The 57671-nt window shown below is 67.0% G+C and carries 46 protein-coding genes, 2 tRNA genes and 2 pseudogenes (1 of these 50 running past the window's edge); 21 read left to right on the forward strand and 29 right to left on the reverse strand.

Translation table 11 applies throughout. The features are described 5' to 3' along the window. Positions 1 to 189: 189 nt before the first annotated feature. The 4 genes and pseudogenes from ACIRA7_RS00780 to ACIRA7_RS00795 form a co-directional block, all read right to left on the reverse strand. Positions 190 to 2205, reverse strand: a complete 2016-nt coding sequence (locus tag ACIRA7_RS00780) for a TonB-dependent receptor (protein ID WP_396218881.1) — start codon at positions 2203 to 2205, stop codon at positions 190 to 192. Between the two features lie 65 nt (positions 2206 to 2270). Next, the gene (locus ACIRA7_RS00785; protein WP_396218882.1) at positions 2271 to 2852 is read right to left on the reverse strand and encodes a YdeI family protein; all 582 of its coding nucleotides are present in this window, start codon (positions 2850 to 2852) and stop codon (positions 2271 to 2273) included. A gap of 305 nt (positions 2853 to 3157) precedes the next feature. Then, positions 3158 to 3517, reverse strand: a complete 360-nt coding sequence (locus tag ACIRA7_RS00790) for a transposase (protein ID WP_396218883.1) — start codon at positions 3515 to 3517, stop codon at positions 3158 to 3160. 172 nt (positions 3518 to 3689) lie between these two features. Further along, positions 3690 to 4064: pseudogene (locus ACIRA7_RS00795) on the reverse strand (transposase); the annotation flags it as partial. A 250-nt stretch (positions 4065 to 4314) separates the two neighbouring features. Here ACIRA7_RS00795 and ACIRA7_RS00800 point away from each other — a divergent pair. Next, complete coding sequence (locus ACIRA7_RS00800; protein ID WP_396218884.1) at positions 4315 to 7491, forward strand: WD40/YVTN/BNR-like repeat-containing protein; 3177 nt, start codon at positions 4315 to 4317, stop codon at positions 7489 to 7491. Between the two features lie 148 nt (positions 7492 to 7639). On the opposite strand, the pseudogene ACIRA7_RS00805 reads toward ACIRA7_RS00800, so the two are convergent. Beyond that, positions 7640 to 8335: pseudogene (locus ACIRA7_RS00805) on the reverse strand (thiolase family protein); the annotation flags it as partial. Between the two features lie 149 nt (positions 8336 to 8484). Between ACIRA7_RS00805 and ACIRA7_RS00810 the strand changes: the two are divergent. The 4 genes from ACIRA7_RS00810 to ACIRA7_RS00825 all read left to right on the forward strand — a co-directional run bounded on the left by ACIRA7_RS00810 (position 8485) and on the right by ACIRA7_RS00825 (position 11433). Further along, positions 8485 to 8721, forward strand: coding sequence for an RES domain-containing protein (locus tag ACIRA7_RS00810; RefSeq protein WP_396218885.1), 237 nt, complete (start codon positions 8485 to 8487; stop codon positions 8719 to 8721). Between the two features lie 239 nt (positions 8722 to 8960). After that, the gene (locus tag ACIRA7_RS00815; RefSeq protein WP_396218886.1) at positions 8961 to 9605 is read left to right on the forward strand and encodes a hypothetical protein; all 645 of its coding nucleotides are present in this window, start codon (positions 8961 to 8963) and stop codon (positions 9603 to 9605) included. Positions 9606 to 9704: 99 nt separating this feature from the next. Continuing rightward, a complete protein-coding gene (locus tag ACIRA7_RS00820) occupies positions 9705 to 10136 on the forward strand; it encodes a serine hydrolase (protein WP_396218887.1) in 432 nt (143 codons plus the stop codon). Between the two features lie 838 nt (positions 10137 to 10974). Beyond that, the gene (locus ACIRA7_RS00825) at positions 10975 to 11433 is read left to right on the forward strand and encodes a PEP-CTERM sorting domain-containing protein (RefSeq protein WP_396218888.1); all 459 of its coding nucleotides are present in this window, start codon (positions 10975 to 10977) and stop codon (positions 11431 to 11433) included. Positions 11434 to 11819: 386 nt separating this feature from the next. Here ACIRA7_RS00825 and ACIRA7_RS00830 read toward each other — a convergent pair whose 3' ends face one another. Next, positions 11820 to 12044, reverse strand: a complete 225-nt coding sequence (locus tag ACIRA7_RS00830) for a hypothetical protein (RefSeq protein ID WP_396218889.1) — start codon at positions 12042 to 12044, stop codon at positions 11820 to 11822. A gap of 9 nt (positions 12045 to 12053) precedes the next feature. After that, positions 12054 to 14633, reverse strand: a complete 2580-nt coding sequence (locus tag ACIRA7_RS00835) for a S9 family peptidase (RefSeq protein WP_396218890.1) — start codon at positions 14631 to 14633, stop codon at positions 12054 to 12056. A gap of 99 nt (positions 14634 to 14732) precedes the next feature. Here ACIRA7_RS00835 and ACIRA7_RS00840 point away from each other — a divergent pair, with 99 nt between their 5' ends. Next, the gene (locus ACIRA7_RS00840; RefSeq protein ID WP_396218891.1) at positions 14733 to 15587 is read left to right on the forward strand and encodes a sugar phosphate isomerase/epimerase family protein; all 855 of its coding nucleotides are present in this window, start codon (positions 14733 to 14735) and stop codon (positions 15585 to 15587) included. 187 nt (positions 15588 to 15774) lie between these two features. On the opposite strand, the gene ACIRA7_RS00845 is transcribed toward ACIRA7_RS00840, so the two are convergent. The 3 genes from ACIRA7_RS00845 to ACIRA7_RS00855 are packed head-to-tail and all read right to left on the reverse strand — an operon-like array spanning position 15775 to position 18175. Continuing rightward, positions 15775 to 17364, reverse strand: coding sequence for an SDR family NAD(P)-dependent oxidoreductase (locus ACIRA7_RS00845; protein WP_396218892.1), 1590 nt, complete (start codon positions 17362 to 17364; stop codon positions 15775 to 15777). A gap of 19 nt (positions 17365 to 17383) precedes the next feature. Then, a complete protein-coding gene (locus ACIRA7_RS00850; RefSeq protein ID WP_396218893.1) occupies positions 17384 to 17695 on the reverse strand; it encodes a hypothetical protein in 312 nt (103 codons plus the stop codon). A gap of 18 nt (positions 17696 to 17713) precedes the next feature. Beyond that, entirely contained in the window at positions 17714 to 18175 is a 462-nt protein-coding gene (locus ACIRA7_RS00855) for a hypothetical protein (RefSeq protein WP_396218894.1), read from the reverse strand. A gap of 56 nt (positions 18176 to 18231) precedes the next feature. On the opposite strand from ACIRA7_RS00855, the gene ACIRA7_RS00860 reads away from it, so the two are divergent. Beyond that, a complete protein-coding gene (locus ACIRA7_RS00860; RefSeq protein WP_396218895.1) occupies positions 18232 to 19092 on the forward strand; it encodes an acyl-CoA thioesterase domain-containing protein in 861 nt (286 codons plus the stop codon). A 36-nt stretch (positions 19093 to 19128) separates the two neighbouring features. Here the strand turns inward: ACIRA7_RS00860 and ACIRA7_RS00865 are convergent, their stop codons facing one another. From ACIRA7_RS00865 to ACIRA7_RS00895, 7 genes are all read right to left on the reverse strand, one after another. Further along, positions 19129 to 20160, reverse strand: coding sequence for an alpha/beta hydrolase (locus tag ACIRA7_RS00865; RefSeq protein WP_396218896.1), 1032 nt, complete (start codon positions 20158 to 20160; stop codon positions 19129 to 19131). Continuing rightward, complete coding sequence (locus ACIRA7_RS00870; protein ID WP_396218897.1) at positions 20157 to 21521, reverse strand: TldD/PmbA family protein; 1365 nt, start codon at positions 21519 to 21521, stop codon at positions 20157 to 20159. The genes ACIRA7_RS00865 and ACIRA7_RS00870 overlap by 4 nt, the downstream gene beginning before the upstream one ends. A gap of 8 nt (positions 21522 to 21529) precedes the next feature. Then, on the reverse strand, positions 21530 to 23146 hold the full coding sequence (locus tag ACIRA7_RS00875; RefSeq protein WP_396218898.1) for a TldD/PmbA family protein: 1617 nt from the start codon (positions 23144 to 23146) through the stop codon (positions 21530 to 21532). 70 nt (positions 23147 to 23216) lie between these two features. Further along, entirely contained in the window at positions 23217 to 24077 is an 861-nt protein-coding gene (locus ACIRA7_RS00880) for a dienelactone hydrolase family protein (RefSeq protein WP_396218899.1), read from the reverse strand. A gap of 301 nt (positions 24078 to 24378) precedes the next feature. Next, positions 24379 to 25470: a GNAT family N-acetyltransferase gene (locus ACIRA7_RS00885; protein ID WP_396218900.1), complete on the reverse strand. Its 1092-nt coding sequence runs from the start codon at positions 25468 to 25470 to the stop codon at positions 24379 to 24381. Then, positions 25460 to 26452, reverse strand: a complete 993-nt coding sequence (locus ACIRA7_RS00890; RefSeq protein ID WP_396218901.1) for a threonine/serine dehydratase — start codon at positions 26450 to 26452, stop codon at positions 25460 to 25462. Before ACIRA7_RS00890 ends, ACIRA7_RS00885 begins: the two co-directional genes overlap by 11 nt. 45 nt (positions 26453 to 26497) lie before the next feature. Further along, positions 26498 to 26830, reverse strand: coding sequence for a hypothetical protein (locus ACIRA7_RS00895; protein ID WP_396218902.1), 333 nt, complete (start codon positions 26828 to 26830; stop codon positions 26498 to 26500). 82 nt (positions 26831 to 26912) lie between these two features. Between ACIRA7_RS00895 and ppk1 the strand changes: the two genes are divergently transcribed. Next, positions 26913 to 28913, forward strand: coding sequence for a polyphosphate kinase 1 (gene ppk1 / locus ACIRA7_RS00900; RefSeq protein ID WP_396218903.1), 2001 nt, complete (start codon positions 26913 to 26915; stop codon positions 28911 to 28913). A gap of 108 nt (positions 28914 to 29021) precedes the next feature. On the opposite strand, the gene ispE is transcribed toward ppk1, so the two are convergent. Genes ispE through ACIRA7_RS00920 form a run of 4 tightly spaced genes read right to left on the reverse strand, consistent with a single transcriptional unit; the run spans position 29022 to position 32760 of the window. Then, complete coding sequence (gene ispE, locus ACIRA7_RS00905) at positions 29022 to 29906, reverse strand: 4-(cytidine 5'-diphospho)-2-C-methyl-D-erythritol kinase (RefSeq protein ID WP_396218904.1); 885 nt, start codon at positions 29904 to 29906, stop codon at positions 29022 to 29024. Next, a complete protein-coding gene (locus ACIRA7_RS00910; RefSeq protein ID WP_396218905.1) occupies positions 29903 to 30931 on the reverse strand; it encodes a lysylphosphatidylglycerol synthase transmembrane domain-containing protein in 1029 nt (342 codons plus the stop codon). The genes ispE and ACIRA7_RS00910 overlap by 4 nt, the downstream gene beginning before the upstream one ends. Positions 30932 to 30953: 22 nt before the next feature. After that, a complete protein-coding gene (locus ACIRA7_RS00915; protein WP_396218906.1) occupies positions 30954 to 31979 on the reverse strand; it encodes a hypothetical protein in 1026 nt (341 codons plus the stop codon). Positions 31980 to 32019: 40 nt separating this feature from the next. Further along, positions 32020 to 32760: a pyridoxine 5'-phosphate synthase gene (locus ACIRA7_RS00920; RefSeq protein WP_396218907.1), complete on the reverse strand. Its 741-nt coding sequence runs from the start codon at positions 32758 to 32760 to the stop codon at positions 32020 to 32022. Between the two features lie 164 nt (positions 32761 to 32924). On the opposite strand from ACIRA7_RS00920, the gene ACIRA7_RS00925 reads away from it, so the two are divergent. Continuing rightward, entirely contained in the window at positions 32925 to 33425 is a 501-nt protein-coding gene (locus ACIRA7_RS00925; RefSeq protein WP_396218908.1) for a hypothetical protein, read from the forward strand. 65 nt (positions 33426 to 33490) lie between these two features. Here ACIRA7_RS00925 and mce read toward each other — a convergent pair whose 3' ends face one another. After that, on the reverse strand, positions 33491 to 33901 hold the full coding sequence (gene mce / locus ACIRA7_RS00930; protein ID WP_396218909.1) for a methylmalonyl-CoA epimerase: 411 nt from the start codon (positions 33899 to 33901) through the stop codon (positions 33491 to 33493). A 105-nt stretch (positions 33902 to 34006) separates the two neighbouring features. On the opposite strand from mce, the gene trxA reads away from it, so the two are divergent. Genes trxA through ACIRA7_RS00975 form a run of 9 tightly spaced genes read left to right on the forward strand, consistent with a single transcriptional unit; the run spans position 34007 to position 46932 of the window. Further along, a complete protein-coding gene (trxA, locus tag ACIRA7_RS00935) occupies positions 34007 to 34330 on the forward strand; it encodes a thioredoxin (protein WP_396218910.1) in 324 nt (107 codons plus the stop codon). Between the two features lie 5 nt (positions 34331 to 34335). After that, positions 34336 to 35244 carry a 16S rRNA (cytidine(1402)-2'-O)-methyltransferase gene (rsmI, locus tag ACIRA7_RS00940; protein ID WP_396218911.1) on the forward strand — a complete coding sequence of 303 codons (909 nt, stop codon included), beginning with the start codon at positions 34336 to 34338 and terminating at the stop codon, positions 35242 to 35244. Beyond that, a complete protein-coding gene (locus ACIRA7_RS00945) occupies positions 35244 to 35948 on the forward strand; it encodes a DUF4159 domain-containing protein (protein ID WP_396218912.1) in 705 nt (234 codons plus the stop codon). Before rsmI ends, ACIRA7_RS00945 begins: the two co-directional genes overlap by 1 nt. Then, positions 35945 to 39526: a hypothetical protein gene (locus tag ACIRA7_RS00950; protein ID WP_396218913.1), complete on the forward strand. Its 3582-nt coding sequence runs from the start codon at positions 35945 to 35947 to the stop codon at positions 39524 to 39526. The genes ACIRA7_RS00945 and ACIRA7_RS00950 overlap by 4 nt, the downstream gene beginning before the upstream one ends. Beyond that, positions 39507 to 41315 carry a hypothetical protein gene (locus tag ACIRA7_RS00955; RefSeq protein ID WP_396218914.1) on the forward strand — a complete coding sequence of 603 codons (1809 nt, stop codon included), beginning with the start codon at positions 39507 to 39509 and terminating at the stop codon, positions 41313 to 41315. Before ACIRA7_RS00950 ends, ACIRA7_RS00955 begins: the two co-directional genes overlap by 20 nt. A 23-nt stretch (positions 41316 to 41338) precedes the next feature. Next, positions 41339 to 42634: an asparagine synthetase B gene (locus ACIRA7_RS00960; RefSeq protein WP_396218915.1), complete on the forward strand. Its 1296-nt coding sequence runs from the start codon at positions 41339 to 41341 to the stop codon at positions 42632 to 42634. Next, positions 42631 to 45195, forward strand: a complete 2565-nt coding sequence (locus ACIRA7_RS00965) for a helicase C-terminal domain-containing protein (RefSeq protein ID WP_396218916.1) — start codon at positions 42631 to 42633, stop codon at positions 45193 to 45195. Before ACIRA7_RS00960 ends, ACIRA7_RS00965 begins: the two co-directional genes overlap by 4 nt. A gap of 51 nt (positions 45196 to 45246) precedes the next feature. Beyond that, entirely contained in the window at positions 45247 to 45861 is a 615-nt protein-coding gene (locus ACIRA7_RS00970) for a fumarylacetoacetate hydrolase family protein (protein ID WP_396218917.1), read from the forward strand. Positions 45862 to 45888: 27 nt separating this feature from the next. Next, on the forward strand, positions 45889 to 46932 hold the full coding sequence (locus ACIRA7_RS00975; protein ID WP_396218918.1) for a hypothetical protein: 1044 nt from the start codon (positions 45889 to 45891) through the stop codon (positions 46930 to 46932). Positions 46933 to 46948: 16 nt separating this feature from the next. Here the strand turns inward: ACIRA7_RS00975 and ACIRA7_RS00980 are convergent, their stop codons facing one another. The 4 genes from ACIRA7_RS00980 to ACIRA7_RS00995 all read right to left on the reverse strand — a co-directional run bounded on the left by ACIRA7_RS00980 (position 46949) and on the right by ACIRA7_RS00995 (position 49295). Beyond that, positions 46949 to 47326, reverse strand: coding sequence for a type II toxin-antitoxin system death-on-curing family toxin (locus ACIRA7_RS00980; RefSeq protein WP_396218919.1), 378 nt, complete (start codon positions 47324 to 47326; stop codon positions 46949 to 46951). 21 nt (positions 47327 to 47347) lie between these two features. Continuing rightward, positions 47348 to 47575, reverse strand: coding sequence for an AbrB/MazE/SpoVT family DNA-binding domain-containing protein (locus ACIRA7_RS00985; protein WP_396218920.1), 228 nt, complete (start codon positions 47573 to 47575; stop codon positions 47348 to 47350). 76 nt (positions 47576 to 47651) lie between these two features. Beyond that, a complete protein-coding gene (gene gltX / locus ACIRA7_RS00990) occupies positions 47652 to 49097 on the reverse strand; it encodes a glutamate--tRNA ligase (protein ID WP_396218921.1) in 1446 nt (481 codons plus the stop codon). A gap of 108 nt (positions 49098 to 49205) precedes the next feature. Next, positions 49206 to 49295 (reverse strand) — tRNA-Ser (locus ACIRA7_RS00995). A 141-nt stretch (positions 49296 to 49436) separates the two neighbouring features. On the opposite strand from ACIRA7_RS00995, the gene ACIRA7_RS01000 reads away from it, so the two are divergent. Both ACIRA7_RS01000 and ACIRA7_RS01005 read left to right on the forward strand, forming a co-directional pair. Continuing rightward, the gene (locus ACIRA7_RS01000; RefSeq protein ID WP_396218922.1) at positions 49437 to 51470 is read left to right on the forward strand and encodes an amidohydrolase family protein; all 2034 of its coding nucleotides are present in this window, start codon (positions 49437 to 49439) and stop codon (positions 51468 to 51470) included. A 220-nt stretch (positions 51471 to 51690) separates the two neighbouring features. After that, positions 51691 to 52875, forward strand: coding sequence for an Ig-like domain-containing protein (locus ACIRA7_RS01005; protein WP_396218923.1), 1185 nt, complete (start codon positions 51691 to 51693; stop codon positions 52873 to 52875). A gap of 66 nt (positions 52876 to 52941) precedes the next feature. On the opposite strand, the gene ACIRA7_RS01010 is transcribed toward ACIRA7_RS01005, so the two are convergent. After that, positions 52942 to 53028 (reverse strand) — tRNA-Ser (locus tag ACIRA7_RS01010). Between the two features lie 199 nt (positions 53029 to 53227). Between ACIRA7_RS01010 and ACIRA7_RS01015 the strand changes: the two genes are divergently transcribed. After that, positions 53228 to 54235 carry a DUF1611 domain-containing protein gene (locus tag ACIRA7_RS01015; RefSeq protein WP_396218924.1) on the forward strand — a complete coding sequence of 336 codons (1008 nt, stop codon included), beginning with the start codon at positions 53228 to 53230 and terminating at the stop codon, positions 54233 to 54235. A 129-nt stretch (positions 54236 to 54364) separates the two neighbouring features. On the opposite strand, the gene ACIRA7_RS01020 is transcribed toward ACIRA7_RS01015, so the two are convergent. After that, entirely contained in the window at positions 54365 to 55618 is a 1254-nt protein-coding gene (locus ACIRA7_RS01020) for an amidohydrolase family protein (protein WP_396218925.1), read from the reverse strand. A 29-nt stretch (positions 55619 to 55647) separates the two neighbouring features. Continuing rightward, positions 55648 to 57671, reverse strand: partial view of a DUF2723 domain-containing protein gene (locus ACIRA7_RS01025; RefSeq protein ID WP_396218926.1) — the 3' portion only. Its footprint extends 322 nt past the window's final position; 2024 of the gene's 2346 nt are visible here — the last part of the coding sequence; the start codon falls outside the window, past its right edge; its stop codon occupies positions 55648 to 55650.

Below are 57671 nucleotides of genomic sequence, written 5' to 3' on the forward strand. Positions count from 1 at the left end.
ACAGCGGCTCTCTGCGTCGGAGGGGCCGGCGCCGGAGCGTAGCGAACGGCGCGCGGCCATCCCGGCGCAGGAAAGCCGCGAAGGGGAGCGCGCGCGCCCGAACCGCATGCCGGTCACCGAACGCAGCGCCGTTTCACGTCGACGAATAAGCCTCAGCGCAACGGCACCACGATCTCAACGCGGAGGCAATTACAAATCGGCCGAGATGCGGAGCACAAAGGCGCGTCCCGCCGCGTCCGCGAATTCCTTATAGCGCGACATGAAGTCGCGGTAGCGCGTGTCGAACAGATTGCGTACGCTCACGTCCACGTGCACGAGACCGCGCGGCGTGAGGCGACTCAGTCCCGCCGACGCCGACACCACGTTCCACGCCTTGGGTGCGAAGTCGCTGCGGAACGTGCGCGTCTGTCTGGCATTCCACTCACTCGAGAGCGACGCATGACGGCCCGGTGCCTTCTCGTCCCAGCGCATCGTGAGCACGGCGCGCGGCGGTGGCACGAAGGGCAGGGCGGTGTCGTCGCTGGTGTTGGTGGCGTGGACCACATCGGCGGTGGCTTGCAGCGACAGCGTGCGCGTGAGGGCGACCGTCGCCTCCAGTTCCGCACCAACCAGTCGCGCGTTCCCCTGTTCGATCTGCAGCGAATCGAGGGCGCGACCGGGCAGTCCGACCGGCGTGAGGTAGATGTAATCGCGGATGCGATTCACGTAGCCGGTGAGTTCACCCGTTACACGGGCGGTGCGCAACCGGAGTGCGGCGTCGACGTTCACACTCGACTCCACCCGCAAGTCGGCGCGGCCGATCTCGAAGGCGCGCGTGCCCTCGTGAAAGCCGTTGGCGAACAGGTCGGAGGCACTCGGGGCGCGAAAGCCACGCGCCACGTTCACGGCCACCGACAGCGGTGACGTGGGGCGATACACGGCGCCGAGCGTGCCCGTGGTGGCGGCGAAGGCGCGATTGGTGGGTAACAGTCCGAGCACACGGTTGCCCGGTGTGGACAGGGTGCGCCGATCATGACGCGCGCCGGCCGATAGCGCGAAGTCACCGACAGTGCGCTGTTCGAGTGCATACACGCCGAGGGAGTGCGCCGTGTTGTCGGGGATCAGCGTTTCGCTGCCGAAGGTGGTGAAGCGCGTGTGTTGTGCGGCGACGCCTACCACGCCGGTGGCACCGGCGATGGGCGTGTGATGCCAGTGCGCGAACCCCGACGCCGATCGTGAGAGCAGCCCTAAGGCGACTTCCTGCGTGCGCTCGTCCCCGAACTCCGCGCGCCGGTTCTGCTCGATGCCGGCCTGCAGTTGCAGGCGCTGTCCTCCGCGTCGCACGTTGGCGTCCACGGTGCCGCGGTGCGTGCGGATCCTCTGCCGTCCCGTGTAGTTGGGTGCGGTGATGGGATCGTCGGCCACCTGAATGCGTTCGTCGCGCAGCGAGCCCGTGGCCGTGACGTCGGCGCGCGCGTCCTGCCAGCCCAAAGCGCCCTCGGTGTAACCGGTCACGTTGCCGGTGTTCGACACGATGCCAGCCGGTGTGCGCAGGTCAAGGGCGCGACGACCGGTGCCGCTGAGTCGCCAACCCAGCGAACCCGCGCCCACCGGACTCGCGCCTTCGCCAACGAGTGTGAGCGACGGCGAATGCGCCGCGCTGTTCCACGCGGTGGCCATGCGACCACGCGTTACGCGCTCGGCCGCAGTCGCGACGGGCAGCGGGCGCCGCACCACGTTCACCACGCCACCCAAGGCGTCGGAGCCGTACAGCACACTGGCTGGTCCCTTCACGACTTCCAGCCGCTCGGCGTCGGCCGATTCCACGTTGGGGGAGTGGTCGTGCCCCCACTGCTGCGTTTCCGTGCGTTGGCCGTTGGCGAGGGTGACCACGCGGTTGTTGGTGAGCCCCCGGATCACCGGCTTGCCGATGCCGGTGGTCATGGAGAGCGACCGGACGCCGGGGATCTGCTGGAGCGTTTCGCCGAGGGAGGCGGAGTTGGCGCGGCGGAGCTCGGACCCCGCGAGTAGGGCCGTGGGTTGGGCAATGCGACGGGCTTCGGTGGCCACGGCGGTCGCGGTCACTTGGAGCGCGGGCAGGGCGCGGGCGATGGTATCGCGTGTGGTGCTATCGGCCGGCTGGCGCTGGGCAAAGAGGGCCGTCGCCGAGAGCACGGAAGCCGAGCAGGCACAGGTCGAGAGTGTACGAACAATCATGTGTTGCATGAGCATAACAAATATTTAGGCAAGACTAAACTTCTGCGCAAGCTGCGGCGCTCGTGAGCCTGTCCTTAGCGGCGGTACTGCGGCAATCGCTCCCGATTCCCCGAGCAGGCGACCAGCTGCGCCAGCCGCCGGGCCCGGGTGGCTGCCTGCTTGGCGCTGATCACCCACCAGGTCGCCTGCTTGCGATACCCGGCCGGCTGTCGCTCGAAGAACTCGAGCGCGTGCGGCGTCTCGGTGAATTGCGCGAGGTCGTGGGCCGAGAACGCGACCTCGGTCTGTTCGAACGCGTACACCTTGGACTTGGCGTCGGTGCGCGCCTCGTAGGCGGCCAGTCCGGCCGTCTGCATGCGCCCCTCGGCAATCAGCGCGTCGACATGCTGCAGATTCACGGCGCTCCAGATGCTGCCGGCTTTGCGCGGCGTGAAGCGAATGGAATAGCGCTCGTCATCAATGCGTCGTCGCACGCCGTCGATCCAGCCGAAGCAGAGCGCCTCACGCACCGACTCCGTCCACGTCATTGAGGGCGTACCGGTGCCCACCTTGTGAAAACCCACCACGAGCTCGCGGTGCGCGTCGTGGTGGGTTTCGAGCCAGCGCCGGAAGTCGGCGGCGCTGGCGAAGTAATGCGGAGTCGGTGGCGTGGTCACCACCCAAACCTACGGAACGAGCGCCGCCTTGGGCTGCGCCGGCTTGGGGTTCTTCACGGGGGATAGGAACTTCAAACGAGGCGGGTCGACGATCCGTCGAGATCGGGCGAAATCACCGACCGCGTGAGCACCGACTGGCGGGCGGCGGCGGGCGCGTGCTCGGGGGGCTGTTCGGGGGGCAGCGGACGAGCATGGGGCGCGTGGCGTGCCCCGGCTCGCGGGGGCCCGCGTCGACGGGGGGCGCCGCGGCCCGGCGTGGGCCTCGCGCGCGGCGCGGGTCCGGAGGTGGGTGAGGATCTGGGCGATCACCGACGTCTGGGTGATGCAGGCGACGATGCCCATCGCGCCGTGGCAGGACGGGCACGCCAGCGGGTCCACCTCAACGATCTGCTGGAGGAGCGCCGCCGTAGGGCCTTCGCCCAACGGCGGCTGGCCTCGGTCGGCGCGAGTCGGGGCGCGGGGACCATGGCGGGTGGACCGTCCGCGGCGGCGGGCGCCGACTTGTGCCGCATGCCACGGGGGCGGCTGGCATACCAGCCATAGAACCGCGTCATGACGTGGCCCTTGTTGGGACTGTGGACCAGCACCGGGGCCAGGAACTCCAGCGGGTCGGCGGTCTCGGTGCCCGCCGTCGGACCCTCGGACTTGTCGGACCGGTAGGTCACCGCCCTGGCGGCGCGGTCGTACGTCAGCCGCTAAGGTGCGACGGGATTCCGGGCGCAGTAGCGCGCGAGGCGGCTGGCGAACGCGCGATCGTCCTCGGGGACCCGTAGTGGCCCTCCCAGACGGCGGTGTGCACGTAGAACCCCGAGTGTGACCAGGCCACGACACGAATGTCCCGTCCGGCCGGAACCCGCCGTCGGTCACGAGCAGGTGCAGGTGCGGATGCCGATTCGCGCGCGAGCCACGCGTCTGCAAACACGCCACGATGCCCACCGCGAGGTCGCGCTCGCCGGTCAGCGTGCGAATGGCGGCCGTGACGGTGCGGGCAGCGACGCGGGCGATCTCGCCGAGCAGGCGGCGGCGATACAGACGGTAGGCGCGCAGCCGTTTGGGGATGGTGAGCACGACCTGCCGGTGCGGCACCGGCGCGAGAGGCGTCGTGTCGAGCCACTGCGTCCAGATGGCGAGCCGCTTGGCGTGACAACTTGGGCAGAGGTAGCGACACTGGCAGCGAACGCGAGCAGGTATTCGTGTGCACAATCGTCGCACCGGATGCGCGCGAACCCGCGGTCGAGCACGCCGCAGGCGAGGAACGTGTCATGAACCTGCGCAACCACGGGGCGCCACGGGCCGTACTCGCGCGCGAAACGGTCGTCGTAGGCCGTCTGCAGGCGCTGCAGATGATCCGACACCAACCGAAACAGCCGCGACGCTTGAGGGCCGTCGGGGTTGGTAGATTGCGCAGTCCGCCTCCGAGCAGAAGAATCTGAGAACGACTTTCCCTCCCTTTCTCCTCCCCATGCGTCCATCTCGCACCCTCCTTCTGGGGCTGGTCCTGCCCTCGCTCCTGGCCGCCCAACCGAAACGTCCTGCGAATGCACCGGCTGCTCCCGGTCTCATCGACACGACCTTTGCCGGCCTCGCCTACCGCAACATTGGCCCCGCCAACATGAGTGGCCGCATCGCCACGGTAACCGGAGTGCCGGGCGATCCCGCCACCATCTACGTCGGCAGTGCGTCGGGTGGTGTGTGGAAGAGCACGAACGCCGGCACCACCTGGATGCCGATCTTCGACAAGCAGCCCGTGCAAACCATCGGCGACATCGTGCTGGAGCCGGGCAATCCCGATGTCGTGTATGTAGGCAGTGGTGAGGGCAATCCGCGCAACTCGGTGTCGTTCGGCAACGGCATCTACAAGAGCACCGATGGCGGCAAGTCGTGGAAGTGGCTCGGCCTCGCCGACTCCCGGCACATCGCGCGCATGGTCATCAACCCGCGGGATCCGCGCAAAGTCTATGCGGCGTCGCTGGGCTCGGAGTACGGGCCCAACGGCGAGCGTGGCGTGTTCATGTCCGAGGACGGCGGTGAAACGTGGAAGCGTACGCTCTACATCGACGACCGTCATGGGGCGTCCGACATCGACATCGATCCGCAGAATCCCAACGTGCTGTACGCGGGCATGTGGTATTTCGACCGCAAGCAGTGGACGCACCGCTCCGGCGACGAGAAGGGCGGTGTTTTCAAGTCGGTGGACGGCGGCAAGACGTGGACCAAGCTCACGCGTGGCATTCCCTCGCTCACGGGGCGCATCGGGGTGAAGGTCGCGCCGAGCAACCCGCGCATGGTGTACGCGGTCATCGAGAGCAAGGAAGGCTTCGTCTTCCGCTCGGACGATGCCGGTGAGAGCTGGCAGGCGGTGAGCAGCAATGCCAATACGATCGGCCGCGGCTTCTACTACGCCGATCTGCGCGTGGATCCGAAGAACGAACACCACGTGTACACGATCGGCATGTCGTTCATGCACAGCCTCGACGGTGGACGCACCTTCGTCAACGTGCCGGGGAACTTTCACGGCGATCATCAGGCGCTGTGGATCGATCCGCAGAATCCGAAGCGCTTGCTCATGGGTGACGACGGTGGGCTCGAAGTGAGCTACGACGGTGCCGGCGCCTGGGAGTGGTTCGGCAATCTCCCCGTGGGGCAGTTCTATCAGTTGTCGTACGACATGCGCGAGCCGTTCTACCATGTCACTGGCGGACTGCAGGACAACGGCGTGTGGACCGGCCCCACCCGCACGCGCAAGAGCAGCATCTATTCGTGGGAGTGGCGCTTCATCCAGTTCGGCGACGGCTACTACGGCATCAGCCACCCGGACGACCCTGACTGGTTCCTCTCCGACTACCAGGCGGGTGGCATTCAGGCCACGCACCTCGGGCGCTACGAAGTGCGCGAGGCCTCGCCGCAGCCCAAGCGCATGGACGGCTATTCGGCCGACAGCAACACGGTGCGCTTCAACTGGAACGCGCCCATCGTGCCGTCGCCGCACGACGGACGCATCGTGTACTTCGGTGGTAGTACGCTGTTCCGCAGCGCCGATTGGGGGCGCACGTGGACCGCGCTGGGCGGAGACCTCAGCAAGAACGACAAGTCGCGCCAAGGCGACGCCGGTGGGCCGATCCTCAAGGAGAACACGGTCGCTGAGTACTACGGCACCATCTATTCGTTCGCCGAAAGCCCGGTGAAGAAGGGCGTCCTGTGGGCCGGTACCGATGATGGCAACCTGCAGGTGTCACAGGACGACGGAAGGACGTGGGCGAATGTCGCGCCCAACGTACCCGGCGTGGGCGCGGATGCGGTGGTGAGCGGCATCGAGGCCTCGCGCACGGCGGCGGGCACGGCATACGTGACGTTCGAACGGCACATGAGCGACGACTTCAAGCCGTATGCATTCAAGACCACCGACTTCGGCAAGACGTGGACGAACATCACCGGGAATCTGCCGGCGAACGCGTACGCACAGGTGATTCGCGAAGATCCGAAGAATCCCAGCCTGCTGTACTACGGGTCGGAGTATGGTCTCTTCGCCAGCTGGACCGGTGGCACCCAGTGGACGAAGCTCTCGCTCAAGAATCTGCCGAACGTCGCCGTCCATGAGGTGCTGGTCCATCCGCGCGACAACGATCTGGTCGTGGCCACACATGGTCGGGCCCTGTGGGTGTTCGACGATGCGTCGCCCATTCAGCAGATGAGTGCCGATGTGGCTGGCAAGCCGGTGCACCTGTTCCCCATGCGCGCCGCCATGCGCTACAACACGGGTGAACAGTCTTTCAACTACGGACACAAGCAGTATCGCGGACAGAACGCGCAGTACGGAGCGCTCATCACCTACTGGCTCACCAAGGGCAGCGAGGCGAAGACGTCCGCCGACTCGACCGTTCGCATCGAGATTCTCAAGGACGGCGCCGTGATCCGTCGTTTGCGCAAGGTGAGCGCGAGTGTCGGCTTCAATCGCGTTGCGTGGGATCTGCGGATGGCGCCGTCGCTCGCGTTGAGTGATACGCCGGCCGACAGCCTCGACGAGGAGGGTGCGCGTGGCCGCGTGCCCGGCCCGCAGGTGTTGCCCGGGACGTACACGGTGCGCATCACGGCCTTCGGACAGACGCAGGAGCAGCCGCTCGTGGTGAAGCTCGATCCCACCGCCAAGTTCGCCGACGGTGAAGTGAAGGCGCAGTTCGAACAGGCCACGCGCATGGTTGCCACGGTGAATACGCTCATCGAGACGGAGCGTGGCCTCGCGGCCTTTGCGGCGCAGGCCGAAGAGCGCGCGAGGACCGCCAACACCCTGCGCGCCGCCGCGGCCCGGGATCTGGTAATCGCCACGCGTGAGGAGTTGCGCAAGCTCGACTCCATTCGCCTGCAGCTCACGCGTCCCACCAGCGACGTGGCGCCGTACTACTCCGAGGGCCCGCGCCCGCTGCAGCGCGCGTCCGCGTTGCTCTCCAACGTGGACAACGGCCTGACGCCACTCATTCCCGGACAGATGGAGTACTCCGGTGAGGTGCGCCGTGACGCCGACGTGGTGATCACGATGGTGGATACACAGATCCAGTCCACGGCAACGCGGCTTAATCCGATGCTGGAAAAGCTGGATATGCCCAAGCTGGTAGTACCGACGAAAAAGCCGGTGGCGATGTAGTAACGGAACAAGGGTAGCTCGCACCGCGGAAGCTCGGACGTCGGAATACAGAAGCGGGACCTGCCAATCGCATGGCAGGTCCCGCTGATGTTTCCCGCTCCTCGAGCTTCCGCCGTCCGAGCTTCCGTCGTGCCGCCGTTACCAGACCTTACGGATACACCTCGAAGATCCCCGCCGCGTCCACGCCTCCACCAATACACAGGGTGACCATGCCATATCCTCCACCGCGGCGGCGGAGTTCGTGCACGAGTTGCGTGGTGAGCGTGGCGCCGGTCGCGCCGAGGGGATGACCAAGAGCGATGGCGCCGCCGTTCACATTGATGATGTCGGTGGGCATCTCGAGCTCCTCGATCACAGCGAGCGCCTGCGCGGCGAACGCTTCTTTGAATTCGATGAGCTTGAGATCGCCCAGGCTGAACCCGGCGCGCTTGAGCGCCTTGGGCACGGCCTCGATGGGCCCGACGCCCAGGATGCACGGAGCGACGCCACCGGTGGCGAAACTCACGAAGCGGGCGAGGGGCGTGATCCCCAACGCCTTCGCCCTGTCGGCACGCATCACCAGCACCGCGGCCGCGCCGTCGGAATATGGCGAGGCGCTGCCGGCCGTCACCGTGCCCGTGGGCACGAATGCCGGGCGCAGTTTCGTGAGTCCCTCGAGGGTCGTCTTGGCCCGCCGGCATTCGTCGGTGTCGAACACCATATCGGTGACCGACTTCTCGGCGCCCTTCCCCGTGTCTCTGCGCGTGTGAATGGGCACGATCTCGTCGCGAAACACGCCGTTCGCGACAGCGGCAGCGGTCTTCTGCTGGCTCTCGTACGCGAACTGGTCCTGCTCGGGGTAGGAATTTCAATCGGGGTGGGTCGACTATCCGTCGAGATAGGGCGAAATCACCGACCGCGCCAGCACCGACTGGCGGGCGTCGGCGTGCCTTCGATCTCGCTCGGGCACCGTGAGCGCCGCAGGAACGTCGGGCAGGACCATCGGCAACGGGGGTGGCCGAACCCGTCGGGGACCCATCCGCCGTGCCGGTGGCAGATCCGCGCGGGGGACATCTGGTCGCGGGCCCGTTGCGCGCGCACCGGGCGGCGATTTCTTCACCCGAATCGTACGCGGCGTCACAGGCGCTGGGGCGCGACCTGCGCGACGCCGGGGTGGAGTTGTTCCTGTATGCCTCGGCGCGTGACGCCGAGGCCGGACTCAACGTGGGCGCATTCACGCCGGCGGTGTAACCGCAGCACCTTCAGCGGTGGCACTGCACGGCAACTCCCGCCGCGGTCGAGTTCGTGCGGCGCGATCTCTCGGGAGAGCGGGAGCACTACGACTTTGCGCGGGCGCAGTTCCTGGTAGCGGGGGCGTTGCCGGCTCCGGGAGTGTAGCGGGCGCACCCCTATCGTCGCCGCCGAGCGGCGCGCATGCTTGAGGAGTCCGCTGCACTTTCCCTCCCTGCCTCTTGCGCCGTTCCCCGACCATGCCTGTGTCCGGTGCCAGCGCCGCGCTGAAACGGCGGCCATCATTCGTCCCGACGATCGCGCTGGTGCGCAGCCTCTGGCTTGCCGGTACCCTGCTGGTGGTCGCGCCGGTGGCGCCGGCGCAGTCGGTCATGGCGCAAGCCGCGCCTCCCGCGCCGGTGCGCGTCTCCTCGCCCGACGGGTGGGTGGGCACGTGGCGTGGGGCGCTCACAGCCTACGGCGCGGTGGACAGCGTGAAGATCACCGTGCCGGTCACGCTCACCATTACGCCGCTTGCGGAAGCCGGGGCCTTTCGTTGGCGGCACGTGTATGCCAACGACAGCACGCGCAACGTGAAGGACTACGTGCTGCGCACCCTTGATGCCGCGGCGGGACGCTATGCCACCGACGAAAACAACGGCATCGTGCTGGACGAGCAGTTCATCGGGGGGATGCTGGTGAGCGTCTTTCAGGTGGGTGAGCAGGTCATCGAGAATCGCACCGAGGTGCGTGGCGACACGCTCACGCAGGATCTCATTGCGTGGCGACGCGCGCCGGTTCGGGAAACGCGGAGCGCGGTACCCAACGGTGAGCAGGGCGCCCCCGTCACGTCGTTTCGCGTGACGAGCCGCCAACGGTCGGTGCTCGTACGGGCTGGCCGGTAGGGAGTACGACAACGGGGGCGCCAATTCCGTCGTCAACGTCGGCGACAGGTCGAGCTGCGCGATCCGGGTCGGCACCCACGAACTCGCGCTCGTCGGGACGTGCAGCCCATCGCGCTGCACCAGCGCTTTCGCCAGCGCGATGCACCGCGTGCGCGTCCGCACCTGCGCATCTCGCACCGCGAGCTCCGCGCGCACATGGCGTCCAGGAGTCGAGCCAGCAGCACGGCCATGATGAATCAGCTCTTCGGGCAATTCTACACGTCGCGATTGCCGGCAACACTACGGTACCGCTCCGACGTACGCATCGCGCACAAGACGGGTGACTATCCACCAACCTCAGGGAGCGACGTCGGCGTTATTGAATATCCCGGCGGTCCACTCTTTGTCAGCGTGTTCACCAATGCCAATCGTGGTGACTTCGCGCAGCTGGAGCTCACGATTGGGAAGATCTCCGAGTTACTGGGGGATAGGAATTCCAATCGGGGCCAATCGACGATCCGTCGAGATCGGGCGAAATCACCGACCGCGTGAGCACCGACTGGCGGGCGGCGGCGGGCGCGTGCTCGGGGGGCTGTTCGGGGGGCAGCGGACGAGCATGGGGCGCGTGCCGTGCCCCGGCTCGCGGGGGCCCGCGTCGATGGGGGGCTCCGCGGCCCGGCGTGGGCCTCGCGCGCGGCGCGGGTGCGGAGGTGGGTGAGGATCTGGGCGATCACCGACGTCTGGGTGATGAACGCGACAAACGGCATGGAACCGCGACACGTCGGACACGCGAGCGGGTCCACCTCGAAGATCTGCTGGAACGCCGCCGCCGTAGGGCCTTCGCCCAACGGCGGCTGGCCTCGGTCGGCGCGAGTCGGGGCGCGGGGACGATGGCGGGTGGACCGTCCGCGGCGGCGGGCGCCGACTTGTGCCGCATGCCACGGGGGCGGCTGGCATACCAGCCATAGCCGACTTCAATACCCGCATATCCGCGAGGATGAGGCGCGGGACGAGTACGCTGCTGCTGATGGGTACGTTGAAGAGTGGCTACGCGGACGACCACGCGGCCAGTTGCCGTCACCCCCGGAACGGACGAAGGCGCGCGAGCACGTTCGCACTGTAGCGCACGCGCAACGGTCTTACGCGCCCACCCTACAGATCTCCGAACAGAGGAGCGCGCGCTGAAATACCGGTCATGTACTCTGTTGCGCTCTGGCAACCTGTGCCTTGCTCGCATGCGCCGCTCAGTCGAATCGCTTTGGCGCGAATATTGCTGGCTACGAGCATCGGAGAGGCGGTTCACCCGCATCATCCATTCGATGTAGTCTAAGTGAATCCAGCTCACGTTCAGACCGGAAGAACCACAGTGCGCAAGCTGTACAGCAGTGTAGTGACCGCGTTCGCCGCGATCACCCTCTTCGCAGGCTCCGCGTCCGCACAGACCTTCATCGGCTCTTGGACGGTTGACCAAGGGCCATACTCTTTCGAAATCCCGACGGCCTACTCGGCGAGACAGGCCGCTGCGCTGCTCTTTGGTGGGATCCCCACGGACTACCTGATCTCCACCGTCGACAACAACGCGCTTAACATCAACAACTCGGGCTGGTACAGCACGTTCGGCGTTGGCGCATCCATCCAGAATCATGACTATGTCATGAGCACGGGCGGCCTGTATCGGGATATCGGCGACGCGTCGGCTTACGTCTCGGACTGGGCGAACGGCCCACAGTATACCAACTACGCCTTCTCCGCGGTGCCCGAGCCCAGCACCGTCGCGCTCCTCGGTGTCGGTATGTTTGCGGTGTTGGGTCTGGCTCGCCGGCGGGGCCGCGGCAACACGCTCGTCTGAACTGCGGAAGCCCGCGTTCAACAAACGCCCGACGGGAAACCGTCGGGCGTTTGTCGTTTTGTGGACGGGATGACGACTCTGCTAAGCCGCGGACGGTGCGGCCTACACACCCAGAGCCCACACCGATTTCATGGTCGGGCACCAGGGCCGCGCGACGGACGGTTGCGGCCATGCTCGGTTCTTTAGTGTCCGCTTCGGTCGATTCACCACAGACGCGCCCAGTGCGTCCGCCGCCCGGAAGCGCAACGGCGCGCGCCGTTCGCCTTCAGCGGCGACGCCTGCGGACGCCGGGGTTTGTAGACGCCACGCGCTGCCGGCGCCGCGTCGGGCATGCGCGCTCCGGGACCGGGGAGCGCCGAGCATGCGTCCGACTCGGGTGCTGGCCGTCACCGTTCCGTTGCGCGACGGGCTGTTTCGACGCAACGTCCGGGTGGCGCGGCTTTACCATGCTTGCTGTTGCCGAATGGAATCGCGCCCGTCATCGACGGCATACCGGTGCCCACCTTGCGAAAACCCACCACGAGCTCGCGGTGCGCGTCGTGGTGGGTTTCGAGCCAGCGCCGGAAGTCGGCGGCGCTGGCGAAGTACTGCGGAGGAGGTGGCGTGGTCACCACCAAAACCTACGGAACGAGCGCCGCCTTGGGCTGCGCCGGCTTGGGGTTCTTTACGTACGTGTCCATCCACGCCACCCAGCGCGCCCAGAGATCGAGATCGCTGGCGTACGTGGCCACGCTGTGATCTTCGTACGGGTACATGTACAGCGCGGCCTGCTTGCCGAGTCCCTGCAGCGCCATGAACATGCGACGGGAGCTGATCGGATCGGTGCCCTGATTTTGATCTTCGATGGCGTGATACAGGAGCAGCGCGCCCGAGATCTTGTCGGCCCGCAGGAACGGCGACATGTCGAGGTAGGTGTCCTGCGCCTGGAAGAAATTGCGACGCTCGCTCTGGAAGCCGAACGGCGTGAGCGTGCGGTTGTACATGCCGTCGCCAGCGATGCCGGCCTTGAAGTTGGGCATGAGCGAGAGGGCGTTCACCGTGCTGAACGCGCCGTAGCTGTGACCGCCGAGGCCCATCTTGTCGCGATCCACGAAGCCGGCTTCCACCACGGCGTCGAGCACGGCATCGAGATTTTCCTTGAGGTCGCGCGTGTAGTTGTCGTTCATCTTGCCGGCATCGCCGAAGATCGGGATATCGGGTTCGATAAACGCGTAGCCCTGACTCACCCACAACTTGGTGGCGGTGGCCGGACGCGCCGACGGGACTTCGGGGAACTTGTTGATATTGGTGACATAGCGCGACCGCTCGTAGTCCTGTGCGCTGCTGAACTCGCGCGGATAGAACCAGATCACGCCCGGGAGCTTGGTGCCCGGCTTCCAGTCGCGGGGCAGGGTGACCTCCACCCAGAACTTGGTGCCGTCGCGCGGACGCGTGACTTCGAGGCGCTTGAACTGCGCACCGGTGACTTCCGGGGCGACGTCGAGATTGGCGGTGAGCTTCTTCGCGTCGGTGCTGCCGGCGGTGCGCAGCCAGGCATCGGTGATGGTGGTGTTCGACTCGCGCGTCACGATGAACTGCGAGACGTCATCATCGAGCGGCGCAACGAACTCTTCGTACATGGTGGCCGGACTGTCCATCACGCGCGTGCGGGTCTTCGATTCGATATCGAGTTTGTCCACCCACGGACGCGGTGCCTGCGTGGCCCACTTGGCGCCGTAGGCGCGCGTACCCGAGAGGGCGATCGACTTGCCGTCCTTGGCCAGCAGCACGTAGCGCCGTCCGCCGGCCGCGGTGCGCAGCAGCACCGTGCCCTGCGTGGAGTCCACGGCGCCACGACCCGCCCCACCGCCACCGCCGCCGAAGCCGGCGATCGCCGCCGGCAACGTGACCGTGCGACCGAGGTTGTAGCGCTTGGAGGTGTCCTTCACGCGCACGGCGATGGTGGCACCGCTGTCGGTCACGAACATCGTGCTGCTGTCGCTGCTGTACAGCACCGTGGATAGCTGCGCGCTGCCCCGATACAGCACCGTGGTGTCGTTGGCGCCGAACGGTGCGCGCCAGTGCACGACCTTGCCGGTCTGCACGTACAGCAGTCCGGTGCCGATGGGATTCCACTGGATGTTGCGCTTGGCGCTGTCGGCGCCGAGTCCGCGGCGGGCGGCACCGGGCGCGGCGGTGGGATCGCCATTGTCGGCCGGCGCGCCCTCACGCAGGGCCGTGGTAGCCAGCGTGGTGATCACCTTCCCGTTCGCGTCCCACAGCTCCTCGACCGAACCGAAGCTCGACACCGGCACGAGGTACGAGTATGGCTCCGTCATGCGCGTCACGCGCACGAACGCGCCGTCGGGCGCGGCATCGATGTCGCGAATGGTGGCGGGCGCACCGATCGCGCGCACGGCCTTGGATTTCACGTCAATGAGGGCGAGCTGCCCTTTCGTGTAGTACGTGAGCAGCGCCTTGTCGTGCGGGTCCTGCAGCAGGCTGAAATGCACCGGCTGCGGCACCGCGCGCGCGTCGGTGAGCCGCACCTGCGGACCGTCTTCGATACCGCCGGCGCCATGCTCAGGCTCCGCGCCGCGATTCTCCGGCACGAGCACCGCCGCGACATACCGGCCGTCGGCGGTGAACTCGATGGTGGTGACCAGCGTGGCCAGCAACGCGCGCCGCGACAGCTGCGTCGACGTGCCGCTTGCGACATCGGCCACGTATACGTACGAGCCGGTGGGGAAGTTGGCGATGTACGCCACCTGAGTCCCGCGCGGCGACCACACCGGCGACGAGATCGATGCACCGGCGGGCACGCTGATGGCGCGCGTGGTGCCCGTTTTCGGGTCGACGAGGGTGAGGCCACTGCGATTGCTGGTGGTCAGCGACCGTGCACGATTGGCCCGCGTATCGACCTGCACGCCACCGAGCCAGATGTGTGGCGCACCGTAGGCCTTGATGTCCCCACGGTCGCTGCCGGTCGCGCGCAGGAACCAGCGGCGATCGGGGCTCGCATTGGTGAACGAGATATCAACGCGGGGCGTCGTGATCATGCGCACGAGATTCTCGGGCGGCTTCACGAACGATTCGGTGCGCAGGATCTGCTGCGCATCCCAGCCGGCGTTGGCGTTCTGCGCCTGAACCAAGGCGGGGGTGGCGACCACAAGGGCCGCAGCCAGACAGGCCGCGGCCCGTCGGGGGGACATCACAAACATGCTCGACTCCGGAGGTGGGAAGGACTCTCGGAAAACTTACGCGCCCACACGGTCGCGCGTTCAGTGTTTCGCCGGTAACCTCAAGGCATGACGAACCCGATGCCCCGTCGCTCTTTCCTCGCCGCCCTCGGTACTGGCGCCGGCGCGCTCCTGACCGCCCGTGCAGCCGGGGCCAGCGATGCCCCATCCGCCGCCGGTCGTCTGGACCGCATCGGCCTCGAGCTGTACGCGGTGCGGAAGGCCATGAAGGAGAACCCGGAGAAGACGTTGGCGGCGATCCGCGCCATCGGCTACACCGACGTGGAGCTCCTCTGGAGCTTCAAGAATTTCGATCGCTCACCGCAACAGGTGAAGGCGACGCTCAAGGCCGAGGGACTGACGGCCACGTCGGCCCATATCGCGCCGGAAACGCTGCTCAGCGAGTGGTCGGAGAGCCTGCGCACGGCCAAGCTGCTGGGGCATCAGTATCTGGTGATGCCGAGCCTGCCCAGTGAAACGAAGCGGTCACTCGACGCGTGGAAGATCTGGGCCGACCGCTTCAACGCGGCCGGTGAAGAGGCGCGCCGCGCGGGCATCTGGCTCGCGTTGCACAACGAGCCGGATCATCAGCGGAAAGTGGAAGGCGAGTTTCCGCTCGACGTGTTCCTCAAGCGTACGGAGCCCAAGTTTGTGCGCTTCCAGCTCGACGTGGGGAACATGCTGATGGGCGGTGGCGATCCGATGGACTTTCTGAATCGCCACAAGGACCGCATCGGATCGTTCCACCTGAAGAACGTGGTGGCCGACCGGACCAAGGACACGGAGCTCGGCGCGGGCACGTTCGACCTGCGCGCCTTCCTGGCGGCTGTGCCGGAGCTGGCGAAGAAGCCGTGCTTCGTGGAACAGGAAGGGGCGGCCGATGAACTGGCGAGTGCGAAGACAAATCTTGAGTATCTGCGTGGGTTGAGCTGGTAACAGCAAAAGCAAACAGCAAGAAGCTCGTTCACGCGAAGACCGCGAAGAGCCGCGAAGGCACGCGAAGACAAACAAAAAAATGCTGTTCTTCGCGTTGCTTCGCGGCTCTTCGCGGTCTTCGCGGTCTTCGCGTGAACCTTTTGCTTGTGCTGTTTGCTTTTTGACCGTCTATGCGGCTCGAGCGAGGCTACCAGTCTGTAGGCGTGTAGTCCTTCAGGAACTTGCCCCACACATGCTCGCCGGTGTTGATGCCGTCGATGATGGGATCGACGATGCGCGCCGCGCCGTCCACGATGTCGAGCGGCGGATGGAAGCGATGTTCGGCCACCTTCTTTTCCGCAATGTGGACGGGATCTTCGTCGGTTACCCAGCCCGTATCCACCGCGTTCATGTGGATGCCGTCGGACTCGTAGTCGGCGGCCGACGTACGCGTCATCATGTTGAGCGCGGCCTTGGCCATGTTCGTGTGCGGGTGACGCGTCGTCTTGAACTTGCGGTAGAACTGGCCTTCCACCGCCGACACGTTCACGATGTGCTTGTCGCGATTCGGCGTGCGCAGCATGAGCGGCTTGAGGCGCGCATTCAGCAGGAACGGCGCGATCGCGTTCACCAGCTGCACCTCCAGCAGTTCCACGCTCGGCACTTCATGCATCAGCAGGCGCCATGAATTGCGGTCGCGCAGATCCACCTGCTGCATGTCCTGATCGAGCTTGCCTTCAGGGAAGAGGTGCCCGCGATCGGTGTGCTCTTCCGGCAACAGCGCCACCTGCGACAGCTCCGCGGCGTGCGTTATCCCCGCCACTTCGGCCAACGCGCGGGGCAGCGTTTTCGGGGTGAGCATCTCGCCATCTTCGGCGTCGGTGGAGCCCGGGAGCATGTGATAGCCCCGCACGCCTTCGTAGGCGCCCAAGAGCTTGCGCACCTGTTCCGGCATGCTGCTGAGGGCGGCCATCTCGCCGTCCATCATGTGCCTATAGAAATCGGGCGGGCGACGCACCGTCTGACAGGCGTTGTTCACGATGAAGTCGAGCCGATCGTGCGTTTCCATCAGGTGATGACAGAACGCTTCCACGCTCGGCGTGTGGCGCAGGTCGAGCCCGAAGATCTCGAGGCGATGCGCCCACTGCTCGAAGTCAGGCTCGGCGGCGTAGCGTGCGGCGGAGTCGCGCGGGAAGCGCGTGGTCACGATGAGGCGCGCACCCGACCGGAGCAGCTTGATGCCGGCCTGATAGCCGATCTTCACGCGGCCGCCGGTGAGCAGTGCGGTGCGTCCCGACAGGTCGGCCAACTCACCGCGCTTGCGATAGTTGAACTCGGCGCAGGTGGGGCAGAGCTGATCGTAGAAGTGGTGCAGCACGGTGAAGTCGCGCTTGCACACGTAGCAATGCTGCTCTTCCAGCGCCTCGCGGAAGTCCGGCTCAACCTCAACGGTGGTCTGCTCGTCGGTAGCGGGGGGCAGATAGTTGGGGGTGGTAAACACCGTCTGACGGCGCAGGCGGCGAATACCGGTTTCCTGCAGCTGCGACTCCGCCTCCTGCACGCGCATCGTTCGCTCAACGCGCTTCTTCCGCTTGGTCGCCTTCACCATCTGACGGCGCAGGATCGCGTCGGGACGCGACACCTCGCCGGCGGCCTTGAGCAGGCGATTGCGATCGTCGTCGGAGATGTGGAGCAGTTCGGCTCGGTTGACGGCGAACTGTTCGAGCAGCTCAGTCGCGGCGCGAACGCGCTCGGACAGGCTGACGCTGGCTTCCGGGGAGTCGGGACTTTGCGACATAGCCCTGAAAGCTAATCGGTCAGTCTGCGTGAAAGGCGGGTCCGGGGTGCGTCGGCAGCCGCCAGTAGTACCAGTGGGTGACCCGATCCCACCCTTCGGCCTCCTCGTTTTCCACCCCCCAGACGCACTCGCCCGAGGGGAAGGTGGCCGCCTTGAAGCGGGCGTCGAGGCTCGCCAACTGCTCCCGGGCGGAATGGGGGAGGGGGGCGTCGTCGAGGGCCCGCCGGACGTCGAGGTCGTTCAGGTAGTCCTCGTAGGTGAGCGCGTAACCGTGCTCCACGTCGTCTGCGGTTCGGGCCCACTGCTCCAGGAGCTGGTCGGCGCTGATCATCGGTGCCTTCGCCTTGGCTCAGGATCGGGGGGAGCGACGGGCCTGACGGCGGAAGTAGGCCTCCCCGTCGTTGGGCTTGAAGAACGTGCGGATCGTGCCGTCGGGGTCGGCGGCCAGGAAGGCACCGCTGCCGCGGTCGAAGCGGGAGATGATCCCGTCGGATTGGCGGACCACCTCCACGACGTCACCCCCTACCGGCGCGTCACGCAGCTGCTGGGCACGCTGCAGGTACTCGGCCTGCGAGATGGCCCCGAACTCCCGTCCGTGCTTCTCGTAGTGCTCGGCCAAGCGGGCGGTGGAGCGGAAGCCGACCGAGCTGGTGGACGACGCCGGGCCGGATGGTGTCGGTGTTGGAACGGCCGCCGGGGCGGCCGCCGGCGCAGGACGCGTCGGCGGCGACGCGCCCTTGGTGCGGGCCAGCGACCAGGCGGCGACAGCACAGACCAACGCCAACAGGAAGGAGCGAAGCGCACGATTCATGCGCCCATGCTACCGCCGCGTCGCGTCGGCCACAACTCGCGCGCATATTCCCCGTCATGAGCGTCGTCAAGGAATTGCTGTCGTTACTCGAGCTCGAGAAGCTCGAGGTCAACATCTATCGCGGGCAGAACCGCGATCTCGGCACCGGCCGCGTGTTCGGCGGGCAGGTGTTCGCCCAGGCGCTGGTGGCGGCGCGTCGCACGGTGGACGAGCCGCGCGAGGCGCACTCGGTGCATGGGTACTTCCTGCGCGCCGGCGATCTCAAGGCCCCGATCGTGTTCTTCGTGGACCGTCCGCGCGATGGTGGCAGCTTCACCAGCCGACGCGTGACGGCGATCCAGCATGGCGAGGCGATCTTCCATCTGTCGGCTTCGTTTCATGTACATATCGACGGCCTCGAGCATCAGAGCACGATGCCCGACGTGCCGCCGCCCGAAGACCTGATGCCGGAGCTCGACCAGATCCGCGAGCGGGCCGGTGTGCTGCCGCCGGAACTGCGTACGGTGCTCACGCAGGACCGTCCCATCGACTTCCGCTCGTTCACCTCACACGTTCCGGGCACCGATGAGTCGCGCGGATCGAAGCGGTTCGTGTGGTTCCGCGTGATCGAGGCACTCCCCGACGACGCCATCACGCATCAGGCGATCGTGGCGTACGCGTCGGACTATGGTTTCCTGCCCACCGCGCTGCTGCCGCATCAGGTGTCGTACCGCGATCCACGCCTGCAACTCGCGTCGCTCGACCACACCATCTGGATGCACCGGCCGTTCCGTGCCGACGAGTGGCTGCTGTACAGCATGGACAGCACGGCGGCGGCGGGTGCGCGTGGCTTCGTGCGCGGCGAGATCTTCCAGCAGGACGGCACGCTGGTCGCGTCGGTGGCGCAGGAAGGCTTGATCAGGCTCCGCGAGCCCTGACTCGCGTCATGTAGGCGAGTCAGGGCTTGGTGCCGACTACCTCCGCACGAACGCCACAATGCGATCGCGAAAGGTCGCGGTCTGACTCGGGGCCACGATACGACCGGCAATGACGTGGCCGTCTTCTCCATTGGCGGGGACGACCATCACGCGCACTGCTTTCACCGTGCCTTCTGCGTCGAGCCCATCGAGCCACGCGGTGGTGCGTTTCGCATCCACCACCTGATCGCCTTCGTTGTAAAAGGCCAGCGTCGGCACGTCGTAGTCATTCAACGAGGCCTCGCGCACGTGTTCGACCAGCGCCTGCATCGGGAAGAGTGCGGTGGACGGGTACCGCATGGTCCAGAAGCGCTTCTGCTCCTCATTCTTCGCGGTCCACTCACGCTGCGGAATGAAGCGCGGCAGTACGACCTCGGCCCATGGCAGCGTCAGCAGGCCGGCGGCGGGATCTTTCGGGCCGAAGTTGGGCGAGACCAGCACGAGCGCCCGCAGCCCTTCGCGCACGGGCTTGGGCAGCGTGGCCAGCCACACGCCTAGCGTGCCGCCGGTGCTGGTGCCGATCACGAGCACCGAATCGCCGAGCCGACGGGCCACGTCGAGCGAGAAGGCGGCATCGCTCATCCAGTCGCGTGCCTGTACGTGTCCCAGCGAATCGCCCGGCAGGCCGTGACCACGCAGCCGTGTTTCGTAGAGGTTGGCGCCGAGGGCACGCGCCACCTCCTCGCTAAGCGGTGACGTTTCCTGCCGAGTGGCGGAGAAGCCGTGGATGTACACCACGCTCCACGGTGTCTTCGCGGGATTCGAGGCGTCGGCAAAGACGACACGCTTCGCGACGTCGGGGTCGGTGACACCCGCCGCGCGCTCCTGCGTCGCGAACCACGCCGGAAATTCGGCAATGCTATCGGGTAGCGCCGTCGCGACCACGTGCATCGTGGCCGCGTACGGGCTTGTGTCGGTCCACTTCACGCTGGGACGTGGCCCGGCAAAGAAGACGACACCCAGCGCGAACACGCTCACGGCGGCGCGCGTCGCGAGTTGCATGCGGCGCGCCGCGCGTGGGTCGATCATACCGCGTCCGACGAACTGGAGAAGTTGAAATCGCGCACCTTGATGGGCGGCATCGCCACCCCGGGACCACCTTCACCGCCGGCCGTGCGCACGGCGGCGCCGACGCCTTCGAGGTTGTTCAACATGAACAGCGGCGAGTCGTTGAATCGGAAGTTCTTGATGGAGCGCGCAATCTTGCCGTTCTCGATCAGGAAGGTGCCGTCGCGCGTGAGGCCGGTGTACATGAGCGTGCGGGCGTCGAGCGGACGCAGGTACCACAAGCGCGTGACCAACACACCGCGCGTGGTGCTGGCGATCATCGACTCGATGGTGTCCTTGCCACTCGCCATGCGCAGCGACTGCGCGCCGCCGGTGGCCGTCTTGCCTTGCTTGTTGGCCCAGAAGCGGTTGTACGCGAGCTGATTCAGCACGCCGTTCTGCACCCACGTCTGCTTCCCCGTGGGCATGCCTTCGCCGTCAAACGGGGACCCGAGAATGAGCGGGTCAGCCGGGTCAGAAATCAGTGAGACACGTTCATCGAGAATCTTCTCACCGAGTCTTGTGCCCCCACCGGCCTTTGAGAACGCCGAGCGTCCTTCGTCGGCCGAGCGCGCCTGGAAGGCTCCACCCATGAGGCTCACGAGATTGGCCGTGGCTTCGGGCTCGAAGATCACGGTGTAGCGTCCGGGCTCGATGCCCACCGGGTTGCGCGAGCGACGTGCCTTATCGATGGCGCGGTTGGCCACCGACTGGAAGTCGATGGCGCTCCAGTCGTTGCTTTCGCTGCCCACCCAGCCGGAACCGGTGCCGTCGGTGGTACGCGCGGTGAGCGTATAGTTGGCACTCGTGCCGCGGTGATACGCAAACTGACCGGCGCTGTTACCGATGGCGCTGGCACTCGCGTTGCAAATGATGAAGCCGGCCACGGTGAGATCTTTCGCCGCGCGGGCCGGCGCGAGCGCCGTCATCGCGGCCGTGGCGCGATCTTCGGCCGAGAGATCGGCGGTGCGGTCGAACCACGCGTTCACTGGCGTGTACGTTTGCTGCGGAAGCTCGCCGAGATACTCGGGGTCTTCCGGTGCCAGTCGCGCGAGCGCCTCCGACTGCTCGACGGCGCGACGCAATCCCTCGTCGCTGCGATCGTTGGTGACCACGCTGGCCTTGCGTTTGCCGAACACGCTTTGAATACGGATCGTGCTGTTGGTGGTCACGCCCGACGTGGACATCTGATTGTCGGCAAAGCGCAAATTCGTTTCGCGCGCGCTGTTCACCGACACCCGCACAGCGTCGGCCTTGGACAGCTTCACCGCGCGCTCCACGATGGCCTGCGCCTGTTCCCGCGAGAGCACGCCGATGGCGGCCATGGCTTTCGTGTCGCTCATGGATTCGCTCATACCGTACGTCCCGTGTTGATGATGTTCGCGTTCTTGAAGCGCGTGGGTGGGCAACCGTGGCTCACGGCGTTGGCCTGGCCTGGCTGCCCCTTGCCGTCGTTGAAGGTGCCGCCAAACTCGTAGCTGCTTTTGCCGCCGAGCATGTCGAGGGTGTTCCAGAAGTCCGGCGTGCGCATTTGGTAGGCGGCGTCCTTTACCTGGCCCACGATCTTCCCCTTGCGCACTTCGTAGCAAAGCTGCGCACCGAACTGCGCATTGTAGCGCTGCTGATCAATGGAATACGAGGCGCGGCCGATCATGGCGATGCCTTTGTCGGTGGCGGCGATGAGATCATCCCAGCTCAAGTCTTTCGCGCCGGGCTGTAGCGACACATTGGGCATGCGCTGGAACTGCACATCGGCCCAGCTCTGTGCGTACGAGCAGCCGTGCGAGCGCACCGGCTTACCATTTTTCGCGTACCACGACGACAGCCACGGCGCCTGTTCGCGCGTGGTCTGGTAGTCGTTGAGGATGCCGTCTTTCACGATGTGGAAGGTGTCGGGCTGCACGCCGTCGTCGTCGTAGCCAATGGTGGCGAGCGCGCCGACTTCGTCGCGGTTGCCCACAAGGTTCATCATGGGCGGTCCCAGCTTGAGCGAACCGAGCACCTTCTCCGGCGGCGCCATAAAGCTGGTGCCGGCGTAGTTGGCCTCGTAGCCCATGGCGCGATCGAGCTCGGTGGGGTGCGCGAGCGATTCGTGAATGGTGAGGAAGAGCTGCGACGGATGCAGAATGAGGTCGTAGCGCCCCGGCTCCACCGGCTTGGCGGTAAGCTTTTCGGCGGCTTCCTCACCCCACTTGGTGGCGTTCTTCACGATGTCAGCTTCGAGCACGTACTCCCAGCCGCGACCGGCGGGCTGCACCACTTCGGGGCCGCGCACCGCGGTGCCGGAGCGATCGGGGGCCACGGCGGTGCAGCTCATGGTGACCCAGCTGCGCACGTAGTCCTGCGTGATCACGGAGCCGTCGGTGTTCGCGTAGTTGCGCTCTTCCTTCACGAACGAGAGACCGGAGTTCACGAAGCGCACGTTGGGCACTTTCAGTGCTTCGGCGTTGGCGCGCAACAACAGATCGGCCTTGGTTTCCACCGGCACGGTGAACGGGTCGATCTGATAGGCGCTCCGCCACGTGGCGTTCGGATGCGCGGGCGACGGTGCGAGTTCGACGCGTCGGTCGCGCGCAATGCGATTGGCCTTGGCGATGGCGACCGCTTCCTGCGCGGCAGTGCCGACGCCTTCCTTGGTCAGCTCCTGCGTGGCGCAGAAGCCCCAGCAGCCGTCCACCAGCACGCGAACACCGCAGCCCATGGTGTCGGTGTCGACGACGTCGGTGACTTGTCGCTCGCGGGTCTGAATGCTGTTGTTGCGATTGCGCGAGATGCGCACGTCGGCCCATGAGGCGCCGTAGCGCTTGGCGGCGTCGAGCGCCTCCATCATGAGTTCGCGGGTGGCCGCGTCGGTGTACAGCGCGGGGAGCGGCTTAAGGCCGGGCAGGGCCCTTAGCGCGCTCGGGCCGATCGCCAGCGCGCCGAGGGCGGCGCCGCCGGTAACGAGAAAATCGCGACGAGTAGTCATGTCCCGAATCTATCGCCACCGACGGACGAGGTCACGCGTGTGGGGCGGCGTGACCTCGATTAAGGGCCGGCTACTTCAGGTTCGCCTTGAAGAACGCCACGGTCTTGGCAAAGGCGTCTTCGGCGGCTGTCTTGTCGTAGGCCTGCCCGGTGGGGTTGGCGAAGGCGTGGTTGGCATTCGCGTACACGTTGATGGTGACGGTGCGGCCCCCCTTCTTCATGGCCGTTTCCATGGCGCGCACGCTGTCGAGGGGGATGCCCGTGTCCTTGCCGCCGAAGAGGCCTAAGACCGGCGCCTTGAGTCGCGCGAGCTGTGCCGGATCGGTGATCGGCGCCCCGTAGTACATCACCACGGCGCTGAGGTTGGCGCCGCCCACGAGGCCGGTGCGCAGCGACCAGTGGCCGCCGTAGCAGTAGCCTACGGAGCCGATCGACGTGGCGCCGGCCTTCTTGAGGTACGTGATGGCCTCGCCGAGGTTCTTCTCACCACCGGCGATGTCGGCCATGCCCGCTTGATAGAGCTTCATGGCGGCGTCGGGCGTCGTGGCCACGGAACCGAACAGATCGACGGCCAGCACGGTATAGCCTTCGCCCGCATATCGCTTGGCCATGGCCTGGATGCCGTCGTTCAGCCCCCACCATTCGTGCACCATGATGATCGCCTTGCCCGTCTTGGCGCCGGCGGCCGGCTTGGCGAGGAAACCCTTGATGGCTTTGCCGTTGATCGTGGCGTAGGTCACGGTCTCACCCACGACATCGGTACGCGGTGCGATGCGGGCGCCGGCCGAGGCCGTGGGCGTCTCGTTCATGTGCTCGCGGTGCATGGCTGCGGCGTAGTCGGGCTGGGTAGCCTGGGCGCCGGCGGTGGTGGCGGCGGCGAACAGCAGGGCCGTGCCGGCGGCAAAGCGGGCGGCGTGGGCGGAAACGTTCATGGGTTGCTTCGGGTATCGGATGTGAACGGACTCGTTGAGCGGGCAATGCCTGCGTAATGAAACACCAGTTCGGGCTTTTTGGCTTCGGGCTTGGTCCCTGTGCTCATCCTCGGGCGCGTGGTGGTCCCGAAAGCTTCGGAACAGCCGGAACACGGATGGCACCGAATACACTGAAAAAACACGGATAAGCAAAAAGCGCTGTTCGCTTATCCGTGGCCGTTTCGGTGTGATCCGTGATCTCCGTGTTCTGGCAGGGGTTTTTTGCTGTTGCTGTTGCTTTTGCCGTTGCCGTCGTCGAGCCCTACCCAATCGCCTTCGTCATCGGGATCAACGGCAGCGTGGTCCCGTCGGGCATGGCGTAGTCCACGCCGGCCTCCGGCACGAACCCCAGCGCCCGATACAACGGCTCGCCCGGGAGCGTCGACATCAGCGACAGCCTCGAGAAGCCCGCGCGTTCGGCGGCGGCGCTGCACACGCCCAGCAGTCGTTTTGCATAGCCGCGCCGCGCGTGATCGGGGTGCACGTAGAAGGCGCGGATGCGAGCCGGCGATGTGGCGGGATCGAGGCGTCCTTCGCCGCGATGCTGGAACTGATCGCCGCCGAACAACGTCTGGTGATCGCTCCAGCCGCCGGCGGCCACAAGCACGCCGCGCTGCTCGAGCACGTAGTAGCTGTGATCGTGAATGAGACTCGAGTCCACGCCGAACACGTAGTCCAGCGACGACGCGATCTGCGCCTCCGAGTAGTACTCCGCGGCCAGCCGACGCACCGAGGCATCAATCAACGCCGTCAGCGCCGGCACGTCAGCGTACCGCGCCACCCGGCAGTGCGGGGCCGCCGCCATCTCCTCCACCGCACGCCAGCCCTCGGGCCACGCGCCGTATCCGGCCTCCGCGTTGATGTGCCCGGCGTCGCCCAGATCCCACAGGCGGCTGCCCCATGCGGCGGCGTAGTGCTCCGCCTGCGCGAATGCCACGTATTCGTCGGTGTGGCTGGCGACCACGGTACTCGGGAAGGGCAGCGTGTGTAGCGGCACCGGCGCGAACCCCGTGGGGCCACTGGGATACACGGCCGCCAACGGATCGCTGGGCGCGACCAGCAGCGCGCCACGCACCCGCATCAGGAGCGCCTGCGGTGCCTCGCGTGCCCAGTGGGCGACCATGGCGCAGGCACTGCTGTGCGCGACCAGCACGACATCGTGGGTACTCTCGCTGAGCACGTGCGTGAGCCGCGCCACCCAGTCGGCGCAGCGCGGCGCTGCCCAGTCCTGCTGCACCACACGTTCAACGAGCAGCGTGGTGGCCTGCGCTTGCCACCGCGACTGCCAATGCGCCGGTCCGGAGTCGTACAGACCGGGCAGCACCAGCACGGTCGCTGCGGCGTCAGTGGACACCGATCGCCCGCGACAGCATCGCCGGATCGATATTGCCTCCCGTGACCACGACCAGCGTGGTGCGCCCGGCTGTCTCGATTTTGCCGGCCAGCAACGCGGCCAGCGCGGCCGCGCCACCCGGCTCTACCACCAGTTTGAGTTCGCGCACCGCGAACGCGATCGCCGCCAGTACCTCGTCATCGGTGACCGTAAGGCCGGCACCCACACGCGGCTGATTGATCGAAAAGGTGAACTCCCCGGGAATCTCGGTGACGATCGCATCGCAGATCGAGCGCTTGCCCGGTTCGTTCCCGACGCGATATCCCAGTCGCAATGAACGCGCCGTATCATCGAACTCGGCCGGCTCACACGGATGGACCACGGTTGACGGGGACACGCTCTCCGCCGCGATGGCGCAACCGGCGGTCAGCCCGCCACCACCGCAACAGACCAGGAGCGTATCGGGCGTGTAGCCCATCGCTGTCGCCTGGGTCAGTGCCTCGAGGCCCAGGGTGCCCTGTCCGGCCACAATGTGTGCGTCTTCAAAGGGCGGTACGATCGTGAGCCCGTGTTCCGCCGCAATCGCGCCGCCAATGGCTACGCGGTCTTCGGTGTAGCGGTCGTACAGCACCACCTCGCCGCCGAAGGCACGCGTGCGCTCGATCTTGAGCGCCGGCGCATCCTTCGGCATGATGATCACCGACCGCAGGCCAAGTAACGTGGCACTGTACGCCACCGCCTGTGCGTGATTGCCCGACGAGTACGCCACGACGCCGCGCGACCGTTCGTCGTCAGTCAGTTGCAGCAAGCGATTGAGTGCGCCGCGCAACTTGAACGAACCGGTGTGCTGCAGCACCTCGGCCTTGAGCACCACGCGGCCGCCGGCGCGCGCGTCGAGGGCCGGAGACGTGAGCAGGGGCGTGACCTGAGCGTGCGGCGCAATGCGCACGGCAGCGGCACGGATATCGTCGATCGTCGGGACAGCGGGGAGGGTGGTGGGCATGCCGAATAATCCACCCCTGCGCCCACCGACGAAAGACGCGCCCGATCAGCGCGGTGCCGCCGCGCGCCGCCGCCGCTCGCTCCCGCAGGTGATCGCCCGCTCGAAGCGCGTGCGCGGACGCAGCACGTAGCCATCCGCCAGCCCGGAATCGACGGCCGTGCGGGCGGCCTGGTACTGCGCCGGGCACGGCGCCCACATCGCGTCGTCCATGGCGGTCGCCACCGGCGAGGGAATGCCGGTGAACACCCAGAGCAGGGCGATGAAAATCACGGCCACCCCCAGGATGGCAACGAGACGTCCGATCCGCCGGATGCGACGCGGGGCGGGGTCGCCCGGGCGCGGCGTGAACTGCATAGGAAGGTCGAATCGCTCGGGCATGCTGCAATATGGCCGCGCGGACGGTAGCTTCGCTCGCGTCCCGTCTCGCGAGTTCCGACTGCCCACCATTTCCTCTGCTCACGTGGAGATCGACCTCGAACTGAGTCTCCTGGCGTTTCAGCGCCGAGTCCTCGCGTTGGCCGAAGATCACGCCGTGCCGCTGCTCGAGCGGCTTCGCTTCCTGGGCATCGTCACCAGCAACATCGATGAGCTGTACATGGTGCGCATGGCTGAGCTGCGCCGTGCGGCCATCGACGACGCGGGGCCCGCTGTCGAGCGACTGCGGGCGGTGGAGCGCGGCATCGACGAACTCCTCGCGCGCCAGACGCGCTGCGCCGCGGACTGTCTGCGCGAGGCCGAGCGGGCTGGCGTGCGCCTGCTGGCATGGAGTGAACTGACGAGCGACGAGCAGGATCTGCTCCGCGTGCAGTATCTCGAGGAGATTCAGCCCGACCTGCGCCCGTTGGCGATCACGCTCAGTCCCGGGCATCCGTTGCCGCACTTGCCGCATCTCGGGCTATTCCTCGCCGTGCTCTACCGCCTGGCCCCGGGCGAGCGCGTACGGCTCGCCGAGCACGATCTGCCGAGCCACATGCCGCGGTTGCTGACGGTGCCGGATCGTGCGGGTGCGGTCATCGCCATCGAGGAGGTGCTGCGGGCCCACGCGCATCTGCTGCATCCGGGCACGATCGTCGAGAGCGCGTATCTCTTCCGCGTGACGCGCGGCGGCGATCTCCCCATCATGGATGATGAAACCGGCAGCCTGCTCGGTGCCGTGGCGCTGGCGACCGAGCGGCGCGTGCACAACCCGGCCGTTCGGGTGGAAGTCGAGCGCCGTATGCCCGACGCGGTGGGCGCGCTGATTCTCGAAACCCTGAGGCGCGAGGCAATCGGCCGCGACATGGAGCTCACCGTGGATGCGGTGCAGCACGTGGACGGACTCCTTGATCTGCGTTGCCTGCAGTCCCTCCCGCTGCCGAAGGATCCGTCGCTGGAATTTCCGCCGCGGCGCACGCGGCGGCCCGTGGGCGATCGCTCCATGTTCGCCCTGCTGCGCGATGGCGACCTGCTGTTGCACCATCCGTTCGAAAGCTTCGACGACAGCGTCGTTCGGTTTTTTCAACAGGCGGCTGACGATGCGGACGTGACGGCAATCGCCGCGACGCTGTATCGCGTGGGCAATCCGTCGCCGATCGTGGACGCGTTGGTTCGGGCCGCGGCGTCGGGGAAGCGCGTGGCGGTGGTGGTGGAACTCAAGGCGCGCTTTGACGAAGAACACAACGTGCAGTGGTCGCGTGCGCTCGAAGCTGCCGGTGTCCAGGTGACGTACGGCATCGCCGGGCTCAAGGTGCACGCGAAAGTGGCGATGGTCACGCGGGCCGAGGGCGGCGCGACGGTGCGCTACGTGCACGTGGGCACTGGCAACTACAATCCGCGATCGGGACGGCAGTACACCGATCTGAGCCTGTTTTCGGCGCGCCCCGAGTTGGCCGACGCGATGCAGGTGCTGTTTGCCGGCCTGACGGAGCATCACGCACCGCCTGCGGCGTTGCCGCATGGTGCGTTGGTGGCGCCGCATCAGTTGCTGACGGGACTGCTGGACCGCATCGACCGCGAGATTCACCACGCGAGAGCCGGGAAGCCGTCGCGCATCACGATCAAGATCAATGGACTCGGTGATCGTGAGATGGTCCACGCGTTCGAGAAGGCCTCGCAGGCGGGCGTCCAGGTGGAGCTCATCGTGCGCGGTATCTGCATCCTGCGCCCTGGCGTTCCCGGAGTCTCTGACCGCATCCGGGTGACCTCGGTCGTAGGACAGCTGCTCGAACATTCGCGGATCTACCGCTTCGAGAATGACGGCCATCCGGAGTATCTCATCGGCTCGTCGGATCTGCGATCACGCAATCTCCGGCGGCGGGTTGAGGTGCTGGTGCCGGTGCTTGGCGCGTCGTTCCACGCGCGGCTCGATGCCATTCTTGACGCGTATCGCCGCGATGGCACGGCGTGGGAGCTTCAGGCTGACGGCGAGTATGAGCAGACGGGTGATCGTCGCACACCGGCCGCCCAGGTGGCTCTGGCCTGATACGCCCCCGTCCATCCGGCAGGGGCTTCCCGGCGATGTCATGCCGACGCGGTGGGCACGGTCTGTGTGTTCGCTCCGACGCGGGCGACGGTGAGCCCGTGGCGCGGCTCAGCGGGTGAAGGTCGCGCGGAACGCCATCGGCGGGTTAGCGAGCAGCGCCCCTTCGCCGTGGTGCAGCAGGAAGCAGGTGGCTCCGCTCCCGCTCATCATGCCGATGGCGGTGGCACCGTCGCGGTTCGCCGTCGCGGCCATGTCGCGGAGGAGCGGCAAAATGCCCGCGACGCCCGCGTGCATCTCGCACACGACGGGTTCGAAATCGTTCGTCGCGAGGGCGGCGATCGATGCCCACGACGAGAACGCACCGGCCGGATACGCCAACGCCTGTGCAGTGTCGCCGCGTGCCTCGCGGGCGCGGGCGAACGCCCCGTAGGCGGCGCCGGTGTTCACCCCATCGGAGAAGACGGCCAGCAACACGGTGGCCGTCGGTAGCGCCGGAAGTGGCAGCAGACGGTCACCGCGCCCCCATGCCCATGCCAGCGATGCGCCGCTCACGAGAAAGGGCACGTCGGCGCCGAGCGTCCCGGCGATCTGCAGCAACCGCGGCATGCCCAGCGGCGTGGGACTGAGCGCCTCGAAGGCACGCAACACCGCGGCCGCGTCGGCACTGCCACCACCGAGTCCACCGCCCACCGGGATCTGCTTCTCGATCTCGATCGCCCAGCCCGTGCTCCAACCGCTCGCCTCGGTATACGCCACCGCCGCACGCCATGCGAGGTTCTGCTCCACCGGGCCGAGCCCTCCGGCTGGCATGGTGGGGCCGGCGCAGGACAGTGACGGCGCCATGGTCCCCACGCGCACGTGCACGAGGTCATGCAGTTCGAGCAACTGGAACAGCGTTTCGATGCCGTGGTAGCCACTCGCTTCACGGGCCAGAATGCGCAGCACAAGGTTGATCTTGGCGTGCGCGCGCTCGGTGCGCGATGCGGAGGTCATGGATGGTCGATCGGCGCGAGTTCGGTGCTCTTGCCACTGAGCGTACCCACGCTCAGTCCCAGTCGCGCGAAATACACGGCCCCGATGATCGTGATCGGAATGAAGCTCAGCAGGTGATACGCGAGCGCCCAGCTCACGGCGAGTTTGTCGCCGATACCGTACACGGCCAGGCCGAGCACCGACGACAGCTCGAAGACTCCGAAGAAGCCGGGGGAACTCGGTACGGCGACGGCCAGCGCGACCACGCCCTGTAGGAAGAATGCGGCGCTGAGCGGCACATCCATGCCCAAGGCCACAAACCCGACGTACATCGCCAGCGCGTTGACGACCCAGTGCGCGATGGCCCACAGCAGCACCGCCAGAAATCGTCGGCCATCGCGGAGCACGGCCAGCCCTCCCATCGCGTTTTCGACGAAGCCCACCACGACATCCTCGAATCGCGGCAGCACGCGGTGTGCCACCCAGCGCACCATCGACAGCACGCGCGGCGCCTGCATGACCATGGCATAGCACACGACGAGCAACGCCAACATCGCGCCCACGCCGACCTGCGCGAGTTCGGGCACGGTGCGGCCGGCCAGCGTCACGCCAGAGGGGAAGCGTGGATCGAGCATCGCCGCGAACATCATCCCGAAGATCACGATGGCATCGAAAATCCGATCGACCGCCAGCGAACCGAGCGCGGTCGTGAGGGCCACGCGTGGCACTTCGCGCGTGATCGAAAACGCGCGGGCGAACTCACCGGCGCGAAGGGGGAAGACGTTGTTCATCATCATGCCGATCGCGGTGCTGCGCCACAGGGGCCCGAACGGAATGCGTCCCGCGACCGGCTCGAGAATCGTACGCCACCGCCGCGCGCGCAGCGGGAAGATGCAGGTGCCGACGATTGGACTGAGGGCGAACACCCACACGTTCGAGGTGCGCAGAACCGTCCACACTTCGCTGAGGTTCACGCCCCGCAACGTCCACCAGAGCAGAACCGCACTGAACGCGATCCCGAGCCCGCTCTTCCAATCCAGCTTCACCGCGGATGCCTCGAGCCAGCGCTCACGTCGTCACCGCGAGATCCAGCAAGTCGGAGAGCTCCTCGAACAGCGCGTGGGCCGCCGGTTCGGCCAGCGTGCCGCGCTGCCAGTGCACCTTGAGTTCGTCGCGCACCCGACGCGCCCGCGTGATCGCCGAGTGTCCACGATAGAGCAGGCTTTCCACGGGAATCGTGGCGGGGGGGACGGCTTGTACCGGGGGCGAGCCCCCCGCCCAGGTGATGCTCGCCTGCTTGACCTGCTGCGCGAGCTGCTGGTCGCTGATCTCGCGATCCATCAGCAGGTGCGCCACGCTCTGCACGCCGTGGCGTTCGGTCGGCGACGCCAGCGGCGCGCGTGCCATGCGCGTGGCCATGTTGGCAATGCTGGCGGCGCCATAGCTCTCGGCGACGTCGGCCAAGCCGAGCAAGGCACGACGGACACCGTCGGCGAGGGCGAGCTGCGAGGCGCCAGCGTCGCTGCTGGCCAGGGCGGCCGACTCGCGCGCGACGCCATCGGCCGCGGCGGCGATATCGGTGCGAAAGCGCTCGGCCAGCGTAATCGGCGGCTCGGCGCTGCGCTGCAGAATGGCCGGCATGCCGTCGTCAGGGAAGAACCGCGCAATCGGCACCACCTGCGTGGCCGGCGAGGCGGCCGGCGTGTCGGTGGAGAGGTAGCCGGCCGCCACCGCCGCCAGGGCCACCGACTGGGTGCGACTATGGCGCTGGTCGGCCTCGGTCCACTCGCCCGCCCGCTCTACGAGCGAACGCAACTCCACCAGCGCGCCGCGCACGGCGAAGTGCAGCCGCTGATCCCATCGCAGTTCGTTATCACGCAAGCCGGTCGCGATCCGCTCGATCGTGGAGGCGAGATCCGGCAGCCCCTCGAGTCGCGTCATGGTCGCGCTGCCGCGCAGGGCGCGCGCGTTGGTGAGAAACGCGGCGGAATCCGGCGTTTGGTCGTCCGCGAGGGCCATCAGCTGGTCGAGGCGGCCAAGATACTCCATCGCTTCCTTCTGGAAGAACTCGATGAGGGCGTGCGGTGCGCTCATGCTCGGCAGCTCGGGCGAAAAAAGTGAATCCGGTGATGCACTAGAAGCGGTCGGCTTCGCGGGCATCGTCCATAGCCTGACGGATCTCGCGCACGGCGCCCGCCAGCCCTACAAAGATGGCGCGCCCGACGATGGCGTGCCCGATGTTCAATTCCTCGATCTCCGGAATGGCCGCCACCGGTCCGACGTTGTGCACCGACAGGCCGTGCCCGGCATGGACGGCCATTCCCAGGGACGACGCCAGTGCGGCGGCATCAGCCAGCGCCCGAAGGGTGCGCGGGTCCGCCGGGGCGTGCGCATACTGTCCGGTATGCAATTCGACCGCATCCGTTCCCAACGCATGCGCCGCCCGCACCGCCGCCGCCTCCGGATCGATGAAGAGACTCGTCCGCACCCCCACACGTTTCAGACGCGCGATCGAGGCGCCGAGGTGCGCCGCCGCCCGGACCAAGTCGAGGCCGCCCTCGGTGGTGACTTCTTCGCGACGCTCGGGGACCAGCGTCACCGCCAGGGGGCGGAGCGTCTCGGCAAGCGCCAGCATCTCCTCGGTCGCGGCGCACTCCAGATTGAGCGCGGTCGTGACCGTCGAGGCGAGCCGGTGGATGTCGGCATCCTGGATGTGTCGCCGGTCTTCCCGCAGGTGGGCGGTGATCCCGTCGGCCCCGGCCTGCTCGCACAGCGCGGCGGCCGCCACCGGATCGGGCTCGGCGCCGCGACGCGCCTGCCGGACTGTGGCGACGTGATCGATGTTCACATACAGGCGCTGGTAGCGAAGCGACATCAGTGGGGTATCCGGTAGAAGAACGTGTGGGGTACCTTTCCCCCCGACGAACGGACGGAAGCGCCAGCGGTGCCTGTGAAGGACGGGGCCGCGCGATGCCGATCCGTCACGATGGTCAACACCGTGGGTAGGAGGCCTGCGTGCTGCAGAACGTTCCGCGTAAGATGATGCGAAACCGTGTCCTGATGTACTCGCTGCTGATCGCGACGACGACGGGGGCGAGCGCCTGCACCCGAACGATCCAGAGCACCGAGACGTCGATCCCCGGTGCCACGGCGCCGTCCGTACGCGGCGATGCGCCGGACGCGGTGGGGGCGGCCACGGGCAAGTCCGCCGTGGAAGGCTTCCTCAAAGCCGTGAAGGCGCAGGACCTCCAGACCATGAGCGCGCTCTGGGGCACGTCGAAAGGAGCCGCGCGTGACCAGATGAAGCGCGAGGATCTCGAGAAACGCCTCATCATCATGCAGTGCACCCTGACGCACGACAAATGGGTGTTCCTGGAAGATCGTCCCAGGCTGCAGACGGGCGGGCGTCAGGAGTTCCAGCTCGAGCTTTCGCAGGCACAGCGGAGCGCGAAAACCTCGATCCTGACCGTGAGTGGGCCCGGCAATCGCTGGTTCGTGGAGGACATCAACCTCCTCCCGCTGAAGGAGTTCTGCCGCTGACCCCGTGGGCGGACCCGGCCGCGCCGGCCGGGAGCGCACTGGACTGGTGACGCTGGACACCCAGACTAGTATTCGGACAGTTCAACGAGCACCCCGCCGGTGGCGCTCGGATGGAGAAACGCGATGCGCTTCCCCTCCGCTCCCAGGCGTGGCGTTTCATCGATAAGTCGGAGGCCGGCGTCACGGCAGCGCTGCAAGGTGCCGTCGAGGTCGTCGACCGAGAAACAGACGTGGTGAATGCCGGGGCCCCGCTTGGCGACGTATTTGCCGATCGGGGACTCGTCGGACTTCGCTTCGAGGAGCTCCACCAGCGATTCGCCGGCCGCCAGTCCCACGATGGCGGCACCGTCGGCATCGTCGAGTGGCACCTCGGGCATGCCGAGGACATCGCGGTAAAAAGGAAGCAGCTCGTCGAGGGCACGCACGGCGATCCCAATGTGGGCGATGCGCGTGCCGCGGCGGACGGAATCGGTCATGGTCGGCGGTGTGGTTGCGGGCGTGAACGCATCCCGAATTCTAATCCTGCAGACGGGCGCGAGAGCAACCGGTAAAGGCCGGGCGCTGCGCCAACGGAGCATCTGATGGCGAACGCAGTTGAAGTGACGGATGACAATTTCGCGGCCGAGATCGAGCAGATCGAAGGGCTCGCGGTCGTGGATTTCTGGGCGACGTGGTGCGCGCCGTGCCGCATGATTGCGCCGATCGTCGAATCGCTGGCCACCGAGTACGCGGGCAAGGCCAAGGTCGCCAAGCTCGACGTCGACAACAACCAGCGGACCGCCGCGCGCTTCAACGTGCGCTCGATCCCGACGATCCTGTTCTTCAAGGACGGCAAGCTGGTCGATCAGGTCGTTGGCGCGGTTCCGCGTCCGGCGCTCGAAGCGAAGTTCAAGGAGCACGCCTGACCGACGTGGGCGACGCGCCCGGCTCGGCCGAATCGGAGGTTGTCGCCTCCGATCTCGCCGACCGGGCGGCGACGCTCTGGCCGTCCGCGGCCATCCCCGGGGCGTTGCACATCGTCAGCACGCCGATCGGGAATCTGGGCGACATCTCCCTGCGCGCCCTCGCCGTGCTCAAGGAAGCCGCAGTGATCTGCTGTGAGGACACCCGGCACGCGCGCACCCTGCTCAGCCGCTACGGCATCGGCACGCCGACCATCGCCGTGCATGAGCACAACGAAGCCAGCGTCATTCCTCGGCTCGTCGCCCGCCTGCAAGAGGGCGACGCCATCGCCCTGATCAGCGATGCCGGCACCCCACTCGTGTCCGACCCCGGCGCCCGTTTGGCGGAGGCCGCGGCCACGGCCGGTGTGCGCGTGGTGCCGATCCCGGGCGCCTCGGCCGTGCTGGCCGCCCTCGTGGCGTCGGGCATGGTGCCGCACCCGTTCACGATGCTCGGGTTCCCGGCTCGGAAGGGGAAGGAGCGCGAGGAGCAGTTGGCGCTGGCCGCCCGCTTGCCGCATGCCGTCGTCCTCTACGAGTCGCCGAACCGACTGGTCGATACCTTGCGTGACCTGGCCGCCATCGCCGGGACCACCCGACCCGTCGCGGTGGCCCGCGAGTTGACCAAGCATTTTGAAGAGGTCACACGCGGAACGCTCGACGAGGTGGCCGCGTATTACGAGGGCACGCCGCCGCGCGGGGAAATCGTGATCGTTCTGGGTGGCGCGTCGGTCGTCGCCCCGAGTGAAGACGGCCTCCAGGCGGTGGCCGTGGCGCTACGCGAGGAAGGGTTCCGTCCACGCGACATCGTCCAGCGGCTCATGGACGAACATGGTGCCAGCCGCAATCTCGCCTACCGACTCGCCCACGATACCTGATGCGGCTTCCGGTCCGTCGTTCCCTTCGCGTTGTCCTGCTTGCCGCCGTCGCCGGCGTGTCGTTGGCGTTCACGCCGATGCACACGGGGCGTGGGCCCGGTCGTCTTGCCATCGCCCGCGTGCAGTACGAAGGCGGTGGTGATTGGTATGCCAATCCGTCCAGCTTGCCGAATCTCATTCGTGAGATCGCCGAGCGCACCGCGCTGCCGATCGAGCGCGTGGAAGCCAAGGTCACCTTCACCGATTCGGCGCTTTTCGACTTTCCGTTCCTGCACATCACAGGACACGGCGAGATGAAGCTCAGCGAGATCGAAGTGAAGCGACTGCGCGAGTACCTCACGCGCGGTGGCTTCTTGCATGTGGACGACAACTACGGCCTCGACGACAGCTTTCGTCGTGAGATCAAGCGGGTGTTTCCCGACCGGCCGCTGGTCGATGTGCCGCACAGCCATCCGATCTACCATCTCGTGTACGACTTCGAAAACGGTCCGCCCAAAGTGCATGAGCACGACGGGAAGCCGGCGAAGGGCATGGGCATTTTCATCGGCAACCGACTCGCCGTGTACTACACCTACTCCGCCGACCTCGGCAACGGATGGGAAGACGTGGGCACCTATCCCGATCCGCCGATGCTCCACGAACAGGCCATCCGCATGGGCGTGAATCTGTTTACCTACGCGGTAACGAGCCGGGTGACGCCATGACCGCGCCGGCGCTCCGGACCACCGCGCAGCCGTCGGATTCGCTCGGCGCGCGACTCGCCCGTGAACAGGCCACGCTGCGGGCGCGCTCGATGGCCGCCGTGGTGCTGGCCGTGATCGGCGTCGTGGCGCTCGCTTTGGTGGCCAGCGCCTGGCTGATGGCCGATGGACGCTGGATGACGTTGCCGCGCGCCGTGCCGATCGCGATGTGGGGCGGCGCGCTGGCTGCGGCCGCGGGCCTCGTGTGGGCGCTGCGGCAGCGTAATGGGGATGTGCTGTCACTCGCCTCGCTGGCCGCCGCGATCGAACGCGAGCAGGCCTTGCGTGCGGGTTCACTGCGTGGGGCGCTCGAAGTGGCCGGCGCCGGCGTGCTGGGCGCGCGCGCGTCGCAGGATGTGGTGCGTCGTCTGGCACCGGGGGCGTTGGCACCGCAGGTGGCGCAGCGCGTCGGCCGCGGCGTGTTGGTCGCCGGTGTGGTGGCGGCGAGCACGGTTGGCGCGCTGTCATGGTCGGCGCGCACAGCACCCGACGGTTTCGCCGCCACCGTGCACCCGGTGCGCGCGTGGCGCGGCACCCTGCTGCCGGCGCTCGGCTTCGAGAAACTCCCCACGCTCGTCCCACGCGGCATGCCGGTGTCGGTGCGCGTGCGCGCCGAGGGGCGCACGCGTGTGACCGTCTCGCGTCGTGCCGAGGGGGAGGGGTGGCGTGACACCACGCTCGTCGTCGGCGCCGATGGACTCGTCACGCTGGCCCTCGGTGCCGTGTCGGCACCGATTACGGTGCGGGTGAACGACGGACGCGCCCCGGAGCTGAACGGCATCATCACCGTGGCCGACCGCGGCTGGATCGGTGACGTCGCGCTGTTCGCGGACTATCCGGCGTATCTCGGCCGAACCGACGAATCGATGGAGCCGGTACCGCCGCTGCGCGTGCCGCGTGGCACGCGCGTCCGCGTGACCGCGAGGCTACGCGGCGGCGCCCGCCAGGCGATGCTGACCGATGGTCGTGACACCGTCCGATTCCCCGCCTCGGTGAACGGCGCGGCGGTGTCGGCCATTCTTCCGCTCGACCACGACGGGAGCTGGAGCTGGATCGCGTCGGCCACTCCGCAGGCCGATGCGGCCACGCTACCGCCCGAACTGCCCGATGCGCTGGCGTTTACCGTCGTACCCGATAAGCGGCCGGAGGTCGCGATCGTGTCGCCGGTGTCCGATACCGCGATCGGTCCGACCGGCATCGTGCCCGTGTACGTCGACGCCAGTGATGATCACGGCGTGAGCAATGTGTCGCTGCAGGTGTGGCGCGAGAGTGCGGGCGCCACCGGCGCGGTAACGCGTGAGCGCATCGACGTGGCCTCGCCGTCGTCGCCGCTGTTCGAGGGCGGGGCGTCGATCACGTTGGACGGGCGCAAGCTCGAACCCGGTGATCGGTTGCACGTCACCGCCATCGCCACCGACGATTCGCCGTGGCGTCAGACCACGGTGAGCGCCGAAGTGTTGCTGCGCGTACCGAGTCTCACCGAACAGCGCGCGATGGCGCGTGCGTTGGCCGATTCCCTGGCGTCGCAGGCGCAACGGTTGGCGCAACAGGAGAAGCGACTCCAGCAGAACACCGACAACGCGGCGCGCAATCGCGATCTCAAGGGCGGCGGCTCGTCGGAAGAGGCCAAGGCCAACGGCGCTGCCAAGAGCGAAGGTGGCAAGAGCCAGTCGATGAGCTTCTCGGCCGCCGAAAAGGCAAAGCAGCTGGCGCGCGATCAGCAGCAGCTCGGTGCCAAGGTGGATTCGCTGCGGCAGAATGCGAAGGAGCTCGAGTCGCGACTCAAGAACGCGAACGCGCTCGATACCGCGCTGGCGTCGCGTATGAAGGACATCCAGAAAATGTTGCGCGATGCGATGACCCCCGAGATGCAGAAACAGCTCGAGGAGCTCAACAAGAATTCCGATCGCCTCAGCGGCACCGAGGCGCAGAAGTCGATGCAGCAGCTCGGTGAGCAGCAGAAGCAGATGCGTGAGCAGCTGGAGAAGAGCGCCGAGATGCTGAAGCGCGCGGCGCTCGAAGGGGCGATGCAGACGCTGCGCGACGATGCCAAGGATTTGGCGCGCGCGCAGAAGCAGACGGCCGACCGCATGGATGGACGGCCGAGTGAAGGCCGTCCGCCGAGCGACGGGGCGCCCTCCAATCCGAAGGAGCTGGCTGATCGGGCCCGTGAGCTCGAGCGCGAAGTGCAGGCGCTGGCCAAGCGGTTGGAAGAAGCCGGTGCGAAGCCGGGGGCGTCGAAGACGCGCGCCGCGCAGCCGCTGGTGAATCAGGCCGCCGACGCCATGCAGAAGGCGGCGCAGGCGCAAGCGCAGAAGCAGGCCGGCGAGCCGGGCGACGCCAAGGCTGGCGAGAAGCCGGGCGCCGAGAAGTCGAGCGCACAGCCGAACGGCCAACAGGGGCAGCAAGGCACGCCGAAGCCCGGACAGCAGGGGCAGAGCCAGCAGGGCGGCAAACCGCAGGCCGGTCAGCAAGGCCAGCAGCCGGGCGGCCAGCAGCAGGGCGGCCAGCAGCAGGGCAACCCCGGTGAGCAGGCCCGACAGGCGGCCGACGCGATGGACAAGGCCGCGCAGCAGCTGTCGGCCGCGCGTGACGCGCAGGTCGACGCCTGGAAGACCGAGCTGTCGAACGAGCTGGATCAGTCGATCAACGAAACCATGCAGCTGGCGCGTCAGCAGTCGGAACTCGAGCAGAAGGCCCGGAGCCAAGGCGCGCAGGGCATGCAGGGCGAACAGAGTGCGTTGCAGCAGGGCGTGCAGCAGGCGGCCGAGCGGCTCGAGAAGGCCGGGCGCAGTTCGTCATTGCTCTCGCAGCGGTCACAGAAGGCGATGGGCGAAGCGCAGCGTCGAGTGGAGCAGGCCACGCAGCAGATGCAGCAGTCGGGGCAGCCCGGTGGCAGCGAGCAGGCCCAGAACGCCATGAAGGACGCCAGCGAAGCGCTCAATCAAGCGCTGTCGTCGCTGGTGCGCGATCGCGAGAAGATGAACGGGGCGCAGTCGGCATCGGGCTTCACCGAAATGATGGAGCAGCTCAAGCAGCTCGCGCAGCAGCAGGGGCAGCTCAACGGCCAGATGCAGGGGCTCAACATGCTCCCCGGTGGCGCCAAGGGTGACGCGGCGCGGCAGCAGTCGCGCGTGCTCGCCAAGCAGCAGCGGGATGTCGCGCGTTCCCTGAACGACGTGTCGGATGCCGACCAAACCGGTCGCACCGATGCCTTGGCCAAGGAAGCGCAAACGCTGGCCCAGCAGATCGAACGCAACGGCATCGATCCCGCCGTGGCGGCCCGTCAGCAGCAGCTCTATCGCCGATTGCTCGATGCCGGACGCTTCCTGGAGCAAGATGAGCGCGACGATCAGGGCCCGCGTGAAGCCAAGGCCGCCAACGGCAATGGCGCCTCGGGGCGCGTCGACGGCGCGCAGTCGGGGAAGGCGGCCAACAAGTTCGCGCCGCCCACCTGGAATGAACTGCGCGGCCTCGGCCCCGACGAGCGTCGCATCGTGATCGAGTACTTCCGCAAGCTCAATGGCACGACGCCGCCGTAAGGGGCCCGCGATGTCGGCCGCGTCGCCTCGCGTGCTCGTCGCGCTCACGCTCGGTCTGCTCACGGCGCCGTTCGTCGGCGCGCAGGCGCAGGGCGGCATCCGTCCGCCGGCCACGCGCGTGGATTCCACCGATGCACTGGGCACCGCGCTCGATGCCGAAGACAAGGGCGACCTGAAGAAGGCCGCGCTTGCCTATCGCGAGGTGCTGCAGCGCGCCCTCATTCCCGGCAATGCCGACGGCGACAAGGTGGCGCTGTCGCTGCTGGGACTCGAGCGTGTGTGGGCCGAGCTGGGTATGCGCGACTCCATCATTCCCGTCGTGCAGCGCGTGGTGCAGTTGCGTCCCACCGATCCGGTGGCGCGGAGTATCCAGCTGCGCGCGCTGGTCGGCATCGGGCGCGATGACGACGCACGACTCGCCTTCACCGCGTGGCGTCGCGCGTCCGGCGCTGACGGGGCGCCGTTCCGCGAATACGCCCGCTTGCTGTTGCAACAGGGACGCGCGCAGGCGGCCGACTCCGTGCTCGGTGAGGCCGGTCGATTGCTGGGGAGCGGCGGGGCCCTCTCCGGTGAAGTGGCGCAGTTGCATGTGGCGCTGGGGCGATGGAACGCCGCTGCCGTGGCGTTCCGCGAGGCGCTTCGCGACGAACCGTATCTGGAAACCTCGGCCATGTTCGCGCTGAATCGCGCCCCGGCGCCCACGCGGGATTCCATTCGCACGGTGCTGCTGGCCGATCCGGCGCTGTTGGCGCCGCGTCGGTTGCTGTCGTCTCTCGAATTGGCGTGGGGCGAGCCCCGGCGCGCCTGGTTCGCGTTGGCGTCGGTGAAGGCCGACGACTCCACCTCGGCCGCGTGGCGCGCCTTCGGTGAGCGCGCCGAACTGGCGCAGTCGTGGCTGGTGGCGCGTGACGCATGGACGGCCGTGCTCGAGAAGCGTGGTGATCTCGAGGCGCAGCAGCGCGCCGCGCAGGCCGCGCTCAATGCGGGCGATGCGATGGGTGCGCTGCAGCTCGTGTCGCGAAAAGGACCGGGCACTGATGCGGTCCGTGCGCGCGCCCTACTCCCCATTGAAATCGCCGCCCTCGGGGAACTCGGTCGTGCCTCGGAGGCGCAGCGGCGCATCGATGCATCGGGTGCGCTGCTCGATGAAACGGCGCGGTCGGCTATGGCACGCCCGCTGGTGAGTGCCTATCTGCGGGCGGGCGATCTGGCGCGGGCCAAGGCGGCGGTGAAGGGCACCGATCTCGAAGACGACGACGAAACCGCCGGCTGGCTCGCCCTGTACGACGGCGACTTGGCCACGGCGCGAAAGCGGCTCGTCCGTGCCGCCACACAGCGCGGCGAGTTGGTCGATGCCCTCGGCGTGCTGGCCCGTACCCGGGTGGATCAATCGCCGGGTCTCGGCGCCGCATTTCTGGCTCTCGCCCGTCGCGATTCGGCCGGTGCCGCGGCGCGATTCATTGCCTTGTCCGACTCGGTCGGGCCGGCAGCACCAGCGCTGCTCTCCATGGCGGCGCGGCTGTCACCGAAAGCCGGCGCGATGACGCTGTGGGATCGCATCGTCGCTACATGGCCCAAGAGCCCGGAAGCGGCGGAAGCGCTGCTGGCCTCGGCCCGTGCCTTGTTGGCCGCCGGTGACAAAGCGGGCGCCATCACGCGCTTCGAAACACTCCTCGTGGACTATCCCACCAGCGCGCTGGCCCCGCAGGCTCGTCGGGAACTCGAACGGATGAAAGGGCAGGTGCCGCCAACGTTGGCACCGGCCTTCGGTTCGACGGTCACGCGTTGAAGTCCCGCGGGTACATTTCGTCTATGCGCTTGTTCGTTCGCACCAATCTCTGGCGCCGCGTGATGGCGGCCCTGCTCGTGACCATGGTGTCGCTCACCACGGCGCGCTCGCTGTCGGCCCAGTCGATGTTGCTGCCGATGGACGACAGTCAGCGTAATCACCTGAAGGCCTACGGCGTCACGTACCTCGCGCTCAAGAACGGCCAGAAGGCGGAGTGGCTGCTGAACTATCGTGGTGGCGCGTTCCTCCTCCCCGATGTGCCCGATCTGCGTCGTCGCGCCGCGCTCGACGGCGTAAGCATCGAGCTCATGACTGATGCCGCCGTGGCCGCCATGCGCGCGGAGATCGCCGGCGGCAACATGGATGCGGTGGTGCTGGAACGCGCCCCGAAGATCGCGATTTATCGCCCGGTCGATCAGCCACCTTGGGACGACGCCGTCACCCTCGCCCTGACCTACGCCGGCATCGAATTCACCTCGGTGTGGGATGACGCCGTGATGCAGGGCGACCTGTCGAAGTACGACTGGGTGCATTTGCACCACGAAGACTTCACGGGCCAGTTCAACAAGCTCTATCTCGCCTATCGCGATGCCCCCTGGTTCGTGGCGCAGCGCGAGCGCGATGTCGCGATGGCCAAGCGCTTCGGCAAGGCCGACGTGCCGGCGCTCAAGAAGGCGGTGGCGGATAACATCCGTGGCTTCGTCGATCGCGGTGGATTCCTGTTTGCGATGTGCGGCGCTACCGAGTCGCTCGATCTCGCCATCGCGGCGTTCACGGTCGACATTGCGGGGCCATTCTCCGACGGCACCCCGCCGGCGCCTGATGCCGACGCGCGTCTGGATTGGACGCGGGCGCTCGCCTTCACGGGCGCGCACGTGGAGCCGTCGCCGTACATCAACGCGCTCAGCGATATCGACGGCCACCAGGTGAACGTGCCGGCGCGTCGCCAGCCGTTGGGGACCTTTACGCTGTTCGACTTCTCGGCCAAGCTCGACCCGGTGGCCACGATGCTCGTGCAGAATCATCGCACCGTCGTGCCCGATTTTTACGGCGTGACCACGAGCTTCAATCGCGCCATCGTGAAGACGGGAGTGACCGTGCTCGCCAGCGAAGACGGCGCGCCGTGGAGCAAGTATCTGCACGGTGATGCCGGCAAGGGCTCGTGGACGTTTCTCGGCGGTCACGATCCCGAGGATCCTCAGCATGCCATCGGCAGCGCCCCCACTGATCTCTCGCTGCATCCGAACTCACCCGGCTACCGCCTCATCCTGAACAACGTTCTGTTCCCCGCTGCGAAGAAGAAGCCGCGGAAGACGTGACGGGCAAGCGCGTGGTGAAGGCCGGCACGAAGACCACGGGGGTCACGCGCCTGTCGCCAAAGGCCGCCTCTGCCGTGCGGGTTGCGATCAAGCTGGCCGGCGGCAATGAAGTGTGCTTCGTGTGCACCGTCGATGACGAAAACCTGATCACGACGGCGCGCGTGGTGTTCCGCGGTGATGTGCGCAGTGTGCTGGCGCTGCCTGGCGTGGCCGAACGCGGCGAGCTGATGCTGCACAACCATCCGTCGGGGGTGCTCGCGCCCAGCGATGCCGATCTCGAGGTGGCGGCGCGCATTCACGGCAATGGCGTGGGTTTCGCGATCGTGGACAACGAGGCCACCCGCGTGTACGTCGTGGCCGAAGTGCCGCGAGCCAAGCAGAACCTGCCGGTGTCGCTCGACGACGTGGATGTCACGCTCGGCCCCTACGGCCTGATTGCGCAAACGATGCAACGGGTGAGCGGGTCGCGCGACTACGAAGACCGGCCCAGTCAGCGCGCGATGGCGGCCGCGGTCACGGAGACGTTCAACAGTGGTGGCGTGGCGTTGCTGGAAGCGGGCACCGGCGTGGGCAAGTCACTGGGCTATCTCGTGCCCGCGCTACGCTGGGCCGCCGCCAATGGCGAGCGCACGATCGTGTCGACCAACACCATCACGCTGCAGGAGCAGCTGGTGGCGAAGGATCTGCCGTTCCTGCAGCGCGCGCTCACCGATCAGAAGGTGCGCTTTGCACTACTAAAGGGCTGGCGCAACTATCTCTGCCTCATGCGCCTCGAGCAGGCGCGCGGGGCAGGGGCCGCGTTGTTCGACGATGGTGGCGCTGGTGATGTGGAGCAGATCGCCGAATGGGCGGAGAAAACACAGGATGGCTCGCTGGCCGACCTGTCCACGCCGCCGCGTCCCGATGTGTGGGATGAAGTGGCAGCCGAGCCCGATCTGTGTGGACGCATGAAATGCTCGTTCTACGACAAGTGCTTTCTGTTCAAGGCACGCAAGGAAGCAGCGGCGGCTGATGTGGTGGTGGTGAATCACCACCTGCTGCTGTCGGATGTCGCGGTGCGGCGTCAGGCGCAGAACTGGGAAGACTCCGCTGTGCTGCCGGCATACAAGCGACTGGTGATCGACGAAGGCCATCATCTCGAAGACGCGGCCGCCTCGCACCTGGGCAGTTCGATTACGCGACGGGCGCTGGCGCGGCTCTTCAACCGGTTGGAACGTCGCGGCAAGGGCTTGCTGCCGGCGCTTGCGGCGCGACTGGGCGGCTTCAGCGACCTGCACAGCGTGGCCAGCCTGGATTTGGTGCAGCAGCGCATGGTGTCGAGTGCAGCTACGGCGCGTGATCGCACGCAGCTGCTGTTCGAGCTGTTGTCTGCGGTGCTCGAAGGCACGGGGGCGCCGATTCTTCGGCTCACCGATGAATTCCAGCAGCACCCGCTGTGGATCAACGGCATCGAGGATACGCTGGCCGAACTGCTCATCGAAATTGCCGCGCTATCCGACGGGTTGCGTCTGGTGACCGAGCGGTTGGAGAGCGACCAGAAGCGCAGTGAGGAGATGGCGCCGCTGCTGAACGAGGTGCGGGCCGTCACCCGCCGATTGGCGGGCGCCGGCGATTCGTTGTCGCGCGGCCTGCAGCCGCCCAAGGATAAAGATCCCGTGGTGCGCTGGATGGAGTTCCAGGGTAAACCGACGGCTACCGAGCGGAATGTGGCCGTGCATTGTGTGCCACTCGACCTGGCGCCGGTGCTGCGCGACGACCTGTTCGGCCGCGTGGAAACCACCGTGATCACGAGTGCGACGCTGGCCACCGACGGTGGCTTCGGCTTTCTCGAGCAGCGCCTCGGGCTCGATGAAGGCGCGTTCACCAAGCGGACTGCAATCTTCGAGTCGCCCTTCAACTATCCACGGCAGGCCCTGTTGGTGGTGCCCACCGATTTGCCGGCGCCGAACGAGTATCCGCGCGAACACTTCGCGGCGGTGGTGCAACAGATGCGCGACCTCATCGTGGCCAGCGATGGCGGGCTGTTCGGTCTGTTCACCAGTCATCGCGATGTACGCGAGATGGCACAGCAGCTGCGCGAGATGGGCATGGATGGCCCCACGCCGCTGTTGGTGCACGGCGAGGAGCCGCGTGATGTGCTCTTGCAGCGCTTTCGCGATTCCGGTCGCGCCGTGCTCCTGGGTACCGCCACGTTCTGGGAAGGTGTCGATGTACCGGGGAGCGCGCTGCGCGGCTTGTTGATCGCCAAGCTGCCCTTCCGGGTGCCCACCGAGCCCATGGTGGCGGCACAGTGCGAAGCAATCGAAGCGCGTGGAGGCAATGCCTTTGCGGAGTTCATGCTGCCGCACGCGTCGCTCCGCCTCAAGCAGGGCTTCGGCCGGCTGATCCGGACCGCCACCGACTCCGGCGTGGTGGTCATCAGTGACCCACGCGTCGTCACCAAGCGCTACGGACGCGATTTGCTGAACGCACTGCCGCCGGCGAAAAGACTCACCGGACCGTGGGGTACGGTACGGGACGAGGTGTCTCGGTTCTATGCGATCGACCGAACGACGGGATAGCTTCTGGTAGGCTCCACTCACGCCCCACGAACTCGGGACTTCCGACCTCCTATGCACACTCCGTCAAAGATCGTCTGCGTCGGCCGCAACTACGTCGCCCATGCCCGTGAAATGGGCAACGACGTGCCCACCGAGCCGATGTTCTTCCTCAAGCCGCCGTCGTCGATCATCCGTGAGGGTGACGCGATCGTGCTGCATCCGATCTCGACGCACATCGAATTCGAGGGGGAGATCGCGCTGGTGATCGGCAAGCGTCTCACCAAGGCCACGGAAGAGGAGGCTCTCGCCGGAATCGCCGGCGTCGTGGCGCTCAACGACGTGACCGCACGCGATCTGCAGCGCAGCGACAGCCAGTGGTCGCGGGCCAAGGGCATGGATACCTTCTGCCCGATCGGGCCGGAGAACCCGCTGCCGGCCGATCTGTCGGGGATCACGCTGATCACCCGCGTGAACGGGGTGGAATGCCAGCGGGCCACGGCGGCCGACATGGTGTTCCCGATCCCGATGCTTCTGTCGTTCATCTCCCAGTTCATGACCCTCGAACCGGGTGACATTGTGGCCACCGGTACCCCGGCTGGGACAAAAGCCCTTCATCCCGGGGACGTGGTCGAGGTCGAGCTCGTGGGCCTCAGTATTGTGACCAATCCCGTCGTGGCCGGCACCTAAACCGGAATTCAGGGTATCTTTTCAGGCATGTCCACGATTCCCCCGTCCCGCGATCGCCAGGCGTCTGGCGGTGACCGGCCGCCGGCACCGCCGGTGGGGGGATCGTCGACCCCTGAGTCGAGCCGGAAGCGAACCGCGCTCAGTGCCCGTGCGCGCTCCGGCGGAGCCGTTCGCGAGAAGCAACGCGCGTCACGCGCCGTGCTCATCGCCGTGGGCATCCACGTGGTGGTGGGCGCGGTGCTGGTGCAGGTGCTGACGTTCGGGCACGGTATCCCGTCGTGGCTCCGCTTCGGCTCCAACGAGCCGCCGCTCGAGGAGCGACTCACGTACGTTGCGCCTCGAGAGCAGCCGAAGCCGGTGGCGCAGGTCAAGCCGCCCACCACGAAGCGTGCGACCACGACGCGGCCGTCGGTGACCACGCCGGTCATGTCGGGCCCGGAAGTGGTGTCGGCCCCCTCGGCGCCGCGTGACACCGGAAGCGGGGCCGCCGTGGGGCAGGGAAGCGGCAGCGGCATCGGCGCCGGCGATCCCAATGTGCGTGGCATACGGCCCGGCTATTTCGACGGTCGCGTGTGGCGTGATCCGGTGGTCGTGGGCAATGCTGGCGGTGGCGGCGGTGGTGATCGCGCCGACAACCTCGACAGCATCATGGGCTTCATGCTCACCCAAGCGCGTGACTCGCTCGACTCGCTGAATCGGGCACAAGGCCGCACGGGCCGCCAACCCGGCGACTGGACCAAGACCGGTAAGAACGGCGAGAAGTGGGGCTGGGACAGCCAAGGCATTCGGTTGGGCAAAGTCATGATTCCGAACGCGCTGCTGGCGCTGCTGCCGCTCAACGCGGCGACGGCGGGCCGCATGAGCGGCAACATGACGCAGATGGACGCCGAGCGCCGGCTGGCCACGTCGCGCACCGACATCATGCGGATGTCCGAGCGCGGCATGGGTGAAGCCGATTTCCGAAAAATCGTGAATGAGCTGCGCGATCGTCGCGAGAAGGAGCGGCGCGACCGCCTCAAGGCGCCGAGCGCCACGGTGGCCGCGCCGCTGAAGAGCGGCGGCGACCGGTAGGGCTGCGGGGACGTTGTTAGCGGGTCCGCCGAACGAGGCGCTCGCGTATCCACATCGCCAGCTCGTCTTCCGAGAGTGTGCCCCCCGCCAGCGCGGTCATGGTCGCGACCACATCGGGTTCAGTCGCATCCAGCTCTTTCCCGTTCAGACCAAGAAAGATGATTGCGGTGAGGAAGGCGATGCGCTTGTTGCCGTCGCTGAACGCGTGCGCCGTGGACAGTCCGAAGGCGTAGGACGCAGCCAGCAGCGCGAGGTCGACTTTCGGGTCGAAATGCCACTTCTGCTTCGGCCGCGCCAGCGCGGCTTCCAGGCCGTGCTCGTTGCGAAGACCGGACAGGCCCCCATGCTCGCGCAACTGATCGAGATGCGTGGCCTCGACGACGAGGCGTGGCACCCAGCGTGGCTCACGCACGCGCTACTTGGCCAATTCGCGGAGAGCGTTCCGATATGTCTTGGCCGCGTCGGCCGCGATCGCGAGCCCGGCCTCGACGTCAGGGTCGTAGGGCGTAAGCAGAATGCCACGATCGGTCTCGATCGCCAGTACCCGATCACCGACCTCGAGGTGCAGCCGCTCGGCCATGTCCTTGGGGATGGTGGCTCCGATCGAGCCGCCAACTTGTCGTAACGTCAGTTCGCGAACCATGACCGCTCCGTAGTACTGGTATGCTACCAAAGTAGCATATTCGTGCTACGGCGCAAGTCGGCCGCCATGCGCCCCCCTACGCGTCCTGCTTCAAGAACGCCACCGCCGCCGCCACGCGCGCCAGCGAGTGCTCGCGCCCCACGTACAGCAGCACCTCGAAAATTCCCGGACTCACCGTTTTGCCCGTGAGCGCCACGCGCAGCGGCTGAAAGATCTTGCCGCCGGAGATGCCTTTCTCCTCGGCCAACTTCCGCAGCGCCTCTTCCATCGTCGCCGGCTCCCACGACTCCAGTGTGGCCAAACGATCGTGCGTAGCCTGCAGGATCTCGCCGGTCACCACCGCGTCACGCCACTGCTTGCCAATGGCCTCAGCTTCGTACTCCACCGTTTCGCCGAAGAACGTGGTCGCCAACTGCACGATCTCGTCGGTGAGACGCGCCCGCACGCGCAGCAACTCCAGCACGCCGTGAAACCACTCCGGGCGTGACTCGAGCTCGGCCACCGTGGCCAGCCCCGCCTGCTCGAACAACGGTGCCACCACGTGCGCCAGCTCGGCGATCGGAATCAGCGCCAGATGCTGGCCGTTCATCCACTCCAGCTTCTTCGTATCGAAGATCGCGGCTTTTGCATGCAGCCCATGCACGCTGAAGCGCTCGATCAGCTCGGGTAGCTGCATCACTTCGGTGTCGTCGCCAGGGGACCAACCCAACAGGGCGAGGAAATTGAGCATCGCCTGCGGCAGGAAACCCAAATGCTGATAGTCGCCCACCGCCGTGGCGCCATGACGCTTCGACAGCTTCTTGCCATCCGCGCCGTGAATCATCGGCACATGCCCGAACTGCGGGACATCGGCACCCAACGCGCGATACAAAAGAATTTGCTTCGGCGTGTTCGAGATGTGATCGTCGCCGCGCATCACCAGCGTGATGCCCATCGCGATGTCGTCGCTCACCACGGCCATGTTGTACACCGGCGTGCCATCCGAACGGAGGATGATGAAATCCTCGATGTCCTTGTTCGGAAAGGCGATGCGCTCGTGCACGAGATCGGGCCACTCGGTGTACCCGTCTGGCACCTTGAAGCGGATCGCGTACGGCTCGTGGCGCGCGAGCTTCTCGGCAATCTCCGCCTCGCTCAGCATCGCGGTATCGCGATCGAACCGGTACGACTCGCCGCGGGCCTCGGCTTCGTTGCGCAGCCGCTCCGTTTCCGACGCCGGCGTGAAGTCACGGTACGCCGCACCGCTGTTGAGCAACCGATGCGCATCGGCGTAATGCCGCTCCACGTTGGCACCCTGGTACACGACCTCTTCGTCCCACGTGAGGCCGAGCCACTCGAGCCCCTCGAAAATGGCGCGGGTGCTCTCGTCGGTGCTGCGGGCGCGATCGGTGTCCTCGATGCGCAGGAGGAAGTCGCCGTCGAACTTCTTGGCGTACAGCCAGTTGAACAGGGCCGTACGCGCGCCGCCGACATGTAGAAAGCCGGTCGGTGACGGGGCGAAGCGCACGCGGGGGCGCTTCACGAGAGGCACAGGCGACGACATAAGTGCGGCAGACCGGGGAGTCGGGAACGCAACAGGATCGGATACAAAACAGCGCGGGCCCGCCGACAGTGCAGCGGACCCGCGCAGCGGAGAGGGCGGGATTCGAACCCGCGATAGAGGTTGACCCCCTATGCCGGTTTAGCAAACCGGTGCCTTCAGCCTCTCGGCCACCCCTCCCAAGCGTGCCGACGACGCCCGAGGGCAACGGTGCAGGCCTGTTGTACGACAGAAGAGCAATCTCACCCGGAGATGCCCCGTGGTCAACCGGCGGGGGGGAGGGCGCCTTGTCGAACCGCCGCCCGACCGGTTGATTCGGGCATGCGAAGACTCCTGCCGGCAGCGCTCGCCTGTGTCCTCATTCCACTCGGCACAGCCGCTGCGCAGACGCCTGCGCAGGCGCCCGCGCCGTACGACATCATCCTGCGCGGTGGTACCGTCGTCGACGGTACGGGCGCCCCACGGTATCGCGCCGACGTCGCGGTCACGCGCGGACATATCGCGCGCGTGGGTGACCTCGCCAAGGCCACCGCGCGCACCGAGATCGACGTGCGCGGCCTCTTCGTGGCGCCGGGCTTCATCAACATCCATAGTCACGCCGTTCCCGCCGTGCTGCAGACGGCGGAGAACATGCTGACGCAAGGCGTGACGACCGAACTGCTCAACGCGGACGGCAGCGCCCCCGTCGATATCGGCGCGCAGCTCGACACCCTCGAGGCGCACGGTCTCGCGGTGAACGTGGCGTCGAGCGCCGGCTTCAATTCGGTGTGGGCCACGGTCATGGGCCCCTCGAACACCCGCGCCACCCCCGACGACATCGCCCGCATGCGCGCGATGCTCCTCGCGAACCTCGAGCGCGGCGCCTTCGGCATCTCGGCGGGACTCGACTACAAGCCGGCCTACTTCTCCACCGTCCCCGAAGCGATCGCGGTGCTCTCGATCGCGCGCCCATGGCGCACGTTCTTCCCGAATCACGATCGCCTTACCCCCGAGTCGGGCTTCAGCTCGCGCAAGGGAATGGAAGAGACGATGGCGATCGGCGAGGGGACGGGCCTGGTGCCGGTGTTCACGCACATGAAGGTGCAGGGACGCGAACAAGGCACGGCCGACGAGGTGTTGGCGATGATGCGGCAGTCGAGCGCGGCGGGTCGTTGGGTCGCGGCGGACGTGTATCCGTATCTCGCCGGACAGACGGCGCTGGCCGCGCTGATCATCCCTGGGTGGGCGCAGGACGGCGGCATCGCGAAGATGCGCGAGCGCTTCGCCGACCCCGCACTGCGCGCGCGCATCATCGCGGAGTCGGATGCGGCGATCGCGGCACGCTTCAATGGCCCCGAAAGCATCCTGCTCAATCAGACGGGACGCAAACTCTCCGACATCATGCGGCAGCAGGGCGCGACGTCGGCCGGCGAAGCCGTGGTGAAGGTGCTCGAGGCGGAGTTCCCGTCGGCGATCTTGTCGTTCGGCGCCGAGTCAGACCTGCGCAAGATCCTGCAATATCCCGACGCGTCGATCGCGTGCGATTGCGGCGCCTGGACGGAGACGCGCGCGCATCCGCGCGGCTTCGGCACCTTCCCCCGCATTCTCGGCCACTACGTGCGCGAGACGCACACGCTCACCTGGGAGTCGGCGGTGCGCAAGATGAGTGCCCTGCCGGCGTCGATCGCGGGGATGGTGGATCGCGGTCTCGTCGCGCCGGGAATGGCGGCGGACCTCGTGGTGTTCGACACGGCGACGGTCATCGATCACGCGACCTACGAGTCGTCGGCGCTCAAGTCGGAGGGTATTCGCGTGGTGTTGGTGAACGGCATGGTCGCGCTGCGTGACGGTGCGGTGACGGGCGTGCGTGGCGGCACGACGCTGCGTCGCAGCGGGCACATGCCGAGCCGGCCGCTGCACCTCGATGCGGCGCGCGCGGTGAGCGTGCGCGGGCTGTTGCGCGCGGGTAACGCCCGTGCGTCAGGCGCGAACGCCGCGGGCGCGAACGCCGCAACGGACGTGATCGCGACGAACGTGACGATCGAACTCGCACAGGGCGCGAATGCCCGCGTGGCCTCGGGGCAACTGCGTCTCACCACCGCGACGGGTCAGACGGTGCGCGCGATCTCCTTCGGCACGATGCAGCCCGGCTCCGACTGGCTCACCGTGACCGGCCGTGCGCTCGTGGGCGGCGACGAACGTGCCTTCACGTTGCTGGTCGACGGGGCGGACCCGCTCGCGGCAGGATCGCCGTCGGCGGTGGAGTTGCGTATCGAAGGGATGACGCCGCTTACGGGCGCGGTGCAGGGTCGCACGAATATCCGCACGAATGCGCGCACGAGCGCGCGCCGCCGCACCCGCTCGACGCCGAGCTGAACGCCACACCGCGCGTGCCTCGAGCGACGACGGTACCGCCGCCACGCGCAAGCCTCCTGCGCTTCCCTACTTGATGCGAATGCGCAGCGTCAGGGACACGTTCACCGGCAATCTCACGGCGAAATCCCTAGCGCAAGACGGGGGGCGCGGGTTGTGTTCCTAGGGTAAACCCGCTCACCGGAATCGTGTCGATCCCGCGCCGTGCCCCTCCAGCCATCCCATGATGCTTCAACTTCGCTCCCTTCGTCGCGGGATGGTCGCGACCCGCCTGCTTCTCGGTGCCACGCTCCTCCTGGGCGGCATGACCGCCTGCAGCGACGATGAAGACACGGCCACGGCGCCGGTCGTCAACACCAACACGGTCGTGGTCTCGCCACGCGTCGCGAGCCTCCGCGTCGGTCAGACACAGCAGCTGGCGGCGACCTTGCTCAATCAAGCCGGCGCCACCGTGGCCGCCGGGGCGGTCACTTGGACCTCGGTCGAGCCGACGATCGCCACCGTCTCGGCCACCGGGCTCGTGACCATGCTCACGACGGGCAGCACGGCCATTCAGGCCACCATCGGCGGCGTGACGGGCATTGCGTCGTTGCAGGGGGTGCCCGGTGTCGCGTCGATCTCGATCGCCGGGCTGACTCGCGCGGTCGCCGTCGGCGAGCAGGTGCCGTTGTCGTTCCGCACGCTCGACGCCGCGGGCAACGCGCTCGTCGCCCGCGCGGTGACCTGGAGCTCGTCGGCTCCCACCGTCGCCACTGTGAACGCCGACGGCGTGATCGCCGGTGTCGCCCCCGGCGCGGCCGTCGTCACCGCCACCAGTGAAGGGCGCACGGCCACGGTGAACGTCGTGGTCGAGGCGCTCGCACCGGTGAACACCGTCACGCTGTCGCCGACCACGCAGACGCTCGCCGCGGGCAGCACGCAGCAACTGGTCGCGACGCTGCGCGATGCCAACAGCAACGTGCTCGCGAACCGCCCCATTACGTGGGCGTCGTCGTCGGCTGCCACGGGGTCGGTGTCGTCCACCGGGCTCGTCTCGGCGCTCGTGCCGGGCACGTTCACCGTCACCGCGACGTCCGAAGGGAGGTCGGGAAGCCTGACCTTCAACCCGCTGCTCAGCAACACGCCGCTCACCATCGCCGGCCCGCTCAACTCGGCCTATAGCTGGTTCATCACGGTGCCGGCCGGCGCTACCGGCCTCACGGTGACGCTCGCCGGGACGGGGACGCAGGACCCCGATCTCGAAGTGTACCGGCCGGGCACCACGACGGCTGCCTGCGTCTCCGAGGCGGCCGGTCCCACCGAGTCGTGCGCGTTTACGACCGCCGTGACGGCCGGCGAGTGGCGTGTGCGGGTGATCGGCTACACGGCCTACGCGGGTGTCACGCTGCGCGCCGTCGTCACGCCGTAGCGTCGGGTCCGTACGCACAACGCCCGCGATCGGCATGCCGATCGCGGGCGTTGTGCGTTGTGCACACGGCGTAGGTGAGATTCGAACTCACGGAACCCTTTCAGGTTCGGCGGTTTTCAAGACCGCTGCCTTAAACCACTCGGCCACCACGCCTTCGAGTCGCGCGACGCTGGCGCCGCAGACCTCAGAGAAGAAAATGGCGAAGGCCCTACGTGGGCAACCCCCGCCGTGGACCCGATGCACCAGAATGCACCCGGACCGGGTGCGTGCGTGATCGCGCACCATCGCGGTTTATGATAACGTTCGTCGCACATTGCACGCCCCGATCTCCATCGCCCGCGACTGCCTACTCATGCCCGAACTCCGTAAACCGTACCTCCTCTACCTCGGCGACTCCACGCACCCCACCGACGCCAAGACCGCCTGCGGTTTGCGCGACTGGTGTCCGGATGACGTGATCGGTGAATGGAGCCTCCCGCAGGCGACGGTGAGTGTGGGACTCACGCGCCTCTCACCCGCGGACGCCGCGGCCCGTGGCGCGGGTAGTCTGGTAATCGGCATCGCCTCGGTAGGCGGACGCGTGCCCGACGCTTGGCTCCCCGATCTGGAAGCGGCCATCGCCAGCGGGCTCGACATCGTGAGTGGCATGCACACCCGCCTGTCGTCGTTTCCGAGCCTCGTGGCGGCCGCTGAGCGGCACGGCGTGCGCCTCATGGACGTGCGGCACAGCGACGCCACGTTCCCCGCCGGTACCGGCGACAAGCGTACCGGCATGCGCGTGGCCACGGTGGGCACCGATTGCGCGCTCGGCAAGAAGTACACGGCGCTGGCGCTCACGAATGCGCTGCGGGCGCGGGGCGCCAAGGCCACCTTCCGCGCCACCGGGCAGACGGGCATCATGATTGCCGGCCAGGGCATCGCCATCGACGCGGTGGTGGCCGACTTCATTGCCGGCGCGGCTGAGATGCTGTCGCCCGACAACGCGCCCGATCACTGGGATGTGATCGAAGGGCAGGGCTCGTTGTTTCATCCGGCGTACGCGGGCGTGACGCTGGGGCTGCTGCACGGCTCGCAGCCCGATTGCATCGTGCTCTGCCACGACCCATCTCGGCTCACCATCGAGTACCGCCCACATCATCCCATTCCGCCGCTGGCCGACGCGGTGGCGCAGTACCTCACGGCCGCGCGCGTCACGAACAAGCACGTGCGCCTGGCGGGGGTGAGCATTAATTCGTCGTCGCTGTCTGATGAGGCGTGGTCTGAGTACGCGGCGCGGGTGTCGGCCGAACTTGGCGTGCCCGTGTGCGATCCGATGCGCGGCGGGCTCGATGCGATCGCGGCATCGGTGTTGTCGGGATGAATCGCTGAACCGAAAACGCAGAGTCGCAGAGAGCGCAGAGGCGCAGAGAAGACATTTTTGTTCTCTGCGCCTCTGCGCTCTCGGCGAACTCCGCGTGATCAGTTCCTACGACCCAGCCGAACGCACCCCTTACTTCGGCCACCCCGGAATCTGAATCGCCGGCATGATGCGCAGCGCGTTCTGGTAGTACACCTTCTTCAGCACCACGTCCGGCAAATCGATGCCGTACAGCTTCCAGAACGCGTGATAGTCGCGGTAGTAGTCGAAGTAGTCGTCACGCGTTTCGAACACACGCCAGTAGTACGGATACTCTTCCGGCTGGAACGAGTCCTTGCCGAACAGCAGACGGTCCTGGTACTTCACGAAGAAGTCGTGTGCGCTGCGCGGCTGACGGCCGATGTCGTACAGCACCGCGCCCACTTCGGCGAGCACGTTCGGCATCTTGTCGAACATGCGTCCCAACCGACCAAGATCGTTGGCGTGCCATCCCAAGTGCGCGGCCACGAACGTCGTCTTCGGATGACGCAGGAACAGGCTGTCGCGCTCGGCCATGAGCTGGTTGAAGCTCGGATAGCGGTCCTGCGGATACAGCCGCTCGGGGAAGAGCGTGAGCTCGAGCCACCGCTCGTTAGTGTTGTCGACGTTGCGGAAGAACTCCTGCGGATCGGCCGTGTGAATGAACACCGGCAGCTTGAGCCGCGCCGCCGCCTCCCAGATGGGATCGAGGTCGGGGTCGTTCAACCGGAGGCGCGTGCCATCGGCCTTCTTCGTGCTCAATCCGAAACCCTTGCCGATTTCCCCGATACCGACCGCGCCACCTTTCACGTCGGCTTCGAGTTGGGCCACCGCCTTTGCCGCCCACCCCGGACCCACGCCATTCAGGTTGATGCCGGTGAGCAGTCGCACGCGATCCTTCATCGTGGGCGAGCCGTTCACCAACTCCATGGTGCGGGTGAGCCGGTCGCCACTCACGTTGTCAGCGGCGATCATCAGCCGCACGTTCACCGAGTCCATCGAGGCCCCCAGTCGCGCGATACCGTCGGCGTTGCCGAGCAGCCCCGACGGATGGCCGTGGAAGTCCACCACCGGATACTTCGCCCTCCACTTCATCCCCGCAGCGGGCACGATCAGCGTGGACTTGGGGCGATAGTCCACGATGCTCGGCGGTGGTGAGGCCGGCGCGAGGCAGTTGTTCGGACGGATCTCCGTCATGCCGGCGGGGCACTCTTCGCCGGGCTTGACCTGCGTGCCGCCCCGGAAGCCGGCGGGGGGACGCGGCGGTTGCGTGGCCGGCGGCTGCTGTGCCGACAGCATCGATGGCGACAGGGATGTCGCCACCGATACGCCAAGGGACAGACCAAGCAGGAAGCGCGAGCGACGCACGGGGCAAACTCCGAGGATAGATGGGCGGCCTACTTCGAGTCGGGCTTCGGAGTCGGCACCAGCAGCTGCTGCTGCGGACCGACGTCGGCACCCGGCGCAATCGGCAGGGCCGGCTGTCGATCGAACCCGAACACCTGCGCCCGGCGCATGGCCGTCGCGATGCCCTTCGACTGCTGGTAGACCGAATCGGACAACGCGGTCTGGCCTGTCTGCGCCAGTGCTTCGGCCAGCGTGACGCCGCTGATCACGTACAGATCAGGGATGCCGACCGACGCGTCGTCCACCCAACCCTTGCGGGCGGCCAGCGACTTCGTGGCCGTGAACACCTTGGTCCATAGGTCGTACGAGCGCTTCACGTCCACCATGCCTTCACCCTGAATGAGCACGGTGTCGCGTCCCGGGATGATCTGCTGGCCCACGAGCTTCTTCGCCATACCCTGCGTGAGCACGTACCGCTCGAGACCGAGTTCATACGGATATCCACCGGCCGTGCGGCTGAAGTAGATCGGCCGATCGGGGTAGGTATCGCGGATCATGAAGTACACCAGCTGATCGGCGCGCATGAGCTGCGGTGAACGCGGCGCGGCAATGATGTCGCCCTTCTGGAATGCCGCATTCGGCGGCGTCTGAATGGCGAGCGGCAGCGCATCGGCTTCGTCGAAGGTCATCTTCACCGGCGGACCAACCGGCTTCTTCCACTGCTGGCTGCGGTAGATCTCCGGACCCTTGGCCGCGTCGTACTCGTAGACCGGGCGACGGATCATCTGTCGCGTGTACCAGTCGGTGTTCATCAGCGACGTGTTGGCCACGATGACGTCCTTGCGGATGCCCTCGACTTCCTGCGCATACCACAGCGGGAAGGTGTCGTTGTCGCCGACCGTGATCAGGATGCCGTACGGCTCGACCGAGTTGAGCAGATCGCGCGCGAAGTCGGTGGTGTCGGTCTGGTTGTTGCGCGAGGCCTGCTGCCAGTTACCGAACAGCGGGATGAACGCGACGGCCAGCAGTGGCGACGCCATCAGGAAGCTGCGCGTGCGCGGCTCCACCACCGTATCGCGGCCCAGCTTCACTTCATCGGCGCCGAACAGGGTGGCTACCGTTTCCCACAGATACACGAGCCCCAGCGCCGCCCACACGCTGAGCGCCGAGAAGCTCCACAGGTAGAAGTAGTCGCGATCGCGCACTTCACGTGGTACGGAGTCGCCAAGCTCGAGCGCCTGACTGTGGCCGTACTTGAAATTCAGGTAGAAGATCAGCCCAAAGGTCATCGTGCCGATGAGCGGGCCGAAGAACCAGAAGCTGCGCCGATCCTTCTTGAAGTGCATCCAGCCCCCGAGGATGCACAGAATGAAGTAGAACACCGCGAGCCCGTTCTGCAGCCCGGGGTTCTCCTGGTAGGCGTCGCGCAACCACTGCCACTTGAAGTACAGCCAGTACATGCCGACCTGCGCGGTCAGCGGCGCCTGACGCTCACCGAGCTCCGGCTTGCCGTACTGGCCACGATTGAAGTTGTACATGAACCGGTCGTACGTGAGCGCCGAGAAGGTGCAGTCGGCTTTGAGTTCGGTCACGCAGCCCGTGGGTTCGCCTTCATTGATCGCGGGGAAATGCGCGGCGCGAATCGGCTGCGTGGCGAACGGCGTCATGCCGAACACCAGCGCGGCGCCGCAGGCCACGAGCAGCTTCCAGCGCAGAATCGACGACGGCCGACGGATGAGGACCGCGAGACCGACCGCCGGCGCGGCCAGCATGCCGGCCATGTGGTTGGCGTAGCCCAGGCCCAGCAGGTACGCGACAAGAACGAGTAGACGGTCGGCCACGGGGCCTTCCGGATCATCACACCAGCGCACCGTGAGCCAGCAGATGATCGCGAGGCCCACCAGCGACACCGTGTACACCTTCTCGTTCACCACCGATTGATTCCAGACCGTGAAGGCCGTGGCGCCGATCAGGGCGGCCAGCGCACCGCCAGCGATGCGCTGCCAGCGACGCGGCATCCATTGCACGAGCACGCGCTCGGTGATCAGGAACCACAGTCCGGCTGACACCGCGC

It is taken from the genome of Gemmatimonas sp. (assembly GCF_044376735.1).
GTDB lineage: Bacteria > Gemmatimonadota > Gemmatimonadetes > Gemmatimonadales > Gemmatimonadaceae > Gemmatimonas.

Bases quoted from the DNA above. Each gene is read 5' to 3' on its own strand.
- ispE (WP_396218904.1), bottom strand. From the start codon at position 29,906: ATGACCTCCGCATCGCGCACCGAGCGCGCGCACGCCAAGATCAACCTT.
- ACIRA7_RS00880 (WP_396218899.1), bottom strand. From the start codon at position 24,077: ATGAACGTTTCCGCCCACGCCGCCCGCTTTGCCGCCGGCACGGCCCTG.
- ACIRA7_RS00975 (WP_396218918.1), top strand. From the start codon at position 45,889: ATGTCCACGATTCCCCCGTCCCGCGATCGCCAGGCGTCTGGCGGTGAC.
- ACIRA7_RS00970 (WP_396218917.1), top strand. From the start codon at position 45,247: ATGCACACTCCGTCAAAGATCGTCTGCGTCGGCCGCAACTACGTCGCC.
- ACIRA7_RS00945 (WP_396218912.1), top strand. From the start codon at position 35,244: ATGCGGCTTCCGGTCCGTCGTTCCCTTCGCGTTGTCCTGCTTGCCGCC.
- ACIRA7_RS00865 (WP_396218896.1), bottom strand. From the start codon at position 20,160: ATGATCGACCCACGCGCGGCGCGCCGCATGCAACTCGCGACGCGCGCC.
- ACIRA7_RS01005 (WP_396218923.1), top strand. From the start codon at position 51,691: ATGATGCTTCAACTTCGCTCCCTTCGTCGCGGGATGGTCGCGACCCGC.
- ACIRA7_RS00860 (WP_396218895.1), top strand. From the start codon at position 18,232: ATGAGCGTCGTCAAGGAATTGCTGTCGTTACTCGAGCTCGAGAAGCTC.
- ACIRA7_RS00960 (WP_396218915.1), top strand. From the start codon at position 41,339: ATGCGCTTGTTCGTTCGCACCAATCTCTGGCGCCGCGTGATGGCGGCC.
- ACIRA7_RS00780 (WP_396218881.1), bottom strand. From the start codon at position 2,205: ATGCAACACATGATTGTTCGTACACTCTCGACCTGTGCCTGCTCGGCT.
- ACIRA7_RS01015 (WP_396218924.1), top strand. From the start codon at position 53,228: ATGCCCGAACTCCGTAAACCGTACCTCCTCTACCTCGGCGACTCCACG.
- ACIRA7_RS00895 (WP_396218902.1), bottom strand. From the start codon at position 26,830: ATGCCCGAGCGATTCGACCTTCCTATGCAGTTCACGCCGCGCCCGGGC.
- ACIRA7_RS00845 (WP_396218892.1), bottom strand. From the start codon at position 17,364: ATGTCGCAAAGTCCCGACTCCCCGGAAGCCAGCGTCAGCCTGTCCGAG.
- ACIRA7_RS00815 (WP_396218886.1), top strand. From the start codon at position 8,961: ATGCCTGTGTCCGGTGCCAGCGCCGCGCTGAAACGGCGGCCATCATTC.
- ACIRA7_RS00855 (WP_396218894.1), bottom strand. From the start codon at position 18,175: ATGAATCGTGCGCTTCGCTCCTTCCTGTTGGCGTTGGTCTGTGCTGTC.
- ACIRA7_RS00840 (WP_396218891.1), top strand. From the start codon at position 14,733: ATGCCCCGTCGCTCTTTCCTCGCCGCCCTCGGTACTGGCGCCGGCGCG.
- trxA (WP_396218910.1), top strand. From the start codon at position 34,007: ATGGCGAACGCAGTTGAAGTGACGGATGACAATTTCGCGGCCGAGATC.
- ACIRA7_RS00915 (WP_396218906.1), bottom strand. From the start codon at position 31,979: ATGAGCGCACCGCACGCCCTCATCGAGTTCTTCCAGAAGGAAGCGATG.
- ACIRA7_RS01000 (WP_396218922.1), top strand. From the start codon at position 49,437: ATGCGAAGACTCCTGCCGGCAGCGCTCGCCTGTGTCCTCATTCCACTC.
- ACIRA7_RS00985 (WP_396218920.1), bottom strand. From the start codon at position 47,575: ATGGTTCGCGAACTGACGTTACGACAAGTTGGCGGCTCGATCGGAGCC.
- ACIRA7_RS00835 (WP_396218890.1), bottom strand. From the start codon at position 14,633: ATGTTTGTGATGTCCCCCCGACGGGCCGCGGCCTGTCTGGCTGCGGCC.
- ACIRA7_RS00875 (WP_396218898.1), bottom strand. From the start codon at position 23,146: ATGACTACTCGTCGCGATTTTCTCGTTACCGGCGGCGCCGCCCTCGGC.
- ACIRA7_RS00890 (WP_396218901.1), bottom strand. From the start codon at position 26,452: ATGCCCACCACCCTCCCCGCTGTCCCGACGATCGACGATATCCGTGCC.
- ACIRA7_RS00870 (WP_396218897.1), bottom strand. From the start codon at position 21,521: ATGAGCGACACGAAAGCCATGGCCGCCATCGGCGTGCTCTCGCGGGAA.
- ACIRA7_RS00850 (WP_396218893.1), bottom strand. From the start codon at position 17,695: ATGATCAGCGCCGACCAGCTCCTGGAGCAGTGGGCCCGAACCGCAGAC.
- ACIRA7_RS00950 (WP_396218913.1), top strand. From the start codon at position 35,945: ATGACCGCGCCGGCGCTCCGGACCACCGCGCAGCCGTCGGATTCGCTC.
- mce (WP_396218909.1), bottom strand. From the start codon at position 33,901: ATGACCGATTCCGTCCGCCGCGGCACGCGCATCGCCCACATTGGGATC.
- ACIRA7_RS00800 (WP_396218884.1), top strand. From the start codon at position 4,315: ATGCGTCCATCTCGCACCCTCCTTCTGGGGCTGGTCCTGCCCTCGCTC.
- ACIRA7_RS00920 (WP_396218907.1), bottom strand. From the start codon at position 32,760: ATGTCGCTTCGCTACCAGCGCCTGTATGTGAACATCGATCACGTCGCC.
- ACIRA7_RS00925 (WP_396218908.1), top strand. From the start codon at position 32,925: ATGATGCGAAACCGTGTCCTGATGTACTCGCTGCTGATCGCGACGACG.
- ACIRA7_RS00955 (WP_396218914.1), top strand. From the start codon at position 39,507: ATGGCACGACGCCGCCGTAAGGGGCCCGCGATGTCGGCCGCGTCGCCT.